The 46,402-nt window shown below is 33.8% G+C and carries 39 protein-coding genes (1 of these 39 only partly in view); 1 reads left to right on the forward strand and 38 read right to left on the reverse strand.

The window, feature by feature from the left end; genetic code table 11:
* The 30 genes from hpdA to I6U48_RS06625 all read right to left on the reverse strand — a co-directional run.
* Positions 1–904, reverse strand: partial view of a 4-hydroxyphenylacetate decarboxylase activase gene (gene hpdA / locus I6U48_RS06480; RefSeq protein ID WP_218319598.1) — the 5' portion only. The gene continues 35 nt to the left of window position 1, outside the view; 904 of the gene's 939 nt are visible here — the first part of the coding sequence; the start codon lies at positions 902–904; the stop codon falls past the left edge of the window.
* 8 nt (positions 905–912) lie between these two features.
* On the reverse strand, positions 913–1,173 hold the full coding sequence (gene hpdC, locus I6U48_RS06485; RefSeq protein WP_218319599.1) for a 4-hydroxyphenylacetate decarboxylase small subunit: 261 nt from the start codon (positions 1,171–1,173) through the stop codon (positions 913–915).
* A gap of 38 nt (positions 1,174–1,211) precedes the next feature.
* Positions 1,212–3,905, reverse strand: a complete 2,694-nt coding sequence (hpdB, locus tag I6U48_RS06490; protein ID WP_218319600.1) for a 4-hydroxyphenylacetate decarboxylase large subunit — start codon at positions 3,903–3,905, stop codon at positions 1,212–1,214.
* A 181-nt stretch (positions 3,906–4,086) separates the two neighbouring features.
* Positions 4,087–4,323, reverse strand: a complete 237-nt coding sequence (locus I6U48_RS06495) for an ATP-binding protein (RefSeq protein WP_218319601.1) — start codon at positions 4,321–4,323, stop codon at positions 4,087–4,089.
* 296 nt (positions 4,324–4,619) lie between these two features.
* Positions 4,620–6,002 carry an MFS transporter gene (locus tag I6U48_RS06500; protein WP_218319602.1) on the reverse strand — a complete coding sequence of 461 codons (1,383 nt, stop codon included), beginning with the start codon at positions 6,000–6,002 and terminating at the stop codon, positions 4,620–4,622.
* A gap of 79 nt (positions 6,003–6,081) precedes the next feature.
* Entirely contained in the window at positions 6,082–7,152 is a 1,071-nt protein-coding gene (buk, locus tag I6U48_RS06505) for a butyrate kinase (protein ID WP_218319603.1), read from the reverse strand.
* A gap of 294 nt (positions 7,153–7,446) precedes the next feature.
* Positions 7,447–7,992 carry a 2-oxoacid:ferredoxin oxidoreductase subunit gamma family protein gene (locus I6U48_RS06510; protein ID WP_218319604.1) on the reverse strand — a complete coding sequence of 182 codons (546 nt, stop codon included), beginning with the start codon at positions 7,990–7,992 and terminating at the stop codon, positions 7,447–7,449.
* A 12-nt stretch (positions 7,993–8,004) separates the two neighbouring features.
* Positions 8,005–8,742, reverse strand: a complete 738-nt coding sequence (locus I6U48_RS06515; RefSeq protein WP_218319605.1) for a thiamine pyrophosphate-dependent enzyme — start codon at positions 8,740–8,742, stop codon at positions 8,005–8,007.
* 13 nt (positions 8,743–8,755) lie between these two features.
* Positions 8,756–9,835 (reverse strand): 3-methyl-2-oxobutanoate dehydrogenase subunit VorB, encoded by a 1,080-nt coding sequence (gene vorB / locus I6U48_RS06520; RefSeq protein ID WP_218319606.1) that lies wholly within the window; start codon positions 9,833–9,835, stop codon positions 8,756–8,758.
* Positions 9,836–9,850: 15 nt separating this feature from the next.
* Positions 9,851–10,054 (reverse strand): 4Fe-4S binding protein, encoded by a 204-nt coding sequence (locus I6U48_RS06525; protein WP_218319607.1) that lies wholly within the window; start codon positions 10,052–10,054, stop codon positions 9,851–9,853.
* Between the two features lie 153 nt (positions 10,055–10,207).
* Positions 10,208–10,900, reverse strand: coding sequence for a nucleotide-binding protein (locus tag I6U48_RS06530; protein WP_218319608.1), 693 nt, complete (start codon positions 10,898–10,900; stop codon positions 10,208–10,210).
* Positions 10,901–10,918: 18 nt separating this feature from the next.
* Entirely contained in the window at positions 10,919–11,827 is a 909-nt protein-coding gene (locus I6U48_RS06535; RefSeq protein WP_218319609.1) for a bifunctional enoyl-CoA hydratase/phosphate acetyltransferase, read from the reverse strand.
* A 109-nt stretch (positions 11,828–11,936) separates the two neighbouring features.
* A complete protein-coding gene (locus tag I6U48_RS06540) occupies positions 11,937–13,319 on the reverse strand; it encodes an FAD-binding oxidoreductase (protein ID WP_218319610.1) in 1,383 nt (460 codons plus the stop codon).
* Positions 13,320–13,383: 64 nt separating this feature from the next.
* A complete protein-coding gene (locus tag I6U48_RS06545; protein WP_218319611.1) occupies positions 13,384–14,373 on the reverse strand; it encodes an electron transfer flavoprotein subunit alpha/FixB family protein in 990 nt (329 codons plus the stop codon).
* 2 nt (positions 14,374–14,375) lie between these two features.
* Positions 14,376–15,176: an electron transfer flavoprotein subunit beta/FixA family protein gene (locus I6U48_RS06550; RefSeq protein ID WP_218319612.1), complete on the reverse strand. Its 801-nt coding sequence runs from the start codon at positions 15,174–15,176 to the stop codon at positions 14,376–14,378.
* A 258-nt stretch (positions 15,177–15,434) separates the two neighbouring features.
* Positions 15,435–17,099, reverse strand: a complete 1,665-nt coding sequence (locus I6U48_RS06555) for a sigma-54 interaction domain-containing protein (protein WP_218319613.1) — start codon at positions 17,097–17,099, stop codon at positions 15,435–15,437.
* A 102-nt stretch (positions 17,100–17,201) separates the two neighbouring features.
* Entirely contained in the window at positions 17,202–19,220 is a 2,019-nt protein-coding gene (locus I6U48_RS06560; RefSeq protein ID WP_218319614.1) for a methyl-accepting chemotaxis protein, read from the reverse strand.
* 336 nt (positions 19,221–19,556) lie between these two features.
* Positions 19,557–20,531 (reverse strand): 2-keto-3-deoxygluconate permease, encoded by a 975-nt coding sequence (locus I6U48_RS06565; RefSeq protein ID WP_218319615.1) that lies wholly within the window; start codon positions 20,529–20,531, stop codon positions 19,557–19,559.
* A 128-nt stretch (positions 20,532–20,659) separates the two neighbouring features.
* Entirely contained in the window at positions 20,660–21,892 is a 1,233-nt protein-coding gene (locus tag I6U48_RS06570) for a CaiB/BaiF CoA transferase family protein (protein WP_218319616.1), read from the reverse strand.
* Positions 21,893–21,974: 82 nt separating this feature from the next.
* Entirely contained in the window at positions 21,975–23,156 is a 1,182-nt protein-coding gene (locus I6U48_RS06575; protein ID WP_218319617.1) for an electron transfer flavoprotein subunit alpha, read from the reverse strand.
* A gap of 18 nt (positions 23,157–23,174) precedes the next feature.
* Positions 23,175–23,960 (reverse strand): electron transfer flavoprotein subunit beta, encoded by a 786-nt coding sequence (gene etfB / locus I6U48_RS06580; RefSeq protein WP_218319618.1) that lies wholly within the window; start codon positions 23,958–23,960, stop codon positions 23,175–23,177.
* A 17-nt stretch (positions 23,961–23,977) separates the two neighbouring features.
* The gene (locus tag I6U48_RS06585) at positions 23,978–25,117 is read right to left on the reverse strand and encodes an acyl-CoA dehydrogenase family protein (protein ID WP_218319619.1); all 1,140 of its coding nucleotides are present in this window, start codon (positions 25,115–25,117) and stop codon (positions 23,978–23,980) included.
* On the reverse strand, positions 25,114–26,712 hold the full coding sequence (locus I6U48_RS06590) for a class I adenylate-forming enzyme family protein (protein ID WP_218319620.1): 1,599 nt from the start codon (positions 26,710–26,712) through the stop codon (positions 25,114–25,116). Before I6U48_RS06590 ends, I6U48_RS06585 begins: the two co-directional genes overlap by 4 nt.
* Positions 26,713–26,825: 113 nt before the next feature.
* Positions 26,826–27,950: a 2-hydroxyacyl-CoA dehydratase subunit D gene (locus tag I6U48_RS06595; protein ID WP_218319621.1), complete on the reverse strand. Its 1,125-nt coding sequence runs from the start codon at positions 27,948–27,950 to the stop codon at positions 26,826–26,828.
* A 1-nt stretch (position 27,951) separates the two neighbouring features.
* Positions 27,952–29,187, reverse strand: a complete 1,236-nt coding sequence (locus I6U48_RS06600) for a 2-hydroxyacyl-CoA dehydratase subunit D (RefSeq protein WP_218319622.1) — start codon at positions 29,185–29,187, stop codon at positions 27,952–27,954.
* A 222-nt stretch (positions 29,188–29,409) separates the two neighbouring features.
* Positions 29,410–30,183, reverse strand: coding sequence for an acyl-CoA dehydratase activase (locus I6U48_RS06605; protein ID WP_218319623.1), 774 nt, complete (start codon positions 30,181–30,183; stop codon positions 29,410–29,412).
* Between the two features lie 459 nt (positions 30,184–30,642).
* Positions 30,643–31,341 (reverse strand): GntR family transcriptional regulator, encoded by a 699-nt coding sequence (locus I6U48_RS06610; protein ID WP_218319624.1) that lies wholly within the window; start codon positions 31,339–31,341, stop codon positions 30,643–30,645.
* A 240-nt stretch (positions 31,342–31,581) separates the two neighbouring features.
* Positions 31,582–33,579 (reverse strand): oxidoreductase, encoded by a 1,998-nt coding sequence (locus tag I6U48_RS06615; protein WP_218319625.1) that lies wholly within the window; start codon positions 33,577–33,579, stop codon positions 31,582–31,584.
* Positions 33,580–33,661: 82 nt separating this feature from the next.
* Positions 33,662–34,846, reverse strand: a complete 1,185-nt coding sequence (locus I6U48_RS06620) for an MFS transporter (protein ID WP_218319626.1) — start codon at positions 34,844–34,846, stop codon at positions 33,662–33,664.
* An 81-nt stretch (positions 34,847–34,927) separates the two neighbouring features.
* On the reverse strand, positions 34,928–36,037 hold the full coding sequence (locus I6U48_RS06625) for a uroporphyrinogen decarboxylase family protein (RefSeq protein WP_218319627.1): 1,110 nt from the start codon (positions 36,035–36,037) through the stop codon (positions 34,928–34,930).
* A 191-nt stretch (positions 36,038–36,228) separates the two neighbouring features.
* Here I6U48_RS06625 and I6U48_RS06630 point away from each other — a divergent pair, with 191 nt between their 5' ends.
* The gene (locus tag I6U48_RS06630) at positions 36,229–37,794 is read left to right on the forward strand and encodes a PucR family transcriptional regulator (protein ID WP_218319628.1); all 1,566 of its coding nucleotides are present in this window, start codon (positions 36,229–36,231) and stop codon (positions 37,792–37,794) included.
* Between the two features lie 235 nt (positions 37,795–38,029).
* On the opposite strand, the gene I6U48_RS06635 is transcribed toward I6U48_RS06630, so the two are convergent.
* From I6U48_RS06635 to I6U48_RS06670, 8 genes are all read right to left on the reverse strand, one after another.
* Positions 38,030–38,320: a phage integrase N-terminal SAM-like domain-containing protein gene (locus tag I6U48_RS06635; protein ID WP_218319629.1), complete on the reverse strand. Its 291-nt coding sequence runs from the start codon at positions 38,318–38,320 to the stop codon at positions 38,030–38,032.
* A gap of 79 nt (positions 38,321–38,399) precedes the next feature.
* Positions 38,400–38,588, reverse strand: coding sequence for a hypothetical protein (locus I6U48_RS06640; protein WP_218319630.1), 189 nt, complete (start codon positions 38,586–38,588; stop codon positions 38,400–38,402).
* A gap of 269 nt (positions 38,589–38,857) precedes the next feature.
* Positions 38,858–40,036, reverse strand: a complete 1,179-nt coding sequence (locus tag I6U48_RS06645; protein ID WP_218319631.1) for an ROK family transcriptional regulator — start codon at positions 40,034–40,036, stop codon at positions 38,858–38,860.
* 130 nt (positions 40,037–40,166) lie between these two features.
* On the reverse strand, positions 40,167–40,955 hold the full coding sequence (gene asrB, locus I6U48_RS06650; protein ID WP_218319632.1) for an anaerobic sulfite reductase subunit AsrB: 789 nt from the start codon (positions 40,953–40,955) through the stop codon (positions 40,167–40,169).
* Entirely contained in the window at positions 40,948–42,012 is a 1,065-nt protein-coding gene (gene asrA, locus I6U48_RS06655) for an anaerobic sulfite reductase subunit AsrA (RefSeq protein WP_218319633.1), read from the reverse strand. The genes asrB and asrA overlap by 8 nt, the downstream gene beginning before the upstream one ends.
* A 51-nt stretch (positions 42,013–42,063) precedes the next feature.
* Positions 42,064–42,726 (reverse strand): TorD/DmsD family molecular chaperone, encoded by a 663-nt coding sequence (locus I6U48_RS06660; RefSeq protein ID WP_218319634.1) that lies wholly within the window; start codon positions 42,724–42,726, stop codon positions 42,064–42,066.
* On the reverse strand, positions 42,727–43,341 hold the full coding sequence (locus I6U48_RS06665; protein ID WP_218319635.1) for a 4Fe-4S dicluster domain-containing protein: 615 nt from the start codon (positions 43,339–43,341) through the stop codon (positions 42,727–42,729). It lies immediately after the preceding gene.
* Between the two features lie 3 nt (positions 43,342–43,344).
* The gene (locus I6U48_RS06670) at positions 43,345–46,017 is read right to left on the reverse strand and encodes a molybdopterin-containing oxidoreductase family protein (protein WP_218319636.1); all 2,673 of its coding nucleotides are present in this window, start codon (positions 46,015–46,017) and stop codon (positions 43,345–43,347) included.
* Positions 46,018–46,402 lie beyond the last annotated feature (385 nt).

Consider the following 46,402-nt stretch of genomic DNA (forward strand, 5'->3'; position numbering starts at 1 on the left):
TATTATTATTCAAATATAATTCTTGGAGATGCTGCATTTTTTCCTCTGTCATATCTCCGTGATTGCTATATTCATAATCTTTTCCTAACTGGTTCCACTTGGTAAGTCCCAATCTGTGGAATTTCAAAAGATTGACCTCATATAAAGAATTTTTATTCATAAACTCAATTAATTTGTATGCATTTTCATCACTGTCATTATATCCTGCGATAGTAGGCTGCCTTAGAACAAGCCTTCCCTGCCAGCCAGACTTTTTAAGTGCTTCAATATTTGAAAGTATTAAATGATTATAAACCCCGGTTCCTTGTTTATGTTTTTCTCTATCCATGTTCTTCACATCAATAAATGCAAAATCAATGTACTTCATTATTTTTAAAAACACTTCTTGTTTAGCATATGCACTAGTTTCAATTGCTTTATGAATCTGACGTTCATGGCATTTCTTTAATACTTCAATCAAAAATTCATGATGCATTAAAGGCTCTCCTCCTGTGAAGGTTACTCCTCCTTTAGCTCCCCAATTATTGAAATCACGCCTCAAAATTGTCATAATCTCATCTACTGTATATTCTTTCACACACTGCTTTAAAACATTATTAGGACAAGTATCAACACAGTCAAAGGTCTCACATTCTTTGCATATATCCCAGGTTATGCTCTGCTTGCCATTGTCAGCAAATTTGATTGAACCATAGGGACATGCATTTCTGCATGCTCTACAGCCATTCTCCCATTTGCATACATTTTCTGCAATCATAATGTGCTTTTTCTTAATCCAACTTTCCGGGTTAGCACACCACTCACATCGAAGGGGGCATCCTGTAAAAAATATACTTGTCCTACAGCCTGGTCCATCATGTACAGAAAAACTTTGTATGTCAAATATTAAGCCTTTTTCACTCATATTGTTTCCTACCTTGCTTGATAGCCGGAACAAGTAGAAGCCCCACAGCTAGCATATGCCCAGTTTTCTTTTTCTAAACCTGTACAAGTACCTACTCCGTGTTTATCTGGATTTAAGAAACTTTTGCAATTTCCACACTTTTCAGCTTGTCTAAATTTAGGACAAGCCTGACTTCCTTCACCATCTATAGGAACCATTACCTTTGTTAATGCACATATCCCTTTTTCACAATCTAAATTTATATAGTTTTTACAATCATAATGGCACATAATTATTACCCTCCATTCATTTCTTAACTTACGTCTTATTATTGGTCATATTCGGTTCTATAAATAACTTCATCCTGGATAGGTTTACCAATTTCACACCAGTATTGTGTAAATCCAGCTACACGAACCATAAGATCTCTATACTTCTCTGGTGTAACTTGAGCATCTCTTAATGTTTTAGAATCAACAACATTAAACTGAACATGGAATCCACCTTTTCTCATGTAAGCACGTACAACATCAAGAAGTTTTCTTGTTCCACTTATGCCTTTAACTGCTGATGGATGAAGTTTTAGATTCATCTGTGCATTCTGATGCATTGAGTGATCATAAACCGTTGCAGATTCAAATATAGCATAAATACCATTCTTATCTGTTCCTGCTGCTGCAGATACTGAACCATCTGAATAAGTTGTACCTGCAAGTCTTCCATCAGCTGTTGCCAATGTTACAAAACCTTGAGGTCCATGAGTTGATACTGATATCTGACATAAATATAAAGGCTTTCCATAGTATGAATAATACTTATGTGTCATGTCATAAATGTAATAGTGATATGCTTTAAAAATTTCATCCACATACTTGTCGGCATTACCATATTTCGGTGCATTTATACATGCCGCAAATATTTTCTCATATTTAGGGCTGCTTTCTGTACTCTCTCTAAAATCAGGTGAGAACACTTCTGTTTCATATGCAGTTTTGAATCCAAAGTTGTTAAGCATAGCATCTGTCATTTCTTCAATGGTGAACTTCTTGTCATCAAATACATTTTTCTTAATGGAAGACAAGGAATTAACTAGAGTAATTGTGCCACAGGATTCAAAGTTAATACATGAGTTGTATCTTGCACCCATAGTGCCAATATGTTTACCTTTTGTGAAGCAATCAGGCTTCAACAAGGAGTTCACAGCAGGCATATTGTACTTTCTCCAAATATCCATCTGAATATTATTACATCTGTTAACGACATCTGTAGTAAGTTCCATATATTCTTTCCATTGATTAATCATTGTTTCATAAGAATCAAGTTTCTTGTTGTGAGGTGGATATACTGGTTTTCCTGTTCTTATATCTAATCCATTTGTTAAAACGAGTTCAAGTACTTTAGGCATACCAATGAAATGAACCCCAGTACCACAGGTAGGTGATGCACCACCAGGAATCATTGTTATTTTTCCATTATACTCAAGCGGCATAAAGCATCCTGGTGCAGATTCTAGGCATCCTCCAAGACACCATGCTCTTGCATCATGAAGGTCCATTCCTTCTGATCCATAATTTCTTAACATAAAATTCATACCAGTTTGATTGTTCATCCATGCAGGATATCCAAGTCCAAGCTTTGTACAAGAAGCAGCTTTCATAAGAAAGTCTTCCGGGGTCTTTTCATCATACAATACACTCAGTGTAGGTTGAGGTGTTTGATTTCTCATACCTGCTTCAATAATTAAGTATTCCAAAGGAGTAACTGCTGTAAGTCCATCATAATTTTGTCCTCCTAAGGAAAGGTTGTTAAATGTATTCCCAGAAAGAACACCACCAGATACTCCAGCTGACGCAAAACATTCAATACAACTGATTTTAATTCTGTATAATTCAAGAATTTCAATTACTTCTTCATCAGTCATAACACCATCCTCAATATCTTTCTCGTAGAATGGCTGCAATATTTGTCCGAGTTTACCAATTGAAAGACCAGATTGAGGGTCTTCATTAACAACTCCTAAATGACAGCAAAGAGTCATTTGAATTGCTTCCCAGAAGTTTGCAGGTTTTTTATGTGCAATGTTTCCCATAACCTCTTGAATTTTTTCATAGTTAGCTTTCAACTCAGGATCAGTCTCAATGGAAGCTAAATATTTTGCTTGTTTTGAATAATTCTCACACCATGCACTTAAACCTTTTGTGATTTCTTTCATTGCTGCATAGTAATAACCTCTGCTCATACCAAAATCACCATCGGTACCTGCTTCACCCATAACTTCAGCAATCTTTTCATCACACAATTCTATAATTCTATCAAAGCCATATTGCAGTGGCATATAATAGTTTATTACTTCTCTCCCCTGTGGAATTGCAAAAGAATCAAACATGCAGATAACACTATCCATGATACTTTTAAACTGATCATAACCTGGTGTCATCTGTGAGTATTTGTCACTTAATTCTTCTACGGAAATTCCTTCCCAAGGCTTTGATACCTTAACTAAAACAGGAATTTCTTCTTTCCTCATACCAAATTTTTTAGCAATAGAAATGACATTTCCATAGCTTTCAGTAACATTACCACCCCCAGCACCAACGACGCTGACTGAATCAGCTTCATTTTCTGCTGGAGCATCTACTTCGTTCATTAAAGCTTCTGCCTGGGCATTAAAGAAACTTGCACAAACCCAAGGGAATGGAAATGCACCTCTAATATTTTTTGTCTTGTTCATAACCAGTTTTTCATAAGGCAAGATTGTTGGTGTCATGTGTGATAAAGAAGCAGCCACAGCTTTAGCTCTTCTTACCTCAATTATTTCACCTTCATTCTCCCACCAAGTTCTATTATACCAGTATGCAGCTTCCATATCTGCGGTAACCTTTAAAGTATAATAAATATCCATCAGTTTTTTAGTGCTTTCTTTTGCTTCTGGAATATCAGATTCTGAAAGATTATCAACATCCGCCATATCAATACCGCGGCTTTTTAAAACATCCTGAAGTTTACTTTCTTTAACATTCATTAAAAATACCTCCGTATTAGTTCTTATTGAATTATTTCTTATATGATAGTACAACTAAAAAAGAATCACTAGTGAAAAGTGCACACTTTCAGGATTTTTATTAACTTAGCAAGCGCAAAATAAACCTCCAAACTCTAATGCTGAATTTGGAAGTTTAGTTTATGAAAATTATACTTGTGCTTCAAGTAACTTGCTTTGGTATTGTAAACCACACTCGTGTACCTATATCCCTTTGACTTTCAATTCCGTAGGTATAATGATGCAATTCGAAAATTTCTCTTACGATTGCCATACCAAGCCCAGCACCGCTTCTTCCGCTTTTCCTAGACTTATCGACCTTGTAGAAACGCTCCCAAATGTAAGGCAAATTATCTTCTGGAATATCCTTCTTTAGATAAATAGATTCTAAGTGCATCATTAATTTGTTCATCATCTTCGACAATTAAAATATTAAATTTAACCTTATCCATATTAATCATCCTTAAAATATTGTAATTTCTTCATTAACATAACTCCATCTACTGTATCAAATATGATTTTTTTCATTATCATATCTTTTTTCTTCATATTATATATTTTAAAGTGCTTGGTTTTATGTGTCTACAATATTATATTAGCACCAAGTACTATTTTATAAAAATTAGAATCTAATTCAAATTTTTATACTAATCTTAATTTGAACTAGATTCTAATTTGGGGATATTTACTTAAGATTTAAGCAGTATCTCCTTTTCTTTCCTTAATCTCTCTTTGCATTTTTTCAAGACTTTTAGGAGTTATTTTATATAGTAGTATGATAAAAATCAAACCAAATACCATGAAAACTGCTGGTATTAGTGTTATTCCATTTGTTACACCTTTTATTAATTGTGCTGTAGGTTTCATATTTGCAACATATCCTGCTCCCATAAGCACAGCTGTTATAATAACACTTCTTGCGAATACAGCGATTTTAATTGGGAAAGCTAGTAATGACATAATAAAACCTCTAGCATTCTTTCCTGTTTTCCATTCCCCGTATTCAACAGTATTTGAATACAAAGCAACCCCTAAGGCATCTGGCATTGCATATCCAAAGTATGCAATAAACATTAATATCATAAAAGAAATATAATTCATTGGTAATGCCCATACAGCAAGTAAACAACATATAAATATTAAAAGTGATAAAATATAGGTGTTTCTTTCTCCAATTTTTTTAGCTATTGGACTTGCAATCGCTGCTCCAACTAAGCATACTACACTAAGTCCTGTAAAGAATATAGTAACTACTGCTAAGTTACTTACAACATATTTAAAGTAGTAAAAAGCCATTCCAAAAATTACAAACCTACCCAAATATCTTCCAAACTCAGCTAGCATCAGTCCTATAAGAGGAGGATTTAAAATTATCTGTCTTATCATATCACCAGCAGACAGCTTTTCTTCTGCCTTATTTGATTCATTAGAAGTTCCACTGTGTGCATAGTCTTTGGTCATGAAGAAAAATATATAATATAGAGCAATTAAAGCAATACCTGCTATTACAACAGTAAGAGTATATCCCATTACTTGATTGTTCTTACCAAGTGCTAATATCAAAGGCATACTTACTGCAGAGAAAACAATGCTTCCTATTGCATTAAACAGTCCTCTGTTTGATGACATTGCAATTCTTTCTTCACGTACAGTTGTCATTGCAGAGTTCATTGATAAATGTGCTGCATAAGAAGTGTTGCTAGTTAAATGGCTAACTATGAACCCTATACATATAATAATAACAGCAGTACTCGGCGAGCCGATTTTAGAAAACTCCAAAATATAGAACAATACAGTAATAGGTGGTCCTATTAGTAGCCATGAACGATATTTACCCCATCTAAAATTAGTTTTTTCTAACACAACTCCTGAGGTAGGAACCCATATAACGTCAGCTATACTTGTAAGCATTAATACTGTACCTGATATAGCTACTGAAACTTTAATCGAATCTGTTAAAAATGCTGCAAGATAGAATAACTCCATATTTATAAGTAACTGAAATCCCAAAGATGGTAATCCATAAAGATTTATAATAGATTTTTTTAGAGGCTTTTCCGTAACGTTTACATTTTCCATAATAACCCTTCCTTTCATAAAACATTATATGATTTATTTAATTTCATCAACTAAAACTTCTACCTGAGCAACTTGCTTCTTATTCTTCAACATACTCTTTGGCTTCTTCTTCACCTTTTAACACTCTAAGAGTTCCTAAAGCTAATGATTCCATTTCGTTTTCTCCAGGCATAATTTCAACCGGTGCAATAAATTCAACTCGCTCTTTAATCCAGCCTGTAATCATATTAGAATATGCAATTCCTCCTGTAACAACAATAGCATCTACCTTTCCTTTTACTACTGTTGCTAAATCGCCTATTCCTTTTGCAACCTGATAAGCCATAGCTTCATAAACAATCTTTGCCTTTTCATCACCTTTTTCAATCATTTTTTCAACTTCTCTAGCATCAACGGTATTAAGATAATCTTTTAATCCACCATTTCCTCTAAGCTTTTTATTCATAGTTTTTTTATCATATTTTCCTGAATAGCAAAGGTCTATAAGAGCCTTACAAGGAATTCTTCCAGCTCTTTCAGGAGAAAATGGACCTTCATCATCTGCAATTATCTCCACCATTTGTCCTTTTTCATGAACACTTACGGATATTCCACCACCTAGATGAGCAACAACAAAGTTCATATCGCTATATTTTTTACCATACTTTTTAGCAACCTTCATAGCCATTGCTCTTGAGTTTAGTGCATGAACAGTACTTGTTCTTGGTATATCTGACATACCTGATATACGAGCTATATCCTTTAATTCATCTACCCTAACTGAATCATATATGTATGCCGATACTCCAATAGAATTTGCTATTTCATAAGAAATTAACGCTCCTAAATTTGAAGCATGCTCAAACATAGGGTTATTTTTTAATCTATCTACCATTATTTCATTAACTTTATAAGCTCCTGACTTTACTTTTGGAAGCATTCCGCCTCTTCCAACAACTGCAGCTAATTCATGAACTTCATATCCATTTTCTTTTAAAAATGAAAGTACAACTTCTTTTCTCATATCAAATTGAGCTGCAACATTTTCATATTTTTCTATTTCTTCAACTGGATGATCTAGTGTTTTGCAAAAAACTTCCTTTTCATTTTCGTATAAAGCTATTTTTGTAGATGTGGACCCAGGATTTATTGCTAATATTTTTTCACTCATTTATTTTTCCTCCTCTTTTCTTCCGTATTCACTTAAAAAATTATGCGAAGCAATAATTTTTTTGAGAGGACAATTGACAGAGGACATAGGACAGTGAAGATAAGCTTTCTTTCTTACGTCAGAAAGCTAATTTATTTTTTAGGCTTGTTTTACCAATCCAAAACATCACTAATATATAAATTAAAGATTTTTCGTAATGTAACGGAGAAAAATCCTCCTTCACTGTCCATTGTCCTCTGTCCTCTGTCCTCTCAAAAATGCTTCGCATTTTTATTAGAACGAACTTTCACTCTTTTATTTTTGTGATCTTCCGATTTCAAGCCCCTTCTCAAAAGCTTCTTTGTTTAATGGAAGTAACTTTGGTTTTTTGCCAAGTTTGTGTTCAATTGTTCCCCAAACAACTTCAGGAGAAACAACTTCAGTAAACCCTACATATACCCCAAGCATGATAACATTAAGAACTTTTGCGTTTCCCATCTCAAGAGCAAGCTCTGTTACAGGAGCAGAAACCACTTTAATATCTTTTCTTGTAATCTCTTTTTTAACGATTGAACTGTTAATGAAAAGTGTACCACCCTCTTTTAATTTAACAATAAATTTATCTAGAGATGGTTCATTCATAACAATCAAATCATCCATAACGTCACCTAACGGTGCTCCTACCATTTCATCTGAAATAACAACAAAGCAGTTTGCTGTACCACCACGCTGTTCAGCTCCATATGATGGGAAGAAAGTAACATTTTTATCTGTAGAATCACAGGTTGCAGATGCTAAGAATTTTCCAAGTGTCATAACACCCTGTCCGCCGAATCCGGCAACACACAAATTTGTTTCCATACCATTAGCCTCCTATCTATCTCTTATTACGCCCAGTGGGTATTCTGGAAGCATTTTTTCTTCAATGAATTTAAGTGAATCCAGTGGTTCAAGTCCCCAGTTTGTTGGGCAATTTGTTACGATTTCAACCATTGAGAAACCTTTACCATTTAATTGGTTCTCGAAGGCTTTTCTGATTGCTTTTTTAGTTTTAATTACATTCTGCGGAGTATTACAGCTTGTACGCTCTAAATATACTGGCGCTGTAAGCTGATTTAATATTTCACACATATGCATTGGATATCCATGTTCTTCAGCAATACGTCCTTTTGGTGCTGTAGATGCTTTCATACCGATTAATGTAGTAGGAGCCATCTGGCCTCCTGTCATACCATAAATACCATTATTTACAAAGATAACAGTAATGTTTTCACCACGGTTTGCTGCTGAAATTGATTCTCCAAGTCCGATAGAAGCAAAATCACCATCTCCCTGGTATGTATAAACCAATGAATCTGGGTTTGCTCTTTTAATACCTGTTGCAACAGCACAGGCACGGCCATGAGGTGAAGTGATGTTATCATATGCGATATAGTCCATATGAAGTCCACAGCATCCGATACCAAGTACGCAGGCAGCTTTTTCAACAATGTTCATTTCTTCTAAGACTTCACCTATTAATTTTATAACTGTACTATGCATACATCCCGGGCAGAAACCGGAAACTTTATCTTCTTGGATTGTTTTTGTTCTTGCATAAACTTTTTCCATTTTCTATACCCTCCTAGTTTTCATTAATTTTTTTAATAGCTGTAATAATAGCTTCACGGCTCATGATGTTACCACCTGAACATAAGCATGTCTCGATTGGACAACGTTCTTTTACGCCTTTTTCCACATCTTGTACAAACTGTGCAGGAATAGACATTTCAACATCAAGAACAGCTTTACATACACCGTAATTGATATTATCAAAGGCTTTATATGGGAAAGGGCTTACCGTAATTGGTCTGATTAATCCAACTTTGATACCTTCTCCACGAAGTACATTAACGGCTGATTTTGATATACGAGCAGAAATACCATAGGCAGCAATAACGATTTCTGCATCTTCTACCATATATTCTTCTACCTGTACGTCTTTTTCCCAGCTCGCATATAAAGCAGCAGCCTCTTCATTTACTTCCTGCATTTTGCTTGTCTGCCATTGACCTGGCTCAATCCATGCTCTATTTGGGTAGTCCAATTTATGTCCGATACAAGCCCACTCTTTGTTAGCTGTCTTTAATGCAGCAACTTCTTCCTCTGTCTTCATTTCAGGTAACACAACTGGTTCCATCATTGTTCCTATAACTCCATCACAAAGAATTAAAACAGGGTTTCTGTCTCTTTGCGCATAATCAAAAGCTTTATATGTCATATCAACAGCTTCCTGAACCGAAGCTGGAGCAAGTACCATCATTTGGAATCCACCATTACCAGATGCTTTTGTTGCCTGGAAATAATCCTGCTGAGCTGGTTGGATAGATCCTACACCTGGGCCTCCACGTGATATATTAGCATAAACCATTGGTATACGTGCTGATGCACAGTATGAAATACCTTCACTTTTTAGTGATATACCACAGCTTGATGATGAGGTCATTGATCTTGTTCCTGTTGAAGCTGCACCATAAATCATGCTTACAGAAGCAACTTCACTTTCTCCTTGTACAAAATTTCCGCCAACTTCAGGCAACCTTCTTGCGAAGTATTCTGGAATTTCATTTTGTGGTGTAATAGGGTATCCGGCAAAAAATCTACAGCCGGCTCTAACAGCTGCTTCTGCAATAGCTTCACAGCCTTTCATAAATACTCTAGACATTCTTATTTTCCTCCTTTATTTATATACTTCAATCGCAGCATCTGGACACATTCTTGCACATATACAGCATCCAACACAAGCATCCATATTAACCGCTGCTACATACTCGTATCCTTTTGAATTAACTTCATTTCCTATAGCAAGCACGCCTCTAGGACAAAACTTAATACAATATTGACAGCTTTTACAGCTTTCTGATCTTATTTCTACTTTTGCCATTTTGATCAAATTCTCCTTTCTAAAATAAATATGATTTATTTTTTATTTAAACCTTCTCACATACAAAATTTTTATGAGAGGACAATTGACAGAGGACAGTGAAGGTAAATTAAACATTACTAACAATGTTTATAACTAATTACTCCCTTTTTATTATTGATTCCACTGATATGTTAGATATAAATGAATCGGCATCAATGGAATGTCTGTTTTAGCTTTTACATCCTCATATAAAGTATCACTTACGCAGGTGAAATCTATATCCATTAGTGGTCCAATCATTTCAGCCGTTTTTAAGTTTCCTTCTAATACTTCTTCTACTGTTGTGGAAATTCCGTTATTCGGATTACTTATCATGTGAATTTTATCTAATTTAATATGGGATATTTTCAATATAGATGAAAGTGTTCCATCAATATGATTCAAATTACCAGACCAAGGCCTATATGCATTCAGAACATAATATACCGCTGTGTTATCTTTATTTACTTTAGGAGCAAATCCTCCTATGGCACGTGCACCTATATCATTTCCGCCAACGTCCATAACTACATAACAACTGTCATCTTTGAGTAAAAGGTTAACGCCACCTACTACTGTTGGTGCATCAAAAAACTGTTCTTCATGGTGAAATATAATCCCCATACCTTCAATCTCTTCCTTCACATCTCTGGACCTAAACAGCGGTTTTGTCATATCCATATCAAAAAAATGTACTGGTTTTTCATTAAAATCAGCAAGATATTTTGCAAAATTTATTGCAATCTCACTTTTTCCACTTCCGGCTTCTCCAACAAAAATAAAATTGGATTTATTCCTTGTGAACTCTTTGAAATTAATATTCATAAGCAGCCTCCATAAAAGTTACTGTTTAGCGGCTGCGGCAGATATTACTAAGGATAGATATTTTTCCTCAGAACTTGCTCCTCTTGATGTTAAAACAATAGGAACCTTTGCTCCAATGACAAAACCTGCCATTTTAGCACCTGCAGAATATATTAAAGACTTTGACAGTATATTTCCTGCAGCAATATTAGGTACAATTAATATGTCTGCATCTTCAGTAACCGTACTTTCAAAACCCTTTATTTCTGCTGATTCCTTGTGCATTGCTAAATCATAAGAAATAGGTCCTTCTATAATACAATTTTTGATTTCACCAGCTAAATTCATCTTTTTTAATAAATCTGCATCAACAGCTTCAGGCATTTTGGGATTTACCGTCTCCACAGCGGCTAAAACTGCAACCTTTGGTTTTTCATATCCCATACTTATAAGTGTGTTAACAGAATTCTCAATTATTTGTTTCTTTTCATCCAAATTTGGATACATCATCATTCCACCATCTGCAATTGCTATCAGCTTATGATAGGTTGGTATTTCATGGATAGCAAAAACAGACATAACACTTCCTGTTCTAAGTCCTTTTTCCTTATTTACTACTGCTTTCAAAAGATCAGCAGTTTGAAGTTTTCCCTTCATTATAAAGTCTGCCTTGTTCTCATGTATAAGTTCTACAGCCTTGATTGCTGCCGCAGTATCATCTTCTGCATCAATGATAGAATTGTCATCTATACTTTCTTTTAGCTTCTCTACCAATTCTTTTATTTTCGATTTATTTCCTATTAGTATAGGTTCTACAATATTATCATTTTTAGCTCTAAATACAGCTTCTAAAGTATGCTCATCCTGAGCTGCAACTACTGCCACCACTTTTTTATTTTTATTATTTCTTACTTTCCCAATTAATTCCTCAAAATTTTTAAATTCCATGATTTCCTCCTTTATCTTGATTTAATATTGCTAAAGCAGCAATATTAAATCAAGCTTACGAACTTCTCATTGTGTATTCCTTTACAAAGTTCTCTATAAGAGATCCTATTTAGTCTACTATTACTCCTGAGTTCAATATTCCATTAGGATCAAAAACTTTCTTTATCCCCTGCATTATGGCTATCTCTCTTTCGCCAAATTGAAGAGACATATATTGTTTTCTAAGTCTACCTGTTCCGTGCTCTGCAGTACAAGTTCCACCATATGAAAGCGCAGCAGCATAAAATTCCGCTCTCATATCATCAATATAATCTGGTACCTTACCGTCCTCCAAGAATACGAAATTATGAATATTACCATCACCTATGTGACCATTACATAGAGTATAAGTACCATATTTTTTAGCTATTCTATTTAAATCATCAATTATATTAGGTACAAATGATGTAGGCACCGCAATATCTAGTCCCTCTGCTATAGTCTCTTGATAAGCTGTTAAAACATTGCTTCTTATTTCTAGAATGTTTCTTTGATCCTTTGTAGTCTCTGCAATTAAACTGTCAACAGCTCTATATTTTTCACTTAAGCTTACAAGTTCTTCACATTTTCCATAAAGAATATCCTCTGTAGCTTCATTTAAGATTATCATTATATCTACATTTCCTTTTTTAGCAGGCCAAGTCTTGCCAAGGTGTTTTGCTACTTCTAATGCTATAGGTCTCTCAATATACTCAATAGCTAATGGTACTATACCTTCTTGAAGTATCTTAGGTACAAAGCTTGCAGCTTCTTCTTTTGTATCGAAGGAAATGACTAATGTACCTGAATACTTGGATTTCGGATACAACTTTAGTGTTGCCTTAGTCACTATTCCAAGTGCCCCTTCACCACCTATCATCAATTGCATCAAATCAAAGCCCATATTATTTTTTATTAATTTACCACCTAACTTAACTAATTCACCAGTTGGAAGTACTACTTCTAACGCTTTAACGTGTTGTCTCATAATTCCATGTCTTACTGCATTTACTCCGCCAGCATTTGTAACAATCATTCCACCAATTTGTGCACCTTCATCTCCTGGGTGGATAGGGAAAAATAATTTTTCGTTATCTGCTAATTTCGCCATCAACTCTTCAAGAGTAACACCAGCATCTACAGTAATCATAAGATTATCTTCATCTATTTCAATGTTTTTGTTTAATCTTTCTAGGGATACAACTATACTTGGTTTTAATGGTATTGCCCCAGCAACTATGCCTGTACCGCCGCCCCTTACCATTATAGGTACCAATTCTTTATTTGCATAAGTAACTATTTTAGCTATCTCTTCTGCAGAACTAGGCTTTACAACTACACAATCTTCGCAAGCAGTCGGTCTAAGCTTTGCCTCTGTCTCATCATATAAATAGCTGCCCATTTGTGATAAATCACTAACTACCCAATCCGCTCCTGAAATTTCCTTTAAGCTATCAATTATTTCTTCTTTCATATATATTCCTCCCATTTTATATATAATTAAATATTATCATATTTCAGTATTCTAGTATACAAGTTTATACGCCTTGAAGAGATTTTATTTTATTAATAAACTGTGGTACTACTTCATATAAGTCTCCTACTATTCCATAATTTGCTGTATTAAAAATAGGTGATGATGGATCTGAATTTATAGCAATTATTACATCTGATTCCTTCATTCCTGCTACATGTTGCGCTGCTCCAGAAATGCCACAAGCTATATATAATTTAGCTTTTACTCTATTACCACTGTAGCCTACTTGGCGGTCTTTTGAAAGATATCCTTCATCAACTACAGGTCTAGTTCCTCCAACAACTCCGCCTAAAAGGCCAGCTAATTCTTCTAGCATTTTGAAATCTTCAGCACATCTTACTCCTTTTCCTCCAGCTACTACTATATCACATTCTGATATATCAAATTCTTCACTATTAAGTTCTTCAAGTACTTGTACTAACCTATCTCCAGTTGAAAGAGGTTTTACATTTACTACTTCTCCAGTTAGTGCAGTGTCTCTTTTAGCTTCTGAGAATTCTTTATATCTTACTGTTGCCATCTGAGGATAAGTATCTGTTTTTATATGTGCTAATATGTTTTCACTGAAAGCTGGTCTTATTTGTACTAACTTGCTATCTTCATCTATTACAAGACCTGTACAATCTGCTGTTAAACCTGTTTCTAATGCTGCTGCTAAACGTGGAGCTATTGATCTTCCCATAGTTGTAGCTCCAATTAAACATATTTCTGGTTTAACCTCTTTAATTAGGCTTAGTAGATTATCTATATATATTAATTCTTCTGGTTCATTAAATTCATTACCTTCTATATAAAATACCTTATCTGCACCTCTATATATAAGTTCTTCAGTCTTCATTCCTGCAGGGCCTAGTAATGCAGCGAAAACTGGCACTTGTATTTTACTTGCTAGTTCTTTTCCTTTTGCTAAAAGTTCATAACTTACCTTGTGAATTTCTCCATTTTTTTGTTCAGCAAAAACCAATACTCCGTTAAATTCTTTCTCTGACATAATTATACCTCCAAAACTTTCTTGTCTTTTAATACATTAACGATTTCATCAAAAGCACCTGCAAGATCATCTCTCCATACTTTTCCTTCGCGCTTAACACTTGGAGGTACTTCTATCTTTTTAACTTTTGTTGGTGAGCCTTTGAATCCAGTATCTTCTATTGCTAAATGCTCCTTTAAATCTTCCATTCCCCATACTTTAATTTCAGCTTTTTTAGCGTTCATTTTGCTCTTAAAGGATGGCAAACGAGGGTCATTTATATCTTTTGTAACAGTGATTAATGCTGGAAGTTTTGCATCTTTTAAATATGAACCACTCCATATATCACATTTAGCTACCATATGTTCCTTATTTATATCTTTAATATTACTTACATAACTTAAATGTGGTATGTTTAAAAATTCTGCCATTTCAGGTCCTACCTGTCCAGTATCACCATCTACTGTTTTCTCTCCTGCAATAACTAAATCATAGTCACCTATTTTTTTTATAGCAGCCGCCAATGTTTTTGAAGTTGCTTTAGTGTCTGCTCCTCCAAAATTTCTATCGCTTAATAATATTCCCTCGTGAGCTCCACGTGCAATTCCTTCTCTTAATGCTTCTTCTGCTGCTGGAGGTCCCATGCTTATAACTGTAACCTTTGCCTCTGTGTTTTCGCTTATTTGAACTGCTGCCTCTAGAGCATTTAAATCAAATGGATTTATTTCTGTACCTGCAGATTTTCTATCTACAACACCTTTCTCACTATCAAATTTTACCTTGTCCATGTCAGGTACTTGCTTTAAAAGTACTACGATATTCATTTAACCTTCATCCCTTCTTAAATAAAGTATAGTAAAACAATTTCTAAGTCTTATTACTTAGACTATGTTGATCAACAATTATATATATCAGCAAGTACCATGCCAAACTTATAAAAAGTATATGTTAATTACTTAACCCTTATATTTAGTAAAAGTTAAAAATCTAACTATAGTTAGATTTAAAAACAATTATATTATTTTTCAAATTTGAAACATAGGTTTCAGATTTGAAAAAAAATTTCAAATTTGAAACAAAACTTATTTATAATTAAGTTTTCTCCATAATGTAGTTCTGCTGATACCATAGTCTTTACAAAGCTTTTCCTTATTTCCTTGGTAATACTTAAGTAATTGCTTAAACATTTCACTTTCCATTAATCCAAAGTCCTTTGATATATCAATCCTTATTTCTTTATCTGTCCTAGAAACTACCTTTAGAGGTTCGCTATTTTCCGCATTTCTATTTTTTTCATCATTTGATGGAAAACTAAAATTATTAATTTGTTTCACCTTTTTATAATTCACCAAACTAATATTAAAAAAATTCTTTATATATTCCTGTGTAATATTTGGGATTTCGCAAAAAATTACAAGCTTCAATATAAAATTTCTCAGTTCTCTCACATTTCCTGGCCATTCATACTCTAGTAAAGGCTCAAATATATTACTATTCTCCCAATGCACAATTTTATTCTGTCTTTCTAATTCTTTTTTGAAAAATCTTTCTGCTATAATTAAGATATCTCTTTTTCTTTCACACAAAGGAGCAATTTGTAGTTCTAATTGGCTTAGTCTATAAAATACATCTTCTCTAAAAGACCCTTTTTTAACTAGTTCTAATAAATTTTTATTAGTAGCACAAATTACCCTTATGTCAATATCTTCAAGTCTCTGTCCGCCAATTTTTCTTATAGTTCTCTCTTGAAGAACTCTTAAAAGCTTTGCTTGAAAATTTAATGAAGTTTCACTAATTTCGTCTAAAAATATCGTACCCTTGTTTGCACATTCAAAAAGACCTTTCTTTCCTTTATTAACTGCTCCTGTAAAAGCACCAGTTTCATATCCAAATAATTCACTTTCAAGTAAATTTTCACTTAAAGCACCACAATTCACAGAAATAAAAGGCTCATTTAATCTATTGCTTTGATTATGAATACTTTGGGCAAATAATTCTTTACCCGTTCCCGTCTCCCCATAAATAAGTACATTACCATCCGATTTAGCAAACTTTTTTGCCAAATTAATAGAATATTTTATTTCATCACTTTCGCCTAAAATATCATTAAAAGAATACTTTGCAATCCATCCCATCTCACTAATTTTTCTTCTGGATTTAATTTGAATCTCTTGTTCTTTTTTAAAATGTTTAACTATTTTTAGTGCTTCATCTATTGCAAATTTTATTGATCTTTCATTTGACTCTAATAAAACTCCATATACACCATTTTCCTCTGCAATCATAGTTGCTAAGGCATCTCCAATTATCGCATCATATTTTCCGCTTTTTACTGCCTTTCTACTTAAGCTAAATGATTCTTCTAAACTTTCACATGCTATAAAATGAAAGGTCATATCTCCTATTAGTTTTTCATACTCAGGATTAAACAACATATTAGATACAGTAATAATTGCTATATTTTTATATCCTTTATTACTAACCGTACTAATAGCATCTAGTATATCAAAAGATGTTACAGAAATTTCAATGACAGGTACAGAAGTATTACTCCTTACTACTCTAGCTATCATACCTCGAGATAATATAACTTTTGCATCCTTGTTTATTTTTTTAATACTGCTTTCATTTTTTAAATTCCATAGATCAGGTTCTATAATCTCCATATCAATATTTTCGCTTTCAATAATCTTTTTAGATATTTTAGACAATTTAGCATATGGTGATATTAATAATATACTGCTCATATTACCCTCCTTAATATTGTTGTAAATTTAACTATATGAAAAACTTATTATGCTCCCTTTTAATATATTGTCTTAATTCAGTCAACTTTCCAATTACAATAATTATATTTTAAATTGTGATACAATTTTTTGCAATTTATCAGCATATTCAATGCTTTCTTTTGATTTATTTTCTATTTCTTTTGTTAGTGAAACTGTATTTAGAGTTTTTTCAGCTATATTACTAACACCTTGAGCACTTTCATTAATTGTTACAGCCACTTCATCAGTTGCCTTACTAATAATATTAATTGTTGCTTCAAGCTCTTGAGATGCGTCACTTACTGCAGACATCATTTTAGTTATTAAAGCTGCATCCTGATTATATTGCTCACTAACTTCTATAAACTTTTTGTAGTCTTCAGATATATCTGTATCAAGAAATTTAAGTACTTGTTCAGAGCTATTTGTCATGTTATTAACCGCTGAAGTAACTCTTGATAATATTTTTTGAATATCCTCTGCTGTTTTTGAAGATATTTCAGCCAGTTTTCTAATTTCATCAGCTACCACTGCAAAGCCTTTTCCAGCTTCTCCAGCTCTTGCCGCTTCAATAGCCGCATTTAAAGCTAACAAATTTGTTTGACCGGTAATATCTAAAATATCCTCTGCTAAAAGATTAATCTGCATAATTGACTTAAGCTCCTCGACCCCTTGTTCTAATTTTTCTTTTACTTTAGAATGTATAATTTTAGAATTTTTATCTGACTCTAAAGTATCTTTTTTCATTATAATCGCTCTTTCAATAATTTGAGATGATAAAATTGAACCTTCTTTACCTCTCTTGACAATTGAAACTACATTACCTTTTACATCTTCAATTGAAGATGTAATTTCTTCAGCAGATGCAGCAGTTTCTTCCATAGCAGCAGACAATTGCTGGGTTATAGCAGAATTATTGCTGGAGTTGACATATACTTTTTCGGAGATACCTTCAACCTCTAAGGAATTGTCGTTTATATCTTTTGAAGATTTTTGTAATAAATCAACCATTTCTCTCAATACTTTTCTCATATTGACTATACTGTGACACATAATTCCAGTTTCGTCCTTATACTTTAAAAGCCATCCAAAAGATTCATCATGTTTAAGATCAAGCTTTGAGGTTTTATCAATCAAATCAGTAACTCCAATAATTGGCAAGGAAATTTTTTTTGCAATAAAAAATCCTGTTACGGAAGCTATTACAATTATAGCTAAGCCTATTAATAGCACAAACAGACTCATTTGCTTTATTGGAGCCTGTATTTCATTGACATCACCATTAATCACCAATATCCAGTTAGTTTTAGGAATAACAGAGTAAGCAGCAATCATTTTTTGTTTTCCCGATGAATAGTTAACCAAAGATTCAGAAACCTTTTCTCCTTTCTGTATTCTATCAACTACATCCTTTATCTCTTTAATATCAACCTGCTTTCCTATTAGGTCGGTCTTAGGATGATAAAGAAGATTTCCTTTTGTGTCAACAAGATATGCATAGCTTGATTTTGTTTCATTAAGCTTCATATCTTTAAGGTAAATTGTCATACTTTCACAAGTTATAGGTGTACCTACAATCCCTTTCAGCTGGTTATTACTGTCAATAATAGGACGCGTAATTACCATAATTTTTTTACCTGTAGCTATTGAATCTCGAGTCTCACTTATTTGAACTTTTTTAGTAGATATTGTATCTTTTATATACTGCCCTGATGAAAGATCTTTGCCTATAGTAGACTTATTAGGATTTGCAATTATAACCCCCTTTTCATTACAAATATATATACCATCAAGATTTTTTTTATCAGACATATGCTGTTCTAATATCTTGTTAACTATTTCAACTTTTGTCTGGTCACCTTGATTTGCCAATAAATCCAACACATCTCTATTTGATGTTAAATAATTTGCAACAGCTATTTCTCTTTCAATCATTTGAGAAATAGTGTTATTTTCCTTTTTGACCGATTGAAGCCCTGATATTTTTGTTTGAGCTAAAATAATATTGCTTGATTGTATATATGTAAAAATTCCTGTTGAAAGAATTGATAATACAATCAAGAATACTATAGTAATGGTAATTTTTTGCCTTATTTTCATAATACTCCTCCTCTTATGTATTACAAATGTGCTTGAAAACATAGTTTTTAAAAAATGTAGAGAGGACTATATGTATTTATTAGTCCCCTCTATCAGCTTTCCATATTAAAAAATAAATATGGCATACTATTCCTTAACGTGTTATATAAAGTTTACTAAACATATATACACGAAAGATGAACAGTATGCCAAATAATATCCTCTCTGCATCTGTATGATTTTTAATTATGTATGCTTTTTTATATTTAGAAGGGAAAGGTAATCAGAGAAAATGATGCAGTATAGAATATAATAAACTGTTTCATTAAATCGCTTTTAGAAATATACCTTTAATTATTAATTTTCACCCTTTTCTTTAGTTTCACTAGCTGTTTTTCCAGATCCCCATAATTTAACAGCAAGATTTGTTAACAAAGGAGTTGTAATTGCAGTTATTACCGCTGAAGCAGCTATAGCTGTAGTTGCAGCTGGCACTTGATGTGCTAAGCTTGGAGTTACCTGTGCTATAATTGCTGGAACTGCTACAGCACTACCACCTGATGAACAATTTGCAACTGCTGCATAACCAGGACGTCTAAGTATGAACTTATCAGCAGGTACTAAGAATAGTAATGATAAAATAATAACTAATACCGCTAAGATAATACCTGTAGCTCCACCTTTAAATATGCTTAAAATATTTAATCCAGCTCCAAGACAAAATCCTATGAATGGAAGTGTGAAACCAATACCAGGGGCTAAAAATTTTCTTATATCATTATCAAGATTGCCAAGTACAAAACCTATAAGCATGGTACCTATTGATGCAATTAAAGCAATTGGGTTAAAGGCTGCAGCTCCTGCTGCTCCCAAACCGATTAAAGTGAAGAAAGGACCAGTTGTAAGTCCCAATAAGGATTGAGCACCAGTATCATATTCATCTCCAATGGAAGGCATAAGACCAAGAAATATACCAGAGTTAATACTTGTAACAGCTGCCATAAGCATTAGAGGTGTAATACCCAAGAAACCGTTTACCCCAAACATTTTTGTCACTATATAAGCTGGAACAAATCCTGCGAAGAATTTCGCAGCAGCTAGTACCGCGCCACGCTTTAATGATTCTACAACACCTCTAGGATTTATTTGTGCACCTACACACATTAAGTTACAACCTATAAATGTCATAGTACCTGCGGATGACATAACTGCGGAAGTAATTCCACCAATTTTTAGTGCTTGAGGAAAAACTGTATTTATTATTGCGGCAATAAATAAAGGGATAACAATCAATCCTCCTGGAACCTTTTGAACTCTTTTTAAAATTTGCATGTACAATTCCCTCCTTATAAATATAGATACATCATAACAACTTTATTTTTATTATGATGTATCTTTGTTGTAAATTTCTACTTAGTTAAGAAGTATCCATAATTGAATAAAAGTTCTATTGGATTCTCTTAATATTCCATGATGTATAACGTTTTATTGTCAATTAGCTTATTAACATCTTCATCTGTGTATCCAATTTCCTTTAAAATTTCTCTACCTTGTTCACCAATCATTGGACCACGCTCATAAGCTCTTGCTCCCATTTCAGAAAAGTTTACTGGTAGTTGAACTAACGTTCTTTCATTACCATTACCATATTTCATAGTATAGAAGCATTCATTTGCCCATGCCTGCTTATCTTCTAGAATTTCTTCCCAAGTTTGCGCAACACCAAAAGGAACATCTGCTTCTGTTAATCTTTCTTTGATTTCAGCCACAGTTAAAGTTTTCATAGTTGCCATTATGTTATCATAAAGTTCATGAGCTAGTCCCGCTCTTAACATATTTTCTTGTGGGAAATATTTGTCACAATCAACTAAATCAGTTCTGCCAATAGCAGCCATAAATTTAGGATAGTATGCATTGAAAGAAGGCATACATGTCTGTACATATCTTCCATCTTTTGATTCCCATGCAGCATTAAGTGTATTATCCATTTCACGAACATCAATAGGATATTTAACGCCTATATCTTTGTATTGTGCTGCTTGAACCATTATTCCCATATTGAAAACTGCAGTTTGGAATAAGCTTGTAGTAACTTTTTCTCCTTTTCCTGTAGTCTTAGCTTGATATAATGCAGCTAAAATACCTGCTACAAGGTTCATACCTACGTTGTGATCTCCTAAACCAGCAATACCATTGAAAGGTTTAGTACCCTTTTGACGCATTGAGTCAAAATAACCACCTCTTGCAAAGAACGCAGTAAAATCAAATCCAGGTAAATCCTTATCAGGACCAAATTCTCCATATCCTGTACACATTGCATAAACTAAGCTTGGATATTCTTTCTTTAAGTCTTCATAACTTAGTCCTGCACGTTCTAATGCTTGAGGTCTCCAGTTTGTAATTAAAATATCAGCTGTTTTTAATAATTTAAAGAAAGCTTCTTTACCTTCTGGAGTTTTCATATTTAAAGAAATACAACGTTTATTTGCATTTTCTAAGTCCCATGTAGTATTTTCGCGTATATCTTGAGGTCTTCCTTCATTTGGTGCTGTATAACGGATAGGATCACCTTTTTCACTTTCTATCTTTATAACATCTGCACCTAAATCTGCTAGAAAACGTCCTGATGTGGCAGCAGCTATAAATGTTGCCAATTCAATAACTTTTACTCCAGCTAATGGTTTATTACTCATAATCAATTCCCCCTAAATTATTTTAAAAAAGATTTTATTAAAATTAATTAATTAACATATTAAAGATCTAAATTATATTCTATTACTTCTTTAGCTCTTCTATAATTGCAGGAATCACTTCATATAAATCACCGACAATACCATAGTCAGCAACTTCAAAAATAGGAGCACTTTCATTTTTATTGATAGCAACTATATAATCAGAACTTTGCATACCTGCTAAATGTTGAATAGCACCAGAAATACCACAAGCAAAATATATTTTAGGTTTTACTGTTGTACCTGTTTGTCCTACTTGATAAGAATGATCAATCCATCCAGCATCTACACATGCTCTTGATGCAGCAATAGTTCCACCTAGTTTATCTGCTAAGCTTTTTAATAATTCAAAGCCTTCAGCTTTTCCAAGGCCCATACCACCTGCAACAATAATTTCTGCATCTGTTAATGAAACCATTTCTCCTGATTTTTTCACGATTTCAAGAACTTTTGTTCTGATATCTCCTATTTTAAACTCTACATCTAGTTTTATAAGTTCACCAGTACGTCCTTCTTCATAAACAGCCTTATCCATTACCCCAGGTCTTACTGTAGACATCTGTGGTCTATTATTAGGACAAACAATAGTAGCCATAAGATTTCCACCAAAGGCAGGTCTTGTCTGTTTAATCTTCTTGTCTTCAGGATCAATTTCTAATTTAGTACAATCAGCTGTTAAGCCAGTATTACATTTTACTGCAAGACATGGACCTAAATCACGGCCTATATGAGTAGCTCCTAATAATACTATTTCAGGCTTATATGTGGAAATTGCTTCAAATATTACTTTTGTATAAGAATCTGTACGATATTTTTCTAATTCTGAATGGTCAGCTACATAAACTTTGTCAGCACCATAAGCAAATAATTCATTTGCTAATCCAGCTACGTTATTTCCGCATAAAACTGCGCAAAGTTCAGTTCCAATTTCTTTTGCTAACTTTTTACCTTCGCCAAGTAATTCTATTGATACAGACATGATTTTTCCTTCACGTTGTTCAGCGAATACCCAAACACCTTTATATGCACTTAAATCAACTACTGCTTTTTCTTCTTCTTCTTTTTCAATTGCATCAAATGGACATTCTTTTACACAAACGCCACATCCAGTACAAGTACTTCCAATAACAGCAATCTTATTTTCCATAGTTATTGCACTAAAAGGACAGCTTTTTACACATTTAGTACAACCTTTGCATTTATCCTTTAAAACATTTACAGCCATTTTAATTAACCGTCCTTTCTATATTACATGCTTTTCTTCTAATCTAGAAACAAGACCAGATGCCATTTCTTTAACAGAGCCCTTTAACATTTCACCTTTTCCTTTTGGTGGTGGAGTAAATGAACGGAATACCTGTGTTGGTGATGCTTTTAATCCGCAATCTTTAGGATCTAATGCTACATCTTCATGATTCCACATAGGAATTTCTTTTTTGTAAGCATCAACAATTCCATAAATACTCATGTATCTTGGCTCGTTTAATTCTTTTACAGCAGTTAAAAGACATGGCATTTGTACTTCAAGTACTTCATATCCATCTTCCATCTGTCTTTGAACAACTACTTTGTCATCTTTAAGTTGTATATCTTGTACATAAGTCACTACTGGTAATCCTAATCTTTGAGCCACTTGTGGTCCAACTTGAGCAGTATCGCCATCAATAGCTTGTCTTCCAGCTAAAATAATATCTACATCACCAATCTTTTTTATACCAGCTGCGATAGTTGTAGAGGTTGCACAAGTATCAGCTCCACCAAAGGCTCTATCACTTAATAAATATGCTTCATCAGCACCCATAGCAAGACATTCTCTTAACATAACATTTGCTTGTGGTGGTCCCATAGTTAAAACAACTACTTTTGCTTCAGGATTGCTATCCTTTATAGCTAGTGCCGCTTCTAATGCATTAGCATCATCAGGATTTAAAATACTAGGAACTCCATCTCTTATTAATGTACCTTTTACAGGATCAATTTTTACTTCGTTTGTATCAGGTACTTGTTTTACACATACTAAAATCTTCATAATTATAATTCTCCTTCCTACTTCTTTAACAAGTGACCAGCAATTACCATCTGCTGTACTTGTGAAGTTCCTTCATAAATAGTAAATACTCTACAGTCTCTATATAAACGTTCTACTTTATATTCCTTCATGAATCCATAACCACCATGAATTTGAACAGCTTTAGCACAAATTTCATTACAAGCCTCTGCTGCATAATATTTAGCCATTGATGCTGCCATTGATGCATTTTGGTTTGTATCTTTTAAATAAGCAGCATCATAAACTAGTTCTTTTGCAGCCTTCAATTTAGTTGCCATATCTGCAATCATAAAGCTTATAGCTTGGAAATCTCCAAGTCTTCTTCCAAATTGTTTTCTTTCCTTAACATATTTAATAGCTTCATCTAAAGCTGCTTGTGCTACACCTATAGATTGAGCTGCTACTCCGATACGTCCTGTATCAAGAGTTTTCATAGCATTTATAAAACCTTGATTTATTTCTCCTAAAACATTGCTTTTGTGTACTCTAACATTTTCCATAATAATGTCACTGGTTGCACATCCAATAACACCCATCTTGTTTTCAGCTTTACCACAAGATACTCCTTCTTGTTTCATATCAATGATAAAAGCAGAAATACCTTTTGTTCCTTTGCTCATATCAGTTTTTGCATAAACTACAGAATAATCAGCAAAAGGTGCCATTGTAATAAAAGTTTTACGCCCATTTAATATGTAATAATCTCCATCTTGTACTGCTGTTGAAGTCATTCCACCAGCATCAGATCCTGCTCCTGGTTCTGTTAATCCAAAGGCAAGTATCTTTTCTCCTTTTACAACTGGTTTTAAATATTTTTCTTTTTGCTCATCAGTTCCTGATAATAATAATGGTCCCCCTGAAAGAGAGTTAGGTGAAGAAACATATATACTAGCAACTGCACTAGCTCTTGCAATCTCTTCCATTACAATTACATATGAACGAGTATCAGCACCTGCGCCTCCTAGTTCTCTTGGAATTTTTATTCCAAAAAATCCTGCCTTAGCCATCTTGTCAAGGATTTCCTTCGGAAAAACCTCTGTTTCTTCAACTTTGTCTAAAATATCTGATGTTAATTCTTTTTCTGCAAAATCTCTTGCCAATTTTCTGATTAACTCATGCTGTTCTGTTAAAATCATAAACTTTCCTCCTTATTTATTCTCAATCGAATTTCTTCTTTTAATTGTTGCATATTGATTTTTCCATTAGAGTTTAATGGAAACTTTTTATATGTAAAGATAAACTTAGGAACTTTATAATTAGCTAAATATTTTTTCAAGTGCTCTTCTAAAGCTTCTATCTGAAACTTTTCATCACTGCTAATAACACAAGCTGCTATTTCTTCCTGAACAATAGGTGCTGGTACTCCAAACACCTTTGTTTGAAGAATACTTGGATATTTCATAATAACATCTTCGATTTCTCTTGGTGAAATATTTTCACCAGAACGTATTATAATTTCCTGTTTCCTGCCTGTTATATAAAGATTTCCTTCGTTATCAATATATCCAATGTCATCTGTATGAAGCCATCCATCTTCGCTAATCTTCTTGCTATTTTCTTTGGGGCGTTTATAATATCCCTGCATTACATTGTAGCCTTTAATAACTATTTCACCGACTTCATAAGGTTGCAGTTCATTTTCATACTCTTTACTAATAATTTTGAGTTCTACATTAGGAATCACTTTTCCAACAGATGCACATTTAACATCTATAGAATCATCATAATTATTAAAAGTAATAGAAGGTGATGCTTCCGTCTGTCCATAAGATTGCTGAAGCTTCTCAAAACCAAGTTCTTTCTGTATCTTTAGATAGTCCTCTCTAAAAACTGTAGAGCCAGCAATTATTCCCGATTTTAGAGATGATAAATCATAATTTTTTCTTTCTGGATTGCCAAGTAGAGCTAAAAACATTGTTGGAACTCCATTTAGAACAGTTATTTTGTATTTATCAATACATTTTAGAACATAAGAGGTTCTAACTTCTGGCAATAAATGAATACAAAAGCCTTTACTCAGGCTGGCGAAAAAACCAACACTTAATCCAAAGCAGTGGAATAGAGGTAATGCTATGCACATTCTGTCTTCTTTTGTCCATCTCATTTGTTGCGCAGCTTCTCCAGCCACATTCATGAGTTGGTAATGAGTAAGCATTACTCCCTTAGGCATAGATGTAGTTCCAGATGTAAATACCATGCTTGCATTATGATGAGGGGAAACTTTATGCTTTATTTGTTTTAAACGCTCTATGTTGGCATCGGTTAACTTATTTGTTTCATTGCTTTTTCCCCATTGATCAAATCTACCTTTTTCTATAGATACATACTCCTTTACCCTTCCTATGCTCTTTTCCTTTAAACTGCTAATAATATTCTTACTGTTTCTTTCTGTATGACATTCTCCATAACATACATACTCTGTTTCTGAATATTCAAGAATTTTAACTAATTCATCTTCTTTATAACTTGGGTTAATCAATATAGAAATAGCCCCAATTTTAGCCAATGCTAGGTAAGTAATTATCCAGTTAATGTTGTTCTTGCTCCAAATAGCAACATGACTATTATGTTCAATCCCATAGTCTAGAAGCTCTATAGCAAACTTATTAGAGAAATCATCTAATTCTCTCCAGGTGTAAAATACATCTTCATATTCAACTGCCTTTTCCTCTGCCATAGTTTTCAACCTATCACATAAAACTTGCCCTATTGTTAAATCTTTCAATTCCATAACATTAACCCTTCCTTATTTTACTAACTAAGATGAATAGTATTCTTACCTATGACTACAGATATTTTTATGTTAGCTTTATCTGTGTCTTTTTATATATGCTCTTTTGATTATTAACCTATCATTTCTGCAAAAGTTTGAAGTATTGTTTGAGCTTGTCCATAGTTAACCATTTGTCTGTCAACTTCAACTAAAGTACTTGGAATTTCTGCTGCATCAAGAGCTCTTTTTACAAATACATAGTCAAATTCTTCTGGATCACAGAACTTTGTCATAAAGATAGCTACCCCTTTTGCACCTGTACGTTTTGCTAACTCTACTATATAATCAGCTCTTTTTTTCTCCACATCATATAGTACAGAACAGTTATCCATCTCAGAAAACTTTTCGCTTAAAGCATCTAGTGGTGATAAATTAAGTTTAGCATCTACTCTATATTGACGTGATTCATGGGCAATTTCATCGCCAACAATTTGGAAATTACTGTCATCTATAATCTTTAAAAGATTTTTGTTATCAGCTAAAATTCCAGAGGTAATAATTTTTATTTTTTTGTTTTCTTCTGATTTAGTTTCTTCAAGTACATTTATTAACTCATCTAATAACTTTGTATGTTCTTCTTTTGCCATAAAATATGCACTCTTAAATATGTCACTTCTTTGTGAAGCTGTTATTTGAGGATAGCCTATTAATAGATTGCTAATTTTTCTCATTGCAGCATTATGTTCATTGTATATTTCAATAGATTTTTTTAATGCTTCTTCTGAGAATACTGCTCCAGTCGCTGCTTCAAGGTCTTTAATAACTCTTTCATATCCAGCTTTTGTGAAACTTTTTCCATTTTCATTAGCTCTGTTTTGAGGATAAGTCATTGGAATAAATGGAATATCTTTTACAGCACTCTTCCAATTTTGTCCAAGAGTCTTTAATGAATCACAAAGAGATGGGATTACAATTGCAGAAACTCCATTATATACGCCTTTAATTCCAAGCTCTAAAATAGATTGCATAATACTACATATAAAAGCTGGAAAATATTGCTTTGCTTCTTTTATTTCCACATCTGCTCCCCATACTCCCATAGGAACAAAACCCATAGAATGTATGATTTCCTCTGGTGTGTACACAGGTGCACATGCAACTACTTTTTTACCACTTTCAAGATAAGCTTTAAGCTGCTTGTCTGGATTCGCAGCAATATCGCTAAATTTTATTAAAACTTCATTCAATGCAGCCATTTTATTTACCTCCCTTATTTGCTTCCATAATCTCAGTCAAGCCTTGCACACGAGTTTCATATTGTGCTTCTGAGAAATTACGTGGATCAGCTTGGTCACCATCAAAGGATACAACAGGAATATCACATTGTTCTCCAATTTGACGACTCATTTCATACATAAATCCACTCCAAAGCTTACAAGATCTGTTTGTATGTACTAATAAACCTTCTGCCTTAGTATCCTTAGCTATTTTCACTCTCTTATCACGAGCATGCTCTAAATTTATAGCATTAGGAACATTGCAGTATGCTCTAATAAGACCATCAAGATCATCATATATAAAACCAAAGGCATCTGCATAAATTGTCGCTACCATGTTTATACCCCTAGATTTTAGTCCAGTGAATGTAGCACGAAGATGTGGCCAGCAAGCTATTCCTTCAAACATTATTCTATGTTTTTGCTCTCCACGATAAGTACTTGTTCCTTCTTCAACTGCCTTTTTATACTCTTGTACTAAAGTCTCAAAAGCTTCTGCTGCTTCTACAGTTCCTCTAGCACACACTGCTACTGCCATATGATTTAATAAATCAAAACCATTTAATGGTGAAGGTTCATATTTTGTATAGCCTGTAGCTTCAAGCCATGCTTTAGAGGTACGGCTTGAAATTGCCATAATTTCTTTAAACTTTTCTTCATCCCACTTTTTACCTGTTATTTCCTCTAATTGCTTAATTGCAGCTAAGAATTGTCCTTTAACATAAGCAACTTCAGCATCTGATACTTCATAATCAGGATTAAAAGGAACATCAATCATAATAAGTGGTATATTTAATTCTTTTGCAATGTTTTCATACCATTTAGTCATACAACTACAGATATTGTTACAACATAATAAGAAATCTGGTTGAGGCATGTTTTGCTCTGGAGCATCCTTTATTTTCATGTATGCTAAGCTTATTCTTGCATAAGCACAAATATCATTAGAATATCCATCAGCTTCTGATATAGAACATAATTTTTCTCCTGCTCCTCTAGCTGCAATTGCTGCTGCTTGATTTTCAGGATAACAAACTTTAATTCCTAAAGTTTGAAAAATTTCTTGTGGGAAATTACTAGAGCACCATGCAATCTTTTCTCCTCTATCTTTTGCCTCCTGCACTTCTTTGTAATGTTTTACAACGATTTCATTCAACTTATAAGCAGCTGAATTTGGATCTAAAACACGTTTTGCTTTTTTCTTTTCTTCCCCCATTTTAAAGGCCTCCTTCTTTTATTGATTTTTTAGTTGCCTGTGGAATCCACAGGCATTGACTTTAATAGTTTTTAGCTATTAGGTTTTTATATTTTCCTCCGCTATGGAATAATAAATCATAGTGGAGGGGAATGAACAATTTTGTTATATTCTTTCCTCAATTTTTTCAATAGTATTGATAAAATTATCTATATCTTCTGTTCTTTAAATCTGCACTAATCTTTAATTAGCCTTATTATAAGCGGCTAGTGCTGCACCAAGTGCACCCATTAACTGTGCTGAAGGTGAATAAAAAATCTCTATTCCCAATTCTTCTGCTAGTGCATTTCTAACTCCACCATTTTGTGCTACACCACCACTCATGCAAACCTTTTCCTTAATTCCAACACGCTTAGCAAGAGAAGCAACCCTGCTTGCTACAGAACTGCAAATTCCAGCCACTAAATTATCTATTTGTACACCCGCTGCAAGCTGAGATATTACCTCTGATTCTGCAAATACTGTACAGGTATTGGAAATCTTAACTGGGTTTGTGGCCTCTGCTGCCTTAATTTCCAAATCATTAATATCTAACTGTAAAATTCCAGCCATAACATCTAGAAATCTTCCTGTACCTGCTGCACATTTATCATTCATTAAAAAGTTAACCATGTTGCCTTTTTCATTTAAACTTAGTACTTTTGCATCCTGCCCACCAATATCAATAATTGTTCTCACATCAGGAAACATGTGCTTTACTCCTAAGGCATGACAACTTAATTCACTGATTTCAGCATTGGCATTGTCATATGTAGACCTTCCATATCCGGTTACTACTACATAGCTCAAATCCTCTTCCTTTAATCCGGCATTTTTCAATACTTCTTCTCTCGCCTTGCTTGGTCCCTCTGTTCCTGTTCCCGCAATAACAATGGAAGAAGTCATTATATCTTTTCCATCTTTTAAAATGACGCACTTTGATGTTGTTGAACCTATATCAATACCTAATGTATACATAATCAACAATTCTCCGTTTCTTTTAAAATAAATTTCGTAAATCGGCTATGATTGTTTTGTTTGTTAGTATTCTTGTATACAAGTTGGAATAGAAAATATTTGTTTGACATTTGTCAAACATTTATAACTTGTAATCTTAGTATTCTTGTATACAAGTTCTATAATTAAATATTATCATACTACTTTTTTTTTGTCAAACGTTTTTTATTCTTTAATTTTTTCTTCTTATGCAACAAAATCCACTCTATCTTAATACGTTTTTTGCAGAAAACTCAAAACATAGTTCTATATTTATTACCTCCCTACTGTTAACAGAAATTTTTCTTAGATTAAACATATAAGCCTAATATACATGTAATATTTCTAACATGTGTATTAGGCTTATATAAAATTCCATTTAATTTTTCATATTTTATAACTTTTATCAACTATATTTATAATATTTTACAAAACAACACATTATTTTGTAAAATATTGTGGATATTTTTCCTTTGCTATGGTAGCAGCTTTAGAAATAGTCTCTAGGTGGTTTTGCATAGCAGCCTGTGCTTTATTCAGGCTATTCTCTTTAATCCCATTTGTAACAGCTCTATGTTCATCTATCAATTGATGCAGTCTACCCTCAATAGCCGCCACATCTAAATTGCGCCATCTAGAAATATGAAGCATAGGGTTTTTCAAAATTTCTACTAGCCGATAACGTTTTACGCTATCAATCATAATTTTATGAAACACAGAATCCAACTTTTGGAATTCTTTATCATAAACATCTTTTTTCTTACATTTTTCCTGTAATGCTAAATTTTTTTCTAACTCTTCTACTAGCATTATACGACTGTTTTCTTCAATTCTCGTGAATATCTCGTATAATACTTCTTTTTCTACTGCAGTACGCAATATGAGCAAATCTTCTATATAATTCAAATCAATTAAACTAACATAAGTTCCTCTCTGTGGATATACGGTCAGTAACTCCATCTGACTCAATCGAGTAAATACAGTTCGAATTATAGACCGAGAAACTTTATATTCCTCGCACATTTGATTTTCACTAATTTTCATTCCTGGTTCTAGATCTAACTTTAATATTCTATTGCGAATATCACGATATACTTCTTCTACGCTAAGTGGTTGATAGTTGCTTGAAATATAATCCATACTGGTCTCCTTTTTTAATGCTTTAGTCACTTAATTCCTAATTATTCTAGTATTATTAGTATACCATAACTTCAATTTAATGCAAAGAAAGAACTTAATACAAGCATTTGGATTTTAATTTTTTTGATACAAAATAATAATATTATTAAATTTCATAATACTCTCTATAAACACAAATAGAGTTAAATCACTCAACTCTATTTATGTTTATCTCTTTAATTTACTATACTTTTTTATATACTATAGCCTTGATGCAACTTCATAAGCATCCCAAATAGCATACATAATATTAGAAACATTTCTTGCATCGCCTAAAAGCCGTATATCTTGTACTTCGTATTTAAGTGAATCATAAAGTTCCTTGTTTGAATTATACCCTATCGCAAGAACTACTGAATCTGTCTCAATTTCTCGCTCACCATTATCTTTTGTATTTACAAGAACACCTTTATTCGTGGTTTTTATAACCTTTGATGAAGTTAGAACATCAATATGGTTGTATTTAATAAGAGCCAATAGCATTCCAAGATTAGCAAAGCAACTTGGGCCATTTGAAGCGAGTAAAGTATCCATTGTTTCAACAATAGTAACCTCTTTTCCCATTTTCTTTAGATAAAGAGCCGTTTCACAACCAACAAGGCCTCCACCTAAAACTACAACCTTATCTCCTGCCTGCTTTTTCCCACAAAGCACATCTGCAGCAGTAAATACTTTACTATTATCTCCTAAATCTAAAATCTTAGGCTTGGAACCTGTAGCAATTATTACAACATCTGCACTGTTGTTTTCGATAACTTCTTTTGTAACTTCAGCATTAAGCTTTATTTCCACGTTCAAATCTTTTAAAGTATTTTCATACCATGCAATAAGTGCTCTATCATCTTCCTTAAAATCAGGAGTCCCCCCTGGAATCAAGTTACCTCCCAAGCGATCTTTACTTTCATAAATTACCGGTTCATGTCCGCGAAGTTTAAGAACTCTTGCAGCTTCGCAGCCTGCTACACCACCACCAACTATCAATACTTTTTTTACTTTAAGAGCTGGTGTAAGAAAGTTAACACTTTCACGGCAAGCTTCTGGGTTTACAGCACAATTAAGGGATCCTGATTTTACCATACGTCCCAAACAGCCTTCATGACAAGAAAGACATGGCCTTATCAAAGCAGTTTTACCTGCACGCAGCTTATTTACATAATCGGGATCTGCAAGTAGAGGCCTTCCAAGACCTATCATGTCACAGGCTCCATCCTCTAGGGCAGAAAGTGCAAGGTCAGGATTGTCCATACGTCCTGCACAGATTATTGGAACATCTACTGCTTCTTTCATTATTTTTGCATATGGTATATATAATCCTTTCTTTTGGTACATAGGAGGATGATTCCACCACCACGAATCATAACATCCTACATCTACATCCAATGAATCATATCCATATTGCACTAGTAACTTTCCTGCTTCTATACCTTCTGGAACATCTTTACCTTTTTCCTCGAATTCTTCACCTGGAAGTCCTCCCTCACGCCAGTCTTTTATAAAACTCTTAGGACTGTAACGTAGTGTAACTGGGAAATCATCACCACAGCATCTCTTTATTTCTTCAACAACTTCACGGGCAAAACGCAGACGATTTTCAAGACTTCCACCATATTCATCGGTACGATGATTAAAAAATGAAATAGCAAACTGATCTAGAAGATAACCTTCATGGACTGCATGAATTTGAACACCGTCAAAGCCAGCATGTTTTGCATTTGCTGCTCCTTCACCAAACATTTTAACAATATGATGTATTTCATCTTTACTCATCTCTCTACAAGTTACATCAACCCATCGATTTGGAATAGCTGAAGCTGATATAGGCGCTCTATTTCCTTTTGGAGGTGGAGCTACTCTACCAAATCCTGCACTCATCTGAAGAAAAACCTTTGAGTCATAAGCATGGATTCGTTCTGTCATCTCGCTGGCAGTTCTTATAAAATGAAGAGGATTATAGGTTGAGCAAGGAACACCAGGCATTTCATGTGGTTCAACTTCGTTTTCTACAAAAGTTACACCAGTTATAATAAGTCCAGTGCCTCCACGAGCACGATCCACATAGTAATCTATTCCTCTTTGATTAAATGCTCCTTCGGCATCGCCAAGTCCCTGAGGACCCATAGGTGCCATAGCAAAACGATTCTTAATTTCAACATTTCCAATTTTAATAGGTTCAAACAATTTTTTGTACTTATAAGTCATAGGTAATCCCCCTTAAATAATTTTGAAAATCTTTAGCTCACTAATTTATTTCTTAGAATATTAAAGTAAATTTATAAATATTTTATTCACTTACCGAAGCATCAACAACTTTAGACTTTGTGAAAACTATTACAAGGAACATAACTGCAGCAGCGCCTAAAATACATGGTGCGGCTATAAACCAAGCAGCTTTAGGGCCTTTAAGTCCAAAGATATTAGTAATAAAAGCTAAAAGTATTGGAGATACAAACTGCCCTAAGCCCATTAATGCAACATATATAGAAAAAGCACGGGCAGAAGCAGCTTTATCAGCAGAGGCTACCAATTTAATACCAAAGTCTGGATTATATGTTCCAAAGCCAAGACCAAATATAATACCTACCATAACATACATTGGATAAGTATTTACACTGAGTAAAATCAAAAACGAAACTCCTACCAAAGCAACAGCAATCACAATAGTAAATCGTTTGAATATATTAAATATTTTTCCATACACTAAGCCGGCAAAAAAGGCCCCTCCAGTAAATGCGGTAAGTACAACTCCAGCTTCAGTTGCATTACCTATTTTTCCTTCAGCCATTACCATTGCTACATTTGTCATAAATGTGAATTGTAAGATATTTAATAAAGCATTTAAAAATGAGAGAATATAAGTTTTTGAGGTCAATTTACCACTTGAAGTACCCCCTTTTGACACCTTTTTGCTTTCTATATCTGGTACTTTAAATGCAATAAATAAACCAATTGGTATTATAAGAAGAAATCCCAAAAAAGCATATCTCCAACTTATTGCAGCTAGCACTCCTCCTAGCATTTGAAACACCACTCCAGCCAAAGCTCCTATTGCAGATTTATAGCCCATCAAGCTTTTAAATTCATCCCCTTGGAACATATCTGCAAGAATTGGTGTAGGAAGTGGGAATAAAAGACCATAACCAGCGCCAAAAACACCTCTCATAATAAGAATAAATGTCATGTTGTTTGAAAACATTGGTAGAATGCCTCCCACAAATTGAAGAATCATGGCAATATACAATATTTTCTTCTTACTCATAAAGCGCTCAAGCTGTCCAGCTACTAAAGAGAATATTACCATCATCAAAGATGGTAAGGCAGCAATCTGTTTTATAAGCTCTGGACTTACACTAGGAAAGGCTCTGGCTATTTCCCCTAGAGCAGGTGTAGTCATACTTGTTGTATACATCAGTAATGCTATTGATAAAACTGCTGCCTTCTCCACAAAACCATACTTTTTCTCTACCATAACTTTCATCCTCCATTAATAATTATATCTAGATTCCTAAATAATTTATTTACTTGTTTTTTAACAATTAAGAAGATTAACTTAGGTACCCATTGCAGCTGCAATCATAGCTTTAATATTCTCAGGTTTTGAGTTAGGTGGTGCACAGCAGCCTGCAGCCATAAAAAATCCTTGCGGTGAAAATTCATCTACAAGTTTTTTACTATAAGCATACACCTCATCTGGTGTTCCTAGTGATAAAAGCGATGGTGAAACATCTCCCATGAAAGCCATATTGCCACCTAGCACATCTTTAGCTTTAAATATATCCGTTGAACTATCAGGATGAAAAATAGCTCTGCCCTTAGGAATATCAAGGAAATAATCAAGGAAACGGCCCCAATCTAAGTCTAGATGTAGATAAATATTAGACCCTTCTTCAATGATTACATCGATAACCTGCTTCATATAGGTCCACATAAACCTATCAAAATTCTTCATAGATAAAAAGTCTCCTGCTCCTCGACCACCGCCTAAAAATACAGCAAAAGGTTTTTGTTCTCGTATTTGATTTCTTAAATTATTTAACCTGTCCACCATAGCTGCATCACATGCTGCCTGTACCTTATCGGGCATTCTGTGTAAATCTCTCATTAATTTGGGTATAGAGCGCCCTCCACTGAAAGCAGCAAAAGGTGTTCCTGACATTACAGGCGTTAATATTACACAGCCTGCATCCGTATATTTTTTTGTAACCTTTCCAGCAATACTTCCATAGTACTTCATCTCTTCCAGTGCATTTCCTAAATTTCTTTTACAATAATCCGCGAAAAAGTAATTCCATCCTTTATCTATAATAATGTCATAATCATCTTCAGTCATGTCACCACGTTCATCTATCTGCCACTGCACATCGTCACCAAGCTCACGACCTGGTACCTTTGTATGAGAAAGCTGAATTGCGCCGTTTATTGGAGGATAGCCAGTTGGACCAATGACACAATCTATGTCACCTATGGCTTTAAGTGAATTTACTACCTTTTCTTCTGCTGATAAATTGTCTGTTACAAGCTCAGATAGTTTTCCCCCTGCATACCTTAACAAAAACGCTCCTGCATGAAGCATAATAGGCGTTCTATCTGTTTTTTCCATTGCAATATTTTTTTTAATTCTTTCCAAATGTTCATTGTAGAATTCTTCATTGCTTTTCATATTAATAATCCCCCCTATATCCATGCTACCAAAGTCAGAATATTTTTACATTGTCACGTTTTGAGAAAATATCAGTAAATCATTGTAAAGATTTACAAATAAAATCGAAAGGTTCTGAAAACTCTAACGTTGTTGAAATCATAACAATGCTCTATAATTAATTTAAACGTTTATATAATGGGGGATAAATAATGTCAGTTCTAATGAGTGAAATTGTTGATAACTTACTAAAATATAATCCTGATTTTAGAATTAAACATGATTCTTATGTAAAATGCTGCAGATTTCTTGATTCCGATACTTTTAAATTAAATTCGGATGATATTTATTTAGGAAATATTTCAGATCTACTGCCGAATGTCTCTTTAAATAAACCTGTAAATTTACTACTTTTCACAGATACAGATTTGCCTGAATATTTAAATAATAATTTCATGATAAATTACATTTTAATTAAACAAAATACAAGCAGCACAAAAATTTTTAATGAGTTACAGGATTTATTTTCTTTTCATGAAACGGAAAGGATTTGTACCCAAAAACTGTTTAGTGCCTTATGCAAAGGCACTAATATCAAGCAGCTCTTAGATACTTGTATGGAAATGCTGGGAAATCCTCTACTTTTGATAGATTCATTCTTATATTTAATTGATTATTCAGGTTTCAGCAATGGTATAGATGAACCTATATGGAAGGAATGTATTGCAACTGGACATATCCCTTCAAAATACATAAATCAACGGAATTTTAGCTTGACAATACGAAATACTATAGATTCAGATATTATGTGGGAAGTTGGTTCTTTGAATCATAAACAGCTGCTGGTCAGAATACGCTCAAATAATACTGTAATTGCCTATCTTAAAGTATTAGAATATAACAAGAAAATCACTAAAGGGGATGTAACACTCATCCATTCGATTTGCAACATTCTAGCACTAGCAATAGAAAAGAGCAGATACAGTTTTTTTATTCCTAAATCTCCTGTTGAAACATTGATAATAAACCTTTTAAAAGGAAACCTGATTGCTGAAACTTCTGTTGAAGAAATAGAAAACCAATTTAAGCGTAACTTATACAATAATTATTACATTTTAAGTTTTTATATTAAAGGTCAAGTTCCTGACTTAACTACAAAGCTCTATCATATGAAGGGACTAATCACCAGCTTCTTCTATTGTTACTATACAGTTATATATAATGATCATGTTGTTACACTTATTGATAAAAAGAAAAAAGACGAACCAGTAATAGACACTACTCTATCTGATTCTTTTATTCAATTATTATCGGATAACCAGCTTACTGTAGGTATAAGCCGACGCTTTCACAATATAATGGATATCTCCAAATTTCATATACAATCAGTTAAAGCTGCTGAATTAGGATTCAAGCTCAACAAAGAGAACAGCCCTTACTTTTATAATGACTATGCAGTTTATCATTTATTCGATACTTACTCTTTTAAAGAAAATCTTGAAGAATTTTGTGACCCTTTAATATTGGAATTAATTAACAGAGATAAAGAGAAAGGAACTTCCTATGCCTTAACTCTCTATAATTATATTCAAAATAATTTTGACGTACAAAAGACATCAAATCTTATGAATGTGCATTATAATACTATGAAATACCGACTTCAAAAAATTCAAGACATTCTTAAAATAGATTTAAACAACAGTAATACTGTATTTCATATTAATATTTCTTTTCGAATCTTAGAACTATTAGGATATGTTAAACTCAAGCTTCATTAACTGAACACATAAAAGGGGCTTCGTTCTATTAGAGAAGCTCAAATCAAAATATTTCAAGATAACTATATAATTTTGTTTTTAATACAATTATGAATCTCCTCAAATAAGAAAAGCAATATTTATGTCTCTTCGTTGTGATACATAAATTTATTAATACTAATACATTTGCGATTTACAATTTATTCTAAAATAAAACTACTAGGCTTAAATTATAAACTCGACTAATCCTCTTTCTCTATTTCTTCCTCAAAAGATAGTTTTTAGGTGCATTTTTATTAGAAAAGAATCTATTAAATACAGCCAATGCACAAAGTCTAACGCTTATAGTCTGTGCTTTTCTCTTCTCTACAAATATTAAATAATTCTTATAACTATTAATAGTTTCACTATCCATTCTCAAATTTTCTTTGTTTTTGCTTACAGAATACCAACTAATAAATTGTTCAATACATCTTGAATAAATTTTAATTGTACTATAGCTTTTATGCTCCTTATACAGTAGATATTTCTCAAATTCCTCTATCATATAACATATCTCCTTTGTTTAATATAAAATTCAACCTAAGTAAAAACCTCTGACATCTGTCGGAGGTCTTTTAATAAAATTAATCTGAAATGTCTTCGTATTCAATCTTATTTTCTGGTTCATTGCAGCCTTCTCCAACTAAGATTCCGGCCACATGACAAACATCACATTGCCCAAACACATCCTGCTTTTCTGCATCTAGACAGTACTTGAACCTCTTTCCACATTTTTCACACTTATAATACATAAAATATGCACCATAACTCATTTTATAAATTCCTCCTTACTACTACGTTCTACTTAACTTTTTTACAAAGTAAATTATATTAATAATAATTTCTTTTTACATTATCCTATTAAATATATCTAGCAATATTTATTCCAATACTATAAGTACTTGCAGCCTTAGTATAAATACCTTTCATAAAATTGTGATACAAAACAGAACAAAGAAAATTTTTAATACATTTAGAAGTGATAACATAAAAGAAGCTGTCTAATTCCAGACAACTTCCTCTATAACCTCAATACCTTAATTTAAATTACATTCTTTTGATAATTGAATATTTCTTCCAATGGTAGAAGTGCTGCTCCTATTATAGCTCCATTTTCCTTCAAACCAGAGCAATAAATTTTGATATTTTCATATCCAAAAAAGTTTTCTGTTAACTTAAGTTTATCAACAGCAACTTTAATAATTTCTTCTGCATATCCACCTAAATCTCCACCAATAACTATACAATCAGGGTTAACAGAAAGTAAAATATTTTCTATACCTACAAACAAATATCTAGCATACTTTTCTACTGCCTGTATTGCATCTATATCGCCATGATTGTAAGCATAAAACAACTCTTCAAGTGAATATCCTTTCTGATTTTTATATTGTTCAAAATAATTAAGTAATGCGTTTTTTGATGCAAACCGCTCCCAACACCCATACCTTCCGCAATTACATTTTATTTTTTCATCTGATACTTTCATGTGTCCAAATTCACCAGCTTTTTTCTTGCGCCCTTTATAAATATAATTCTCTATAATAACACCTGCTCCAATGCCTTCTGCAATCGATACATAAACAAAGTTACCCTCATCTTTTGCATTTCCAACTAACTGTTCTGCATAAGCTGCTGCATTTGCTTCCTTTTCCGCATAAATTTTCATACCTATTTCTTCTTGGAAACCTTTAAGAGAATAGTTCTTAACCTTCAAATTAGGTGCAGATTCTATTAAGATCTTATCATCATCAACTGTGCCTGGAAATACAATGCCTATTCCCAAAATTTTTTTTCTATCCAAAAGGTTATCCTTTATAATTTTTTCAACATGTTCCTTAAGTATTCTTAGAATATTTTCCATCTTCTCGTCTCTACCATATGAAAAACAATCTCTTGTAGTTTCTTTATAGGCTAGGTTCACTAAAACTATATAGGCTTTTGTTGGAGTAATACTAACGCCAAAAGAATACTTTGCCTCAGGAATAAGTTTCACAATTATAGGTTTTCTACCTCCACTAGAAGCTGCAACTCCAGCAATCTGCACTAATCCTTCATCAATTAGAGTCTGTATATATGTGTTAATAGTAGTATGACTTAATCCTAGTTTTGTTCCCAGCTCTAGCTTTGTAATCTCTTCTTTTTCCTTAATTAATCTAATAATTTTCACTTTATTTATTTCACTGATTTGTTCCTGAGTCAACTTTGATTTTCTAAGCAATTAATTTCACTCCCTACAAATTATAAGTCCAAGTTATATGTTTAAATGCCAATTTTATTATATAGTTATTGTTAGTCTTTTACAATTCTCTTTCAAAATATGGCACAAATAATCTGTTTTCAAGTTCTCTTTAGTCAAGTAAGTCCTTAGCTTTTGTATAGTTAAAAACTGGTCCCTCAAGACAAACATAGGTTTCATTTATTTTACAGTGACCACATTTTCCAACTGCACAGGACATCTTTCTTTCAAAGGAAACCCATATTTTAGATTCTTCCACGCCATTTGCAAGTAACTCCTTAGCAGCAAAATGCATCATAATTGGAGGTCCAACGATTACTACATTATAGTCTTCAAAGGTATTAAGTGGAATCTTCTTAATATGTTCGGTAACCATTCCAGTCTCAAATCCATCTGCTTTACTATTGTCTAAGGTATAAATTGTATTGAACTTAGTTTTAAATTTTTCAAGTTCATCATGAAACAGAACACAGTTAACGTCTTTAAAACCTGAAATTAAATTGACAGATTTAATTTCTTCTGAGTGATCGTAAAAATAGTTCAAAATAGTTTTTACTGGAGCCATACCGGTACCACCAGAAATCACTAATAAATCCTTATTCTTAAATTCATCAACTGGAAAGGAATTACCGTAAGGACCTCTCATAAACAGTGTGTCTCCAGATTTTAAACCGAAAATCCCCTGAGTAAGTCTGCCCACTTTTCTAATAGTGAACTCAACCCATCCATCTCCCTTTCCACTTACAGATATTGGAGCTTCTCCTACCTTAGGAATTGATAACATGAAGAATTGTCCATGCTTAGTTTCAGCATCACATTCTACCCTAAAAGTATATTCAGCATTGGTTTCATGAATAACACTTGTAATTTTATGAGGTTTTGGTAACGTAATATTATTCATTATTAGCCTCCTCTCTGGTTGTCTCTTTTTCTCTTATTATTTTTTCTACCTCTTCGCTTAAGCAATTAATAGTATCAGAAAAGGAAATCTCTTGTGGACATCTATTCACGCATCGTCCGCAACCTACACACATATGTTCACTTTCACCAAAACGATTGTTGTAATCATAAACCTTGTGTAAAATTTTAAATCTCATCCTTTGTCCTGCTGTTTTTCGAACATTGTGTCCACCAGCCATAGTTGAATATCCTTCAAGCATACAAGATGACCAGACTCTTCTTCTCTCTCCATCACGGCTGGTTTCATTATATATTATGTCAGTTGTATCAAAACAACTACATGTACCACAAACTGTATTGCAGCCGCCACAGCTTAAGCATTTATCATTAAAACTCTCCCACAATTCTAAATCATGAATTTTTTTCAAAAGGTCCATACTATTGATTTTGGGCAATTTCACCTTTTTTTGATTTTCTTGAACAAATTCAGGAGTAAATTCTCTTGTTGTTTCCTTAGTAAAGTACTTTCCAAATTCATCATCCTTCGCTTCTATAAGCAAGCCGTTATCTTCAAATCTTACAGCTGCACTATAGTTGTCTGTCTGATTTGAACCCATAGAAACACAGAAACAGTTATCCCAGCCTTCTCTACATTCTATCATGAAAATCTTTAATTTATCACGTAACCTTTTATAATAGTTATCTTCTTCATTACCATTTTTAAGAAAAATATTATCCAGCCTCTTAATAGCATTAATATCGCAGGGACGAGCAAAGAGTATGATATCCTTGCTGTCATAAGTACTGCTTTCACTACAATTATTCTCAGTAAAATAAAGAAGTGTCTGACTAATAGGGTAAAAGACTTCTTTTGGTGAAAAGTCAGATTTTATATCATAAACAATATCTGACACCGACTTGATTTCACCATAACGTATTAAATCGGTATTAGGCTTCCAACCTCGCTTTTCAAAGCGCTTTGGAGCATATATCTTGTATTCTTTTTTTAGTTCATTAATTGTTTTGTTCATTCTTTCTAAGCTCACATAGTAACCCAATGACTACCCCTCCTATCTTTCTCTAAATTGTTTTATTGCAAATATTTACAGTTAATTCATTAAACTTTCAAGGATCTTACAGTCTAAGTGCAAGTATTCATTAGTAATTTTACCAACTGCTTTATAAAATTCTGTACCCGCATGTCTTTCTACATCAGTACAAAATTTAGGAATCCAGTTTAATAGATGTTCACTTAGAAAATCCACCTCTTCCTTTAAACAGGATAAAAACCCTAACTCATCTTGTGTATCCAAAATACATTGTGCTTCTTTACATAGGAAAGCCATAAATTCCAGTTCTAAAGATATATGGTCTTCAAACTTGAATTTTTCCTCATTTTTTCCGAGGCCCTTTGCTGAATATATGGCCATAACTTTATCCCGTGCTTCCTGCATCATAATTCTCTTTTGGCTGGTATACACTGATTCATATGGAAATGCAGCAGAACCTTCTGCTATCCCTGCACCAAGAAAAACTTTTGCATAATCTACAGCTAAATCAGTCAAAGGATCGCTCCCACATTCCTCAAGATAGCCTTTAAGCATTTCGTATCCTTCTCTAAGTTCAGTTTCACAGCATTCCATAGGAAAGCTCATAACTTTCATTTTTTCAAGTAATGTCTGATCCACTTCTTCTCTATAGAGACGCCCTAAAAAACGATACAAATTCTCACGGTTTGCCATAAGTTTCAAATACTCTGATTTATTATTCACTTACTTTTCCCTCCAATTCTGTCCTTGACATTCCTGTGGAATAACATCAACCCATTTTGCATTACGCAAGATGTACCTAACAGAAGGGTTGTTTCCCGAATTACGAAGGGTGTATACATTCTCGCTGCCAGCTTCTTTTAGTGCTATTGACACATCACTTTCTGGATCGTTAATATCGCCAAAAATCAACGATCTGCCTGAACAGTTTTTTACACATGCAGGCTTTTCACCAATTTCCCTCAAATGAACACACTGAGTACATTTATCCGCTACTCTCATTTCGTTATTGAAGTTATTTATTTCATAAGGGCAAGCTCTCATGCAGCTCTTGCAACCGATACATTGTTCCTTATCAATAACAATAACTCCATCATCACTGCGTTTATAGCAAGCTCCTGTTGGACAAACCTTTACGCAAGCAGGATCAGCGCATTGTTGACACATCACTGGCAGAAAATACATTTCTAGCTCTGGATAGGTTCCTGTAGGACCTATTGTCAGCACCTTGTTTCTTGAAGAACCAAGAGCGACTCCGTTTTCCATCTTACATGCCACTTGGCATCCCTTACATCCAATACATCTATCTAAATCAACTACCATAATATTTTGTACCATTTATTACTTCACCTCCTCTGTAGTGTCAGATGGCTGAGGTAGCCATGTTTTAAATTCTTCAGGTTTTAACCAAATACCTTTTGGCGGTCCATCTGCTTTCGAAACCTTTACTAAAAAACCTCTCAAAGTGTAAGTACCTACAACATCATTAAAGGGAGCATCCTCTTTTGTAAGCATATTAACATTCATTTCTTTCCAACCGTGAGTTTCCGTATTTAATGTTTCTGGATTCCAAAAACGTTCCATATAAACAGTGCCAGGATTAATCCCCTCTGTTACACTAGCAACGGCCCTAATTTTTCCACGTTTCGATTCTACCCAGACCCAGTCACCTTCAGAAACACCGTAAATTTCTGCAGCTTTTGGATGAATCCAAAGCTCTGGCACCGGATATATCTCCCTTAGCCATGGAATATTTCTTAATGTATTATGATGATAAAAAGGAACTCTTCCACCTGTCATAACCAAAGGATACTCTTTTGCCAGTTCGCTTCCAGGAAGTGGACTTTCATGTGGTTCCAAGAAGTATGGCAATGGATCATAATCTTTCGAAGCTGGAGGCAGCTCACATCCGCTGAAAGGCTGTCCTGTTCTTCCTAGTGTGATCATACTTTCCACATAAAGTTCACATTTCTTAGATGGTGTATTAAATCCTGCAGGCTTACCTGTTGTAGAATTAATCTCTTTATATACATAATACCTTTTCCACTCATCCTTCGGCATGTACTCATAAGGTGATATTTCTTTTAACTTTTTCCATGTCAGCCCTATTCTGCTTAAGAAATGATCAAAGATTTCATCTACCGAATCCCAATAAGCAAGGTCATCTCCCATATATTCTGGATCAAAGGCCTTCTTACATTCCTCATGTCCAAGTTCTCCGCATCTTTTTGCAATTTTTGACCAGATTACTGTTTCATCTATTGTTTCCCAAAGATGTGTCGTAGCTTGTCTTGCAACTAAGGTATTGCAAGTTTCTACCAGCATATCTGTCTCTAACCATTCTTCAGTAGGCAGAAGGATATCAGCATAAGCAGAAAAGGATGTCGGATACATATACATATGTACAATAAAATCCAATTCTTCAATGGCTTTTACCCATTTCTGACTATTTGCAACAGAAGCTAACTTATTACCAGAACGGTCTATCCATACTCTTGGCTTATAAGGTTCCCCAGTAAGAATTGCTTCTAAAATACTGGAAGGATGACCTGCATACCATATGTGAAGTCCCTTATGTTCAATTCCTCCAAGACGTTTTTTTAATTGCTCCTTCGGAAGTCTGTTTACAGCTATCGGTACAGGGTAATTAGGCATATCAAAAGTGCCACTTGTTTTAAAACGCTGCATCAATGTTCCTGGTTTTTCAACATTTCCCATTAATAAATCTATAATTGCTGCTGACATTGCTGCCTGTACTGAGTTCGGTGTCTGGTCGGTAGCAACGCCTAGAGCGATAGCACTAGGAGTATTTTGAGCAAATATATTTATAGCCTCTTCAATCTTACTTGCATCAAGCCAACAAGTTTCTGCTGCCTTTTGAAGAGTAAAAGACTCTACTCTCTCTTTTAAAAGCTGAAAGCCAGTTTTGTACTGTACTCCATTTACCATAAAATCGCCTTCTAATGCAGGAGATAACTTGTCATTCCATGGATATTCCAGTGGCTGCACAGAATTAGTTTTTGTGTCCCACACCATAAAAGTATCAGGAATTCCTGGAATTCTACTTTTTTCAGCTCGTAATAACATATTAGTCTTCACATCCACAAGATACGGAAGATTTGTCCACTTCATCACAAACTCCTGATCGTAAAGCTCCTTGTCAATTATGTATCTTATCCAGGCTAACATAAGTGCTACGTCAGTCCCAGGCCTTATAGGCAGCCAAACGTCAGCCTTAGCTGCATCTGGAGTAAAACGTGGATCGATTACAACTGTCTTTACTCCTTTGGCTCGAATATCCACAACGGCACCTCCGCCACTTGCAGGACAAGAGTAAGAAGGAGCAGTTCCCCATAACACCAAAGTTTTCATTGGCGTTTCTTCTGGAAAGTAAAGTTCCAAAGCATTTGAGTCTGCGATACTAGGGTCAACACCGCCATACATCATAGTATAGGCTAGCACACGTGGCAGATAACATTGGGCACAACCTGGTTCAAACCAGTTTGGAGTACCAAATATATTGCAAAATCTCGCAATACTCCAAATTTCAGGATTTCCGCCCCCTCCAGTAGATGCAAATACAGTTTCTGCACCGTATTTTTCACGGGTTTCCATAAGCTTTTTAGCAATAATATCAATAGCTTCATCCCAAGAAATACGCTTCCATTTATTCTCACCACGTTTACCAACTCTCATCATTGGATATTTATTTCGATTAGGATGATAAAGAGCCTGTATACCAGATAGTCCTTTAGCACACATTCTCCCTTTGCTCATAGGATCTTCTGGATTTCCTTCAAGCTTAACTACTCGTCCATTCTTAACATGAGCAATAACACCACAATTGGCAATACATGCTCTGCAAGCTGTTTTGATAATTTTAGTCTCAAATTTTGATTCACTTTTTGCTGCCTCACTTTTTTTTAGCCCGGTGGAATCATCTAAGGCTGCTGTAATTCCTATTATGTTTGTTGCACTAAGGAAATCTTTTGAAGTTGACTTTTGTTGTTGCATCTTCTTCCTCCTTTTTTATCTCAATAAGGCTAAACAGCTTAATATTCTATGCATTTCAAGTAGCTGCTGAATGCCAAATCTAGAATATATACAAATATAATTTTATTATATTCGTATCCTTAACTTTTGCAATTGATTTTCAAAAGTATTTATAACTATACTTCCAACTTACTACAATAAACCAAGTAGATAACTAAAAGTAACATTCTACTTGGTTTTATAGATAAACACGGCCGACACTTAACTATACTACGAGAATTATTGGTAATAATTGAGAGATACAAACATATTTCTAGAGGACAATTGACAAAGGACATAGGACAGTGAAGGTAAGTTTTCTTCCTTACGTCAGAAAGCTAATTTATTTTTTAGGCTTGTTTTGTGA

Origin of the sequence: Clostridium thailandense (genome assembly GCF_019207025.1) — a bacterium.
GTDB lineage: Bacteria > Bacillota > Clostridia > Clostridiales > Clostridiaceae > Clostridium_AM > Clostridium_AM thailandense.

What these genes read in the sequence shown, in the direction of transcription:
- hpdC (WP_218319599.1), bottom strand. Translation starts at nt 1,173, where the DNA reads ATGTGCCATTATGATTGTAAAAACTATATAAATTTAGATTGTGAAAAA.
- hpdB (WP_218319600.1), bottom strand. Translation starts at nt 3,905, where the DNA reads ATGAATGTTAAAGAAAGTAAACTTCAGGATGTTTTAAAAAGCCGCGGT.
- I6U48_RS06495 (WP_218319601.1), bottom strand. Translation starts at nt 4,323, where the DNA reads ATGATGCACTTAGAATCTATTTATCTAAAGAAGGATATTCCAGAAGAT.
- I6U48_RS06500 (WP_218319602.1), bottom strand. Translation starts at nt 6,002, where the DNA reads ATGGAAAATGTAAACGTTACGGAAAAGCCTCTAAAAAAATCTATTATA.
- buk (WP_218319603.1), bottom strand. Translation starts at nt 7,152, where the DNA reads ATGAGTGAAAAAATATTAGCAATAAATCCTGGGTCCACATCTACAAAA.
- I6U48_RS06510 (WP_218319604.1), bottom strand. Translation starts at nt 7,992, where the DNA reads ATGGAAACAAATTTGTGTGTTGCCGGATTCGGCGGACAGGGTGTTATG.
- I6U48_RS06515 (WP_218319605.1), bottom strand. Translation starts at nt 8,742, where the DNA reads ATGGAAAAAGTTTATGCAAGAACAAAAACAATCCAAGAAGATAAAGTT.
- vorB (WP_218319606.1), bottom strand. Translation starts at nt 9,835, where the DNA reads ATGTCTAGAGTATTTATGAAAGGCTGTGAAGCTATTGCAGAAGCAGCT.
- I6U48_RS06525 (WP_218319607.1), bottom strand. Translation starts at nt 10,054, where the DNA reads ATGGCAAAAGTAGAAATAAGATCAGAAAGCTGTAAAAGCTGTCAATAT.
- I6U48_RS06530 (WP_218319608.1), bottom strand. Translation starts at nt 10,900, where the DNA reads ATGAATATTAATTTCAAAGAGTTCACAAGGAATAAATCCAATTTTATT.
- I6U48_RS06535 (WP_218319609.1), bottom strand. Translation starts at nt 11,827, where the DNA reads ATGGAATTTAAAAATTTTGAGGAATTAATTGGGAAAGTAAGAAATAAT.
- I6U48_RS06540 (WP_218319610.1), bottom strand. Translation starts at nt 13,319, where the DNA reads ATGAAAGAAGAAATAATTGATAGCTTAAAGGAAATTTCAGGAGCGGAT.
- I6U48_RS06545 (WP_218319611.1), bottom strand. Translation starts at nt 14,373, where the DNA reads ATGTCAGAGAAAGAATTTAACGGAGTATTGGTTTTTGCTGAACAAAAA.
- I6U48_RS06550 (WP_218319612.1), bottom strand. Translation starts at nt 15,176, where the DNA reads ATGAATATCGTAGTACTTTTAAAGCAAGTACCTGACATGGACAAGGTA.
- I6U48_RS06555 (WP_218319613.1), bottom strand. Translation starts at nt 17,099, where the DNA reads ATGAGCAGTATATTATTAATATCACCATATGCTAAATTGTCTAAAATA.
- I6U48_RS06560 (WP_218319614.1), bottom strand. Translation starts at nt 19,220, where the DNA reads ATGAAAATAAGGCAAAAAATTACCATTACTATAGTATTCTTGATTGTA.
- I6U48_RS06565 (WP_218319615.1), bottom strand. Translation starts at nt 20,531, where the DNA reads ATGCAAATTTTAAAAAGAGTTCAAAAGGTTCCAGGAGGATTGATTGTT.
- I6U48_RS06570 (WP_218319616.1), bottom strand. Translation starts at nt 21,892, where the DNA reads ATGAGTAATAAACCATTAGCTGGAGTAAAAGTTATTGAATTGGCAACA.
- I6U48_RS06575 (WP_218319617.1), bottom strand. Translation starts at nt 23,156, where the DNA reads ATGGCTGTAAATGTTTTAAAGGATAAATGCAAAGGTTGTACTAAATGT.
- etfB (WP_218319618.1), bottom strand. Translation starts at nt 23,960, where the DNA reads ATGAAGATTTTAGTATGTGTAAAACAAGTACCTGATACAAACGAAGTA.
- I6U48_RS06585 (WP_218319619.1), bottom strand. Translation starts at nt 25,117, where the DNA reads ATGATTTTAACAGAACAGCATGAGTTAATCAGAAAATTGGCAAGAGAT.
- I6U48_RS06590 (WP_218319620.1), bottom strand. Translation starts at nt 26,712, where the DNA reads ATGGAATTGAAAGATTTAACAATAGGGCAAGTTTTATGTGATAGGTTG.
- I6U48_RS06595 (WP_218319621.1), bottom strand. Translation starts at nt 27,950, where the DNA reads ATGGCTGCATTGAATGAAGTTTTAATAAAATTTAGCGATATTGCTGCG.
- I6U48_RS06600 (WP_218319622.1), bottom strand. Translation starts at nt 29,187, where the DNA reads ATGGGGGAAGAAAAGAAAAAAGCAAAACGTGTTTTAGATCCAAATTCA.
- I6U48_RS06605 (WP_218319623.1), bottom strand. Translation starts at nt 30,183, where the DNA reads ATGTATACATTAGGTATTGATATAGGTTCAACAACATCAAAGTGCGTC.
- I6U48_RS06610 (WP_218319624.1), bottom strand. Translation starts at nt 31,341, where the DNA reads ATGGATTATATTTCAAGCAACTATCAACCACTTAGCGTAGAAGAAGTA.
- I6U48_RS06615 (WP_218319625.1), bottom strand. Translation starts at nt 33,579, where the DNA reads ATGACTTATAAGTACAAAAAATTGTTTGAACCTATTAAAATTGGAAAT.
- I6U48_RS06620 (WP_218319626.1), bottom strand. Translation starts at nt 34,846, where the DNA reads ATGGTAGAGAAAAAGTATGGTTTTGTGGAGAAGGCAGCAGTTTTATCA.
- I6U48_RS06625 (WP_218319627.1), bottom strand. Translation starts at nt 36,037, where the DNA reads ATGAAAAGCAATGAAGAATTCTACAATGAACATTTGGAAAGAATTAAA.
- I6U48_RS06630 (WP_218319628.1), top strand. Translation starts at nt 36,229, where the DNA reads ATGTCAGTTCTAATGAGTGAAATTGTTGATAACTTACTAAAATATAAT.
- I6U48_RS06635 (WP_218319629.1), bottom strand. Translation starts at nt 38,320, where the DNA reads ATGATAGAGGAATTTGAGAAATATCTACTGTATAAGGAGCATAAAAGC.
- I6U48_RS06640 (WP_218319630.1), bottom strand. Translation starts at nt 38,588, where the DNA reads ATGAGTTATGGTGCATATTTTATGTATTATAAGTGTGAAAAATGTGGA.
- asrB (WP_218319632.1), bottom strand. Translation starts at nt 40,955, where the DNA reads ATGAATAATATTACGTTACCAAAACCTCATAAAATTACAAGTGTTATT.
- I6U48_RS06665 (WP_218319635.1), bottom strand. Translation starts at nt 43,341, where the DNA reads ATGGTACAAAATATTATGGTAGTTGATTTAGATAGATGTATTGGATGT.
- I6U48_RS06670 (WP_218319636.1), bottom strand. Translation starts at nt 46,017, where the DNA reads ATGCAACAACAAAAGTCAACTTCAAAAGATTTCCTTAGTGCAACAAAC.